The organism is Planifilum fimeticola (assembly GCF_003001905.1).
In the GTDB taxonomy this organism is placed as follows: domain Bacteria; phylum Bacillota; class Bacilli; order Thermoactinomycetales; family DSM-44946; genus Planifilum; species Planifilum fimeticola.
Genome location: NZ_PVNE01000031.1, coordinates 1 through 44828, shown reverse-complemented (window position 1 = coordinate 44828; position 44828 = coordinate 1). Strand labels below are relative to the sequence as shown.

At 58.1% G+C, this 44828-nt stretch carries 47 protein-coding genes; 16 read left to right on the top strand and 31 right to left on the bottom strand.

Annotated features, from left to right (window positions below):
* The coding region (locus tag CLV97_RS18420) for a hypothetical protein (RefSeq protein WP_211295772.1) at positions 1–201 on the top strand (201 nt) is incomplete at its 5' end.
* 57 nt (positions 202–258) lie between these two features.
* Here CLV97_RS18420 and sigB read toward each other — a convergent pair.
* The 8 genes from sigB to CLV97_RS15530 all read right to left on the bottom strand — a co-directional run bounded on the left by sigB (position 259) and on the right by CLV97_RS15530 (position 5609).
* Positions 259–1044: an RNA polymerase sigma factor SigB gene (gene sigB / locus CLV97_RS15565; protein ID WP_106346451.1), complete on the bottom strand. Its 786-nt coding sequence runs from the start codon at positions 1042–1044 to the stop codon at positions 259–261.
* Positions 1010–1495: an anti-sigma B factor RsbW gene (gene rsbW / locus CLV97_RS15560; RefSeq protein WP_106346450.1), complete on the bottom strand. Its 486-nt coding sequence runs from the start codon at positions 1493–1495 to the stop codon at positions 1010–1012. Before rsbW ends, sigB begins: the two co-directional genes overlap by 35 nt.
* Positions 1492–1827, bottom strand: coding sequence for an STAS domain-containing protein (locus CLV97_RS15555; protein ID WP_106346449.1), 336 nt, complete (start codon positions 1825–1827; stop codon positions 1492–1494). The genes rsbW and CLV97_RS15555 overlap by 4 nt, the downstream gene beginning before the upstream one ends.
* Before the next feature lie 196 nt (positions 1828–2023).
* Complete coding sequence (locus tag CLV97_RS15550; RefSeq protein ID WP_106346448.1) at positions 2024–3028, bottom strand: PP2C family protein-serine/threonine phosphatase; 1005 nt, start codon at positions 3026–3028, stop codon at positions 2024–2026.
* Between the two features lie 136 nt (positions 3029–3164).
* Positions 3165–3515, bottom strand: a complete 351-nt coding sequence (locus CLV97_RS15545) for a type II toxin-antitoxin system PemK/MazF family toxin (RefSeq protein ID WP_106346447.1) — start codon at positions 3513–3515, stop codon at positions 3165–3167.
* 4 nt (positions 3516–3519) lie between these two features.
* The gene (locus CLV97_RS15540) at positions 3520–3816 is read right to left on the bottom strand and encodes a CopG family ribbon-helix-helix protein (protein WP_106346446.1); all 297 of its coding nucleotides are present in this window, start codon (positions 3814–3816) and stop codon (positions 3520–3522) included.
* 177 nt (positions 3817–3993) lie between these two features.
* Positions 3994–5181 carry an alanine racemase gene (gene alr / locus CLV97_RS15535; RefSeq protein ID WP_425440577.1) on the bottom strand — a complete coding sequence of 396 codons (1188 nt, stop codon included), beginning with the start codon at positions 5179–5181 and terminating at the stop codon, positions 3994–3996.
* Positions 5182–5183: 2 nt separating this feature from the next.
* A complete protein-coding gene (locus tag CLV97_RS15530; RefSeq protein ID WP_106346444.1) occupies positions 5184–5609 on the bottom strand; it encodes a hypothetical protein in 426 nt (141 codons plus the stop codon).
* Between the two features lie 392 nt (positions 5610–6001).
* Between CLV97_RS15530 and CLV97_RS15525 the strand changes: the two genes are divergently transcribed.
* Positions 6002–7837, top strand: a complete 1836-nt coding sequence (locus CLV97_RS15525) for a DUF2207 domain-containing protein (protein ID WP_170070569.1) — start codon at positions 6002–6004, stop codon at positions 7835–7837.
* 24 nt (positions 7838–7861) lie between these two features.
* Positions 7862–8695: a pirin family protein gene (locus CLV97_RS15520; RefSeq protein ID WP_106346442.1), complete on the top strand. Its 834-nt coding sequence runs from the start codon at positions 7862–7864 to the stop codon at positions 8693–8695.
* Between the two features lie 186 nt (positions 8696–8881).
* Here CLV97_RS15520 and CLV97_RS15515 read toward each other — a convergent pair whose 3' ends face one another.
* From CLV97_RS15515 to CLV97_RS15490, 6 genes are all read right to left on the bottom strand, one after another.
* Positions 8882–9589, bottom strand: coding sequence for a TetR/AcrR family transcriptional regulator (locus CLV97_RS15515; protein WP_170070568.1), 708 nt, complete (start codon positions 9587–9589; stop codon positions 8882–8884).
* Entirely contained in the window at positions 9567–10319 is a 753-nt protein-coding gene (locus CLV97_RS15510) for an ABC transporter ATP-binding protein (RefSeq protein WP_245891638.1), read from the bottom strand. Before CLV97_RS15510 ends, CLV97_RS15515 begins: the two co-directional genes overlap by 23 nt.
* On the bottom strand, positions 10312–11208 hold the full coding sequence (locus CLV97_RS15505) for an ABC transporter ATP-binding protein (protein WP_106346439.1): 897 nt from the start codon (positions 11206–11208) through the stop codon (positions 10312–10314). The genes CLV97_RS15510 and CLV97_RS15505 overlap by 8 nt, the downstream gene beginning before the upstream one ends.
* A gap of 13 nt (positions 11209–11221) precedes the next feature.
* Positions 11222–12514, bottom strand: a complete 1293-nt coding sequence (locus tag CLV97_RS15500; protein WP_106346438.1) for an ABC transporter permease — start codon at positions 12512–12514, stop codon at positions 11222–11224.
* 319 nt (positions 12515–12833) lie between these two features.
* Entirely contained in the window at positions 12834–13409 is a 576-nt protein-coding gene (def, locus tag CLV97_RS15495) for a peptide deformylase (RefSeq protein WP_106346437.1), read from the bottom strand.
* The gene (locus tag CLV97_RS15490) at positions 13402–13593 is read right to left on the bottom strand and encodes a helix-turn-helix transcriptional regulator (protein WP_106346436.1); all 192 of its coding nucleotides are present in this window, start codon (positions 13591–13593) and stop codon (positions 13402–13404) included. The genes def and CLV97_RS15490 overlap by 8 nt, the downstream gene beginning before the upstream one ends.
* Before the next feature lie 343 nt (positions 13594–13936).
* On the opposite strand from CLV97_RS15490, the gene CLV97_RS15485 reads away from it, so the two are divergent.
* Positions 13937–14701, top strand: a complete 765-nt coding sequence (locus tag CLV97_RS15485) for an arylamine N-acetyltransferase family protein (protein WP_106346435.1) — start codon at positions 13937–13939, stop codon at positions 14699–14701.
* Positions 14702–14801: 100 nt separating this feature from the next.
* Here CLV97_RS15485 and CLV97_RS15480 read toward each other — a convergent pair whose 3' ends face one another.
* The 7 genes from CLV97_RS15480 to CLV97_RS15450 form a co-directional block, all read right to left on the bottom strand.
* Positions 14802–15173, bottom strand: a complete 372-nt coding sequence (locus tag CLV97_RS15480) for a group I truncated hemoglobin (RefSeq protein WP_106346434.1) — start codon at positions 15171–15173, stop codon at positions 14802–14804.
* A 236-nt stretch (positions 15174–15409) separates the two neighbouring features.
* Entirely contained in the window at positions 15410–15772 is a 363-nt protein-coding gene (locus CLV97_RS15475; RefSeq protein WP_170070567.1) for a group I truncated hemoglobin, read from the bottom strand.
* 225 nt (positions 15773–15997) lie between these two features.
* Positions 15998–17035 carry an outer membrane lipoprotein-sorting protein gene (locus tag CLV97_RS15470; RefSeq protein ID WP_106346432.1) on the bottom strand — a complete coding sequence of 346 codons (1038 nt, stop codon included), beginning with the start codon at positions 17033–17035 and terminating at the stop codon, positions 15998–16000.
* A 40-nt stretch (positions 17036–17075) separates the two neighbouring features.
* Complete coding sequence (locus CLV97_RS15465) at positions 17076–18632, bottom strand: NAD(P)H-hydrate dehydratase (protein WP_146130523.1); 1557 nt, start codon at positions 18630–18632, stop codon at positions 17076–17078.
* Positions 18633–18713: 81 nt separating this feature from the next.
* Positions 18714–19085, bottom strand: a complete 372-nt coding sequence (gene acpS / locus CLV97_RS15460; protein WP_106346430.1) for a holo-ACP synthase — start codon at positions 19083–19085, stop codon at positions 18714–18716.
* A gap of 16 nt (positions 19086–19101) precedes the next feature.
* Positions 19102–20205 carry an ABC transporter permease gene (locus CLV97_RS15455; protein ID WP_106346429.1) on the bottom strand — a complete coding sequence of 368 codons (1104 nt, stop codon included), beginning with the start codon at positions 20203–20205 and terminating at the stop codon, positions 19102–19104.
* Positions 20202–21119 (bottom strand): ABC transporter ATP-binding protein, encoded by a 918-nt coding sequence (locus CLV97_RS15450; RefSeq protein WP_106346454.1) that lies wholly within the window; start codon positions 21117–21119, stop codon positions 20202–20204. The genes CLV97_RS15455 and CLV97_RS15450 overlap by 4 nt, the downstream gene beginning before the upstream one ends.
* Before the next feature lie 746 nt (positions 21120–21865).
* On the opposite strand from CLV97_RS15450, the gene CLV97_RS15445 reads away from it, so the two are divergent.
* From CLV97_RS15445 to CLV97_RS15410, 8 genes are all read left to right on the top strand, one after another.
* Positions 21866–22285 (top strand): GntR family transcriptional regulator, encoded by a 420-nt coding sequence (locus tag CLV97_RS15445; RefSeq protein ID WP_106346428.1) that lies wholly within the window; start codon positions 21866–21868, stop codon positions 22283–22285.
* Entirely contained in the window at positions 22260–22958 is a 699-nt protein-coding gene (locus CLV97_RS15440; protein ID WP_106346427.1) for an ABC transporter ATP-binding protein, read from the top strand. Before CLV97_RS15445 ends, CLV97_RS15440 begins: the two co-directional genes overlap by 26 nt.
* 10 nt (positions 22959–22968) lie before the next feature.
* Positions 22969–23715 (top strand): ABC transporter permease subunit, encoded by a 747-nt coding sequence (locus tag CLV97_RS15435; RefSeq protein ID WP_106346426.1) that lies wholly within the window; start codon positions 22969–22971, stop codon positions 23713–23715.
* A 20-nt stretch (positions 23716–23735) separates the two neighbouring features.
* Positions 23736–24686: an ABC transporter ATP-binding protein gene (locus CLV97_RS15430; protein ID WP_106346425.1), complete on the top strand. Its 951-nt coding sequence runs from the start codon at positions 23736–23738 to the stop codon at positions 24684–24686.
* A gap of 33 nt (positions 24687–24719) precedes the next feature.
* Positions 24720–25871, top strand: a complete 1152-nt coding sequence (locus CLV97_RS15425) for an ABC transporter permease (protein WP_106346424.1) — start codon at positions 24720–24722, stop codon at positions 25869–25871.
* A 338-nt stretch (positions 25872–26209) separates the two neighbouring features.
* Positions 26210–26953 carry a type I methionyl aminopeptidase gene (gene map / locus CLV97_RS15420; protein WP_425440578.1) on the top strand — a complete coding sequence of 248 codons (744 nt, stop codon included), beginning with the start codon at positions 26210–26212 and terminating at the stop codon, positions 26951–26953.
* Positions 26954–27165: 212 nt separating this feature from the next.
* Positions 27166–27453 (top strand): antibiotic biosynthesis monooxygenase family protein, encoded by a 288-nt coding sequence (locus tag CLV97_RS15415; RefSeq protein ID WP_106346423.1) that lies wholly within the window; start codon positions 27166–27168, stop codon positions 27451–27453.
* Between the two features lie 48 nt (positions 27454–27501).
* Positions 27502–27957 carry a hypothetical protein gene (locus tag CLV97_RS15410; RefSeq protein WP_106346422.1) on the top strand — a complete coding sequence of 152 codons (456 nt, stop codon included), beginning with the start codon at positions 27502–27504 and terminating at the stop codon, positions 27955–27957.
* Between the two features lie 41 nt (positions 27958–27998).
* Here the strand turns inward: CLV97_RS15410 and CLV97_RS15405 are convergent, their stop codons facing one another.
* The gene (locus tag CLV97_RS15405; protein WP_425440576.1) at positions 27999–28529 is read right to left on the bottom strand and encodes a dihydrofolate reductase family protein; all 531 of its coding nucleotides are present in this window, start codon (positions 28527–28529) and stop codon (positions 27999–28001) included.
* Between the two features lie 125 nt (positions 28530–28654).
* On the opposite strand from CLV97_RS15405, the gene CLV97_RS15400 reads away from it, so the two are divergent.
* The 3 genes from CLV97_RS15400 (at position 28655) to CLV97_RS15390 (ending at position 30978) form a co-directional block, all read left to right on the top strand.
* Positions 28655–29620, top strand: coding sequence for a helix-turn-helix transcriptional regulator (locus CLV97_RS15400; protein WP_106346420.1), 966 nt, complete (start codon positions 28655–28657; stop codon positions 29618–29620).
* A gap of 114 nt (positions 29621–29734) precedes the next feature.
* Positions 29735–30157 carry a 50S ribosomal protein L11 gene (gene rplK / locus CLV97_RS15395; RefSeq protein WP_106346419.1) on the top strand — a complete coding sequence of 141 codons (423 nt, stop codon included), beginning with the start codon at positions 29735–29737 and terminating at the stop codon, positions 30155–30157.
* 23 nt (positions 30158–30180) lie between these two features.
* On the top strand, positions 30181–30978 hold the full coding sequence (locus CLV97_RS15390; protein ID WP_106346418.1) for a MerR family transcriptional regulator: 798 nt from the start codon (positions 30181–30183) through the stop codon (positions 30976–30978).
* 69 nt (positions 30979–31047) lie between these two features.
* Here the strand turns inward: CLV97_RS15390 and CLV97_RS15385 are convergent, their stop codons facing one another.
* The 7 genes from CLV97_RS15385 to CLV97_RS15350 form a co-directional block, all read right to left on the bottom strand.
* Positions 31048–32178 carry a glycosyl hydrolase family 18 protein gene (locus tag CLV97_RS15385; protein ID WP_245891635.1) on the bottom strand — a complete coding sequence of 377 codons (1131 nt, stop codon included), beginning with the start codon at positions 32176–32178 and terminating at the stop codon, positions 31048–31050.
* A gap of 115 nt (positions 32179–32293) precedes the next feature.
* Entirely contained in the window at positions 32294–34120 is a 1827-nt protein-coding gene (gene glmS, locus CLV97_RS15380) for a glutamine--fructose-6-phosphate transaminase (isomerizing) (protein WP_106346416.1), read from the bottom strand.
* 411 nt (positions 34121–34531) lie between these two features.
* Positions 34532–35869 carry a phosphoglucosamine mutase gene (gene glmM, locus CLV97_RS15370; RefSeq protein ID WP_106346414.1) on the bottom strand — a complete coding sequence of 446 codons (1338 nt, stop codon included), beginning with the start codon at positions 35867–35869 and terminating at the stop codon, positions 34532–34534.
* Positions 35870–36021: 152 nt separating this feature from the next.
* Positions 36022–37230: a CdaR family protein gene (locus CLV97_RS15365; protein ID WP_106346413.1), complete on the bottom strand. Its 1209-nt coding sequence runs from the start codon at positions 37228–37230 to the stop codon at positions 36022–36024.
* Positions 37223–38035 carry a diadenylate cyclase CdaA gene (gene cdaA / locus CLV97_RS15360; RefSeq protein ID WP_106346412.1) on the bottom strand — a complete coding sequence of 271 codons (813 nt, stop codon included), beginning with the start codon at positions 38033–38035 and terminating at the stop codon, positions 37223–37225. The genes CLV97_RS15365 and cdaA overlap by 8 nt, the downstream gene beginning before the upstream one ends.
* Before the next feature lie 128 nt (positions 38036–38163).
* Positions 38164–40950, bottom strand: a complete 2787-nt coding sequence (gene ppc, locus CLV97_RS15355; protein ID WP_106346411.1) for a phosphoenolpyruvate carboxylase — start codon at positions 40948–40950, stop codon at positions 38164–38166.
* Between the two features lie 108 nt (positions 40951–41058).
* Entirely contained in the window at positions 41059–41604 is a 546-nt protein-coding gene (locus CLV97_RS15350) for an SgrR family transcriptional regulator (RefSeq protein ID WP_106346410.1), read from the bottom strand.
* Positions 41605–41752: 148 nt separating this feature from the next.
* On the opposite strand from CLV97_RS15350, the gene CLV97_RS15345 reads away from it, so the two are divergent.
* Positions 41753–42745 carry a glycerophosphodiester phosphodiesterase family protein gene (locus CLV97_RS15345; RefSeq protein ID WP_106346452.1) on the top strand — a complete coding sequence of 331 codons (993 nt, stop codon included), beginning with the start codon at positions 41753–41755 and terminating at the stop codon, positions 42743–42745.
* A 59-nt stretch (positions 42746–42804) separates the two neighbouring features.
* Here the strand turns inward: CLV97_RS15345 and CLV97_RS15340 are convergent, their stop codons facing one another.
* Both CLV97_RS15340 and rocF read right to left on the bottom strand, forming a co-directional pair.
* The gene (locus CLV97_RS15340) at positions 42805–43104 is read right to left on the bottom strand and encodes a hypothetical protein (RefSeq protein ID WP_106346409.1); all 300 of its coding nucleotides are present in this window, start codon (positions 43102–43104) and stop codon (positions 42805–42807) included.
* A gap of 359 nt (positions 43105–43463) precedes the next feature.
* Positions 43464–44372, bottom strand: coding sequence for an arginase (gene rocF, locus CLV97_RS15335; protein WP_106346408.1), 909 nt, complete (start codon positions 44370–44372; stop codon positions 43464–43466).
* Positions 44373–44828: the final 456 nt, after the last annotated feature.

The window sequence follows — 44828 nt, the reverse complement described above, 5'->3', positions numbered from 1 at the left end:
TGGGTTCGTCCTGAACATATAAAAACCTTCCTTCGGAATTGTTTTATTCCGAATTCAACAAAAAAGGCTGTTGACCCTTCTTTGTCAACAGCCTCAGCGCCCGGCAAGGGCGCTTCTATTTTGACAACCACCGCAAGGGGAAATGGCACGGCGTCAGGCCGACTGGCACCGGGAAAAGGGAGAACGGCTGACCTTCTCTGAATCCGTACGCATCCCCGAATAAAAAATAATCCCTCCCACGCCACTCAACCGGGAAGGTTAAATGCATTCCGACGGTTCGATCCGAATCGCTTCGCGCAGCTTGCGAAGCGCCCGCCGCTGCAGACGGGACACGTGCATCTGGGAAATCCCCAGTTTTTCTCCCGCCTGTTTCTGACTCAGGTTATCAAAGAAGGTCATGCGGATGATGTCCCGTTCCCTTTCCGTCAGCACCTGAAAGGCCTTTTCCAGCACCATCTTCTGATCGACGTGCTCAAAACCCTCATCCATGCTTCCCACCAGATCCAACAGCGTCACCTGGCTGCCGTCGCTGTTGGCCTCGATGGGTGTGTCAACGGAGACGGCGTTGTAACTGCGACCCATTTCCATCGTTTCCAACACTTCTTCCGGAGTGACACCCAGATATTCGGCGATCTCTGCAATCTGGGGTGAGCGCTGAAAACGAACCGTCAAATCCTCCACCGCTTTTTTGATGCGGGGACCCAGTTCCTTGATCCGTCGAGGCACATGCACACTCCAGGTCTTGTCCCGGATGTACCGTTTAATCTCGCCGATGATGGTGGGAACCGCAAAGCCCTCGAAGCTTCGCCCGTAGGAGGGATCATACCGCTTCAACGCGGCCAGAAGCCCGATCATCCCCACCTGGACCAGGTCCTCGAAGAGTTCGGCCCCCCGCGAAAATTTGGCTGCGAGGGTTTCCACCAATTCGGAATAATAATCCACCAGCGCGGCTTGGATTTCCTCATCCCCTTCCCGCTGATACTGGCGGATCATTTCCAAAATTTGATTCTCAGTGAGATCGGGTTTCTGTGGGCGAGTCGACATCCTCCTCCACCTCGTCCCTCCGGATATACTTGGTCAGGGTCACCGCGATGCCGCCGTCTCCTTTGATCTCCACCCTGTCCATCAGAGACTTCATCAGGTAGAGGCCCAACCCTCTCTCCGGCAATGCGTGAACGGGCATGTGTCCATTGAGTGGGCCCGATCGCGCCTGCACTTCCGCAATGTCGAAGCTGGGACCCCTGTCGACCACCTCGATCTCCAATCGGTCGGGAAAGATCCCGCAGAAGATGAGAATCTCTCCCCGCTGATCCTTGTAGGCGTGATGTACCGCGTTGGTGCAGGCTTCGGCGACCGCCACCTTCAGATCCTCGATGTCATCGTAGGAGAAACCCATCCGGCTGGCAATTCCGGATACCGCCAGGCGGACTACCCCCACAAAGTCGGCCTTGGCGGGAATGGTCAGCTCGATCATGTCTTTCGGTTGCTCCTTCATGATTTTCCGTCCCCCTGCGACTTGTCTTCCACACAGAAAATCTCACTCAGGCCCGTGATCTGAAACAGCCGCTCCAAACGAGGATTGATCCCGTATATTCTCAAACGGCCGGACGACGTGCGCAGCGCCTTGTACGCCCCGATCAGCACACCCAATCCGGTACTGTCCATGTAGGTCACCTTGGACAAGTCCAGATTCACCACTTCCGCCTTTTCACACAAGGGGATCAGCCGCTCGCGAAGACGGGGCGCGGTGTAGGCGTCCACCTCGCCTTCCACGACCAGAGTCGTGATCTTATCGGATTCCGCTTTTTCATGAATCGTTACGTTCATATCCTCAACCTCCGATGCTCACTTACACCTTTCCCCCTCGGGGTGAAAAAAAAACCTGATTCTGTTAGTTGAAAACGGGAAGAAAATCCCATTAAACAGGGATAAAACGTATGGGATGGTACGGGATTCCAGACCCCGTGCCTCATCGAGGCGGCTGGGAACTTGTCCGGTCCGATCCCCCCATCCTGTGGCCGGTTCATTTCCGGCGGATGATCATCAAGGTCTGATCATCATTCAGCTCATAACCGGCCATCCGGTAAATTTGCTGGTAAACCGCTTCCACTGCCTTTTGAGCGGGGAGATCCATGCAGGATATGAGCACCTGGCGCAGGTTTTCCCGGCCAAGGAAATCGCCGTTCACCCGGCACTCGGTCACGCCGTCGGAAAAGAGGATGATCGCATCTCCGGGGGAGAGATCCACGGCGTAATCGGTGTAGGTGGCGTCCGGAGAAACGCCGAGAACCAGTCCGCGGGTGGGCAAATTCTCGAATTTCCGTTCCTTCGCCCGGAACACCAATCCCGGTTCATGGCCCGCCGTCGCGTAAAAGAAGCGGTGGGTCCGGGTATTGTAGATGCCGTAGACCATCGTGATAAACATGCTGGGATCTACATTTCGCTCCACGACGCTGTTGAGGCGCCTGAGAATCTCCGAGGGGCGCAGGGATCCCTCCTGCAATCCGTCCATCGCGTATTTGATCATCGACATGCACAAGGCGGCGGGAATGCCTTTTCCGATGATGTCCGAGAGCGCCACCCCCATCTTCCCCCGACCGTGATCCACCACGTTGTAGTAGTCCCCGCTCATCTTGTTGGCGGGAACGCTGATCACGCCGATGTCGATCCCCGGGAAGGTGGGGAGCGTTTCCGGAAGGAGCGTCTGCTGCATCCCGACGGCCACTTCGATTTCGTATTCCAGCTCCTGCTGTCGATGAACCAAACTCTCGTGCTCCCGGTAGGCGATCCCATAACCCATCATGATTTCAATCAACATGTCGAAGGAATCCACAATCGCCTGGGGCACGTCCGGAACCATCTTTTTGATGACCGCCGCATGCAGGCTGACAATCTCTTCGGGGGAAATCCGCTGCTCAATCATCCACTTGCTCAACTGCTGAGCGGCGTACAGCAGATCCTCCCGTCTGTTCAGCAAATAATCGGATAGAAGATCCTCGTACTGCTTTTTGACATCGTCTCGTTTCATAAATTCACCCCAAACCGCGGTCTGCCAAAAGTCACAACCGACGGGCCAAAGGGGAACCACCGCCGATCCATGAATACGAGTCCATTATACTACAAAAAAAGAGATGCGGTTACTCTTCCCGCATCTCTTCGCGAGGTCAAAAATCGATCAAACCGAGGCTGATTTGCAGGGCCTCGTTGACCCGCGCCATCATTTCGTCGTCCAGGTGCGTGATTTTGTCGGTGAGCCGTTGCTTGTCGATGGTGCGGATCTGTTCCAGCAGGATGACCGAATCCCGGTCGAAGCCGTAGGTTTTCGCATCGATCTCCACATGGGTGGGCAATTTGGCCTTTTGGATCTGGGCGGTAATCGCGGCGACGATGACGGTGGGGCTAAACCGGTTCCCGATATTGTTCTGAATCACGAGAACCGGGCGCACCCCACCTTGTTCCGATCCCACGACCGGCGAAAGATCGGCAAAATACACATCGCCACGCTTCACGATCAAACCCTTACACCCCGCTAACCAAGCGATCTAAAGTATCATCAGCCTCTTCCTCGGCATCAAAGGCTTCCGAAGCAATGTTCAAGTTGATTTTGGCCATCTCCATATAACCGCGTTGCATCATCTCGCGAATCATCCGTTTTTTCCGCTCCTGCAGATAGAGCTTGGTCGCTTGCCGGATCAATTCGCTGCGGTTGGAATTCTCCTTTTGCGCCAAACCGTCAACTTCCTGCAACAGATGTTTCGGAAGGGTGATCATGATTCTTTTTGTCTCTGCCAACACCACGCACCCCCAACCAATCATCCCGTTCACAAACTTCTCTAGACAATACTACCATTTTGCCGTTCGCAATGCAAAAATATACCCGGAGGACGGCCGGATCCGCAACTTTTCCAGTATATAGGCAGTATTAAATGTATTCGACTCCGCCGCTGAAATTCCTTCCGGGTCAAAGAAACTCCACATGATCTTCATGTTTCGTCAAAAAATGCGCTCCGCCCCCGTCAGCCGGTTGATCACCCCGACCCGCTTCCCTCCCTCGAGGTACACCCGGGGAACCCGCCGGCCGACCGCACAGGTCACCTCATAGGAGATGGTGTCCAACAGGCGGGCCACCTCGTCCACGCTGATCACCTCGTCTCCCTGCCGGCCGTAAAGGACCACTTCGTCCCCCACGGCGGCGGGCATCGCCTCCGTCACGTCCAGCATCGTCTGATCCATGCAAACCCGCCCGACGATGGGGACCCGCCGTCCCCTCACCAGCGCCGATCCCCGGTTGGAGAGGCGGCGGCTTAAGCCGTCGGCGTAGCCGATGGGAACGGTGGCGATCCAGCGGCTTCCGTCCACCGTCGCCGTCTTTCCGTAGCTGATACCCGTTCCCGCCGGAGGCCTTTTCAGGCGGACGATCCGCGTTTTCAGCGTGAGGGCCGGCTTCAGCCGGACGGCCCTCCGGTTCACCTCTTCCGACGGATAATATCCGTACATGCTGATGCCGAGGCGGACCAGGGAATGCCCGTATTCCGGCAGGTCGATGGCCGCCGCGCTGTTGGAACAGTGGATGAGGGGCGCATCCGCCCCCGCCTCCCGCAAGCGGTCGACGAACCCGAGAAGGCGCCGATATTGAAAGCGGGTATACCCCTTGTCCGATTCATCGGCACAGGCGAAGTGGGTAAACAACCCGCCGATCCGGAGGTGGGGAAACCGGGCGAGATGGCGCAGAAAGGCCGACATCTCCTCTTCCAACAGCCCGAGACGGCCCATCCCCGTGTCCACCTTCACGTGAACATCCACGCTTTTCCCCTCCCGGGCCGCCTGGCGGCCGAGCGCTTCGACCACCTCCTCCGAATAAACGGTGAGGGTGATGTTGTTCCTGATCGCCTCCCCCACCGCCCGGGGCGGGGTGTAACCCATCACCAGGATCGGCGCGGAGACTCCCGCCGCCCGCAGCTCCAGAGCCTCGTCCAAAAAGGCCACGGAGAGGCAGTCGGCCCCCGCCGACAGCGCCGCACGGGCCACCGGCACCGCCCCGTGTCCGTAGGCGTCCGCCTTCACCACCGCCATCAGCCGGACGGATTCCGGGAGGTGTTTGCGAAACTGCCGGACATTGTGCCGGATCGCATCCAGATCCACTTCCGCCACCGTATCCCGAAAATAAGCGTCCTGATTCATGCTCATTCCCACCCGCGTCGCAAAATTTCCATCCGCTCGTTCAATCGTCCGAGAAAATCATCGCTAACCAGCAGGGGGGTCCGCTTTCCGTCAATCATATAAAAGTATGGCAGATCGTAGGCCGGCTTCACCCGGTTCAAGGGCACCATCTCCCGCCTTCGGCCTTTGCGGATCTCCAGCCGATCCTTGTACAGGATGTACCTGGGGCGGTAGACGGCCCGGTACAGCGCGGGCATCCCGGCCATCACCGCCGCGGCGAGAAGGAGCAGCGCGGCGACGAAAGGAGCGGAACGAAACGGGAAAAGGGAGAGCAAAGGGAAAAGACCGATCAAAAACCCCCCGACCTCCCACAGGCGAAGTTCCCGATCCTTCCGGTAGAGGAGGACCGTGTAGGGGGTGGTTTCTTCACAGATAATCTCGGAATCCATGGGGTCACCTCATGATCTCTGATCGAAGGTCTTGCAAAATGGGAAAGCCCGCGAAGATCCGGGATCGAACATGCCTGCACCCGGCTTATCCCCTTTTACCTCCTCATCATACCCTCTTCTCCGCCGGATTGCCAAGGGGAGACACCCACCCCGCGGCGAGTGTCCCCCGGGCTGCTTGCCGCAAGCTTTTTCCGTTTGAATGAAAATAAGCCTTTCTCCGGGCGGTTTTTTTCTTCCACCGAAGCAAAACGCTTCATATTTTTGGGAGATCGTGTATGATAATTAGAGACTTATTCAATCCTTCCATAATCCCGACTTTTGCCCGAGTTCGATTGGAACGAAGCGGCCAAGACCACTCGAATCGCCGTCCCGACGATCATGGAGGTGTACGGATGAAAAAAACGGCTGCCTTATGCTTCCTTCTTCTCATCCTGATCTTTCTCCCGGGTTGTGACGAAGAACGAGATTACACCATCGAACGGTTGGACATCCGGGCTTACATCCTGGAGGATGGCGATCTCTATGTAGAGGAATTGTACACCTACGATTTTAAAGGAGAATTTAACGGAACGACGCGCACCATTAAAAAGAAGGGCCACGACGGGGTGGAATTCTTTGAAGCCTATCTGCCGCCCCGGGGTAAATCCCTGGGGGAATTCTCCCTCGAGGATTCGCAGCGATTGAAGACCGAGTTGGATGGGGAGACGTATTATGTGTACACCGCCTCCAAAAATGAGAAAAAGCGGGTTTACTACCGGTATCGCCTGAACAACGCCGTGAGAAAATACAAGGATACCGCCGAATTTTACTGGGCCTTCTTTGATTCCAGCAATGAATCCGATCTTCATCGGGTGACGATCGATGTGATTTTGCCAAAGCCCTTTGCAAAAGATCAAATCCGGTATTTCTTGCATGAACGGGCGGATGGACGGTTTACGGAAATCACGGACCATTCCATCCGCTATCAGACGACCCTGTTTCCCGCCGGAGTCACCTCCGAAATCCGGCTCCTTTTCCCGGGCGAATTTTTGCCGAAGGCGGATTTGACCGCGGACAAGAACAGGAAAGCCGACATCTTGTCCGAAGAGAAAGCGCTCCAGGCGCGCTTCGCCGCCCGTGAAAGATTATTGGAAACGGGAAAATCGGCCCTGGATCTTATGTCACTTACGCTGCTTGCGGCAATTCTGTCATACGTTTTCTTCAGGATTTTGCGGTGGGTATTGGCCCGCGGAAAATCCGGCGAAGCGGGACGGTTGGAGGAATTGGATCCTCTCTTGGTCGCTCTCGTGTACCGGAAGGGAAAGTTAAAACCGCAGGATTTGATCGCCGGCTTGTTCTCCCTGTATCAGAGGGGGATCATCCGCATAGAGAAAACCAAGGACGACTTTAAGTTTCTTTGGGAGGAAGAGACACAGGACCTGAACAAGCATGAACGGCATTTGATCGATTCCCTTTTCAAGAAACGGGAGAGAATATGGGGGAAGCGATATCGCACCTGCACCCTGAAGTCGATTGCCCGAAGATTGAACAGCGACACCTTTCACGATTGGAAGGAGCATGTGCTGACGCATCGGTCCTTTGCTCCCGATATCCGGGAGTCCGGGTTCCTGAAATATATCACTTGGTGTCTTCTCCTGGTTCATTTCGGCATCAGCATTTATCTGTATTATGCGGATGTAGTGGACAACAAGTTCATCGTCCTGGCAGGCGTGGTTCTGGGGGCATTGGCGTGCCGTTCTGCTCTCAAATATCGGCGCAAAGGCCGTTTTATCCTCTTTTTGGCGATCTCCCCCTTCGCCCTCGTCACGCTGCTGGAGGCATCCGATGTGTTGGACGCCTATTTCGATTTGATGCTTCTGTCGTTCCTTTCCATGGCGGTTGCCCCCGCTTTTCCCCTCACTTTCAAAGGGATGACCCGCCGCTCCGCCGTCAAATCCTGGCGCAAGGCGTTGAAAGACGGCACATATCCCGCGGGGAGCGATCCCGAGCAGAGGGAAAAGCTCTTGCAATACGCCATCGTGCTGGGCGTGTCGGACTCCTTTGTCCGGCATTACGGGGATGTGGGGAAATATAGTGAATTGGCAAAAAAACTGCCGCTGATCGCCGATCCCAGGGAAACCTCCCTCACCTTCTCGGTCGTCCCCATAACCTGGAATACATCCTCCGGTTCGGGATTTTCCGTCGGCGGAGGTGGAGGCGGCGGAGGTGGCGGTGCGGGAGCCTTTTAAAAAAGATCCACAGGGGTGAGAAATATGGCTTTCCAACGGCGTATTCGTCATATCCGTTCGGTTGAACTGGCCGTCAACAGTCCCATCCACCGCAGCGGACCGGTCCTGGAACCGGGAAAATGGGAAGAATATGACCCTTTTTTGCTGCTGATGGAAGACATCTTTGAACGGGGAACCTTCGAGGAACATCCCCACCGCGGAATCGAGACGGTCACCTACGTGATCAGCGGCGAGCTGGAGCACTACGACAGCAACGCCGGTCACGGCAAGCTCGGTCCCGGCGATGTGCAGTGGATGACCGCCGGCCGGGGTGTCATTCACAAGGAGGACCCGGCTCCCGGATCGACGGTGCACAGCTTGCAGCTGTGGATCAATTTGCCGAGCACCCATAAAATGACCGAGCCGCGCTACCAAAACCTGCGGGCCGAGGAGATGCCCGTGCGCGAAGAGGACGGGGCAACCATCCGCGTCTTCTCCGGCTCATCCAAAGGCGTTCAGGCGCCGACCCGAAACATCGTCCCGGTCACGATGGTGGAGATGAACGTGGAACCGGGGTGCACCGTCTCACAGGACCTGCCGGGCCACTACAACGGCTTTTTGTACATCTTGGAGGGAAGCGGCGCCTTCGGGGCCGAGAAAGCGGAAGGAAAAGCGGGGCAGGTGCTCTTTTTCAGCCGCCATGAGCGCGGTGAACCGACCGAGGTCCAAGTGACCGCCCGTGAAAAGCTTCGCCTTCTCCTGTATGCCGGAGAACCGGTGAAGGAACCGGTCGTCGCATACGGCCCCTTTGTCATGAACACCCAGGAACAAATCCGCGAAGCCCTCCGCGATTACCAGGAAGGGCGCTTCCTCCGCTGACAACCGTAAGTCTGCCGGGATCGGAGATGGAAGGTTGCGCCGGAACGATTCCCGCCGATCTGGACGTACCCGCGGAACCCTGCCGGCGATGCGACCCTTTTCAATTAACGGATCGAGCTCCAATTTATCCTGCGGAGCACTCGGAAAAAATCCTTGCAGGCGGCCGATCCGCTCGCCTGCAAAGCATCACCCGCCGCCTTCCATCTCCTCCCGGGCCCTGGGGCCTCCGGCCCCCCGGACGAAGACGTCTGCGATCATGCGGATTTCCTCTTCTTCCTCCGAACGGGCAAACACCTCCGGAAAAACATTGCGGGCGAGCAGGTAGCCGATCACCAGCGACATGGCGCTGCGCAGCAGGACATAAGTGGGCAGGTCGTTCCGCAGTTTCCCCTGCTCTTTCAGGCGGTCCAGCTTTTCACCGGCCATGGCCATCAGGTTTTTGGCCACGTGGTTTTGCAGCGCCTCCCGCAGTTCCGGATGGAACAGGCTCTCCACGAGGATGATTTTGATCAGTTTCCAGTTGTTTTCAACGAGTTGGATGCGGTCGACGATCACATCCTGCATCACCTCGTGAAGGGGTTTGTCCTGCTCCAGGAGATGGAGCACCGGACGGGCGATGTAGGGAGCGGCCACCTTGGCGATGGCCGGAACCACCAGGCGCAGGAGCAATCCCTTTTTCGTGCGGTAATGCTTGAAGATGGTCGCCTCCGCCACCCCGGCCCGTTCGGCGATCTCATGGGTGGAGGCGCCGCTGTATCCCTTTTCGGCAAACACGTGGATGGCGGCCTCCAGGATCTGTTTCTGCTTTTGGGTCTGCCGCTGGGCCGGATCCAGGTTGACCTCGTACTCATCCGCTATCGTCTTTACCCATTCATCCCAGCTCTTGCTTGTCATCATCTCCACCTCGACGGATCACATCGGCAAAAATGTCTTCCAACGACGGCCGCTCTCCGAGCCTGGAACGGAACCGATCCCGAATCTCGCGCACCCCCCCGGACACCACGATCCGCCCCCGGTTCATCAAGGCCACCTCGTCACACCGTTCCGCCTCGTCCATGTAGTGGGTGGTCACCAACACCGTCGCGCCGCGCTCGGTCCGCTCATAAAGCTGTTCCCAGAACAGCCGGCGCGTGAGCGGATCCACTCCGCTGGTCGGCTCGTCCAGGATCAACAACAGCGGGGAATGGACCAGGGCGGCGGCAAAGGCGACTCGCTGGCGCAATCCTCCTCCCAGTGCGTAAACCGGCCGGCGAACCGATTCTTTGAGTCGAAATTCCTCCACCAGTTCCTCCACGCGGTTCCGCCGGTCGGAAACCCCGTACAGCCGGGCGTAAAAATCGAGGTTCTCCCACACCGTCAGATCGGGATAGAGGGAAAACTTCTGGGACATATAGCCGATCCGCTCCCGGATCCGGTACCTGTCCTTCACGATATCGCATCCGAAGACGGAAGCCGATCCCTCACTGGGCGGCAGAAGCCCGCAAAGCATGCGGATCAGCGTCGTCTTTCCCGCTCCGTTGGCACCGATCAGTCCGAAAATCTTTCCCGGCGTCACTGTCAATGATACATCATCCACCGCCCGGAAGGAACCAAACCGCCGGGTCAGACCGCGAATCTCAATCACGTTCCTCCGCCTCCCCCATCCATTGGATGAACACATCCTCAAACTCGGGTTCCGCCGGTTCGATCTCCCGCCGGTATCCCATCCCGTTCAGATGGTCCTTCAGCGGCTCCAACACCTCATCCCCCTCGGCCAGAATGATCCAGTGGACGCCGCGGGGAAAGGCGTCCACCACGCCGGGAACGGTTCGGAGCCGCCTCAGTTCCCGGACCCGGGCTTCCCGCATCTCCGGGATCCGGAACACCCGATGGGGAAAACACCGGATCAGTTCCTCCGGGCTGCCCCGGACCAGCAATCGTCCCCGGTGGAGGAAGAGCACTTCGTCGCAACGGGCGACCTCGTCCAGATACTGGGTGGATACCACCACCCGCGTTCCCTCTCGCGCCAGCTCTTCGATCAGCGCCCATATCTCCCGGCGGGCCAACGGATCCACCCCGTGGGTCGGCTCATCCAGGATCAGGCAGGAGGGGCGGTGCAGCACGGCGGCGACGATGGCCAGCTTCCGCTTCATCCCTCCCGACAATTTTCCGGCCAGCCGGCCTCCAAAGGGGAGAAGCTTCGCCCGTCGGAGCAGATCCCTCGACCGCTCCTCCGCCTCCGCCCGCTTCAGTCCGTACAGGGAGCCGTAGAACCGGAGATTTTCCTCGACACTCATATCCTCATACAGGCCGAAACTCTCCGAGACATATCCGATCTGGAACCTCCCCTCCCGCGCCATCCGCCCGCTGGTCGGCCGAATCGAACCGGCCATCAGTTTGAGGAGGGAGGATTTGCCCGCGCCGTCCGGTCCGACGATCCCGAAGATCCGCTTTTCCGCCAGGCGTCCGCTGAAATCCTCCAGCGCCGCCGCCCCTTCCTTGTACCGCACCGTCACCCGATCAAAGGTCCACATCCGCGTCCCCTCCTCATGTCAAACTGCGCCGAAAACGGATGGTCGCCACCAGCAGGAAAAACACGCCGAAAAAGGCAAGCACCGCAAATTCCAAGGGATAATCCCAGGCGCTCATCCCCTTGAGAAACACATCCCGGCTGATCGGCAGGAAATAGCTGAGGGGCAGCACGTAGGCGATCCACCGGATGCCCCAGGGCATCGCCTCCAGCGGAAAGATGAAACCGGAGAGCAGAATCTGGGGCACCAGCGTCATCACGGCCAGCTGCATCGCCTGCTGCTGGTTCTGCGACACGGTGGAGACCAAAAGGCCCATCCCGAGGGAACTGAACAAAAAGAGCAGCGCCACCAGAATAAAGGAGAACAGATCGCCCCTGAACGGCACGTCGAACCAATAGACGCCCGCGGCGAAAACGATGGCAAAATCCAGCGTGGCGATGATCATGTACGGGAGAACTTTCCCCAGCATCAGCTCAAAAGGGCGGAGCGGCGACACGATGAGCTGCTCCAGCGTGCCCCGTTCCTTCTCCCGGACCACCCCCAGCGCGGTCATCAGGGTGGTGATGAAGATCAACACAAGTCCCACCAGCCCCGGGATCATGTAATGAACGCTTTTCAAGTCGGCATTGTACAACACATCCACATCCGGCATCGACGCCTCCGGGTCGGGAAGCTGTTTCTCCAGCTCATCCTTCCGCTCCTCCATCCGCTCTTCCAGGGCGGATTTCACCCGGGATTCGATCTGCTTCCAAAGCGATTCGGCCGCCTGCGGGGGAAGATTGGAAAGCGGGGAGTCTCCGGAAAGCGAAAGGGACAGGGAATCCTCCCGGGATTTTTCAAAGGTTTTCTCCAGCTCCTCCTTTATGTCCCGGATGCTGTCCTTCTGCAGGTCCTTCAGCACGTCGTTCAATTCCCGTACCGCCGATTGAGCGGTAAACAACCGGCTTCCGTCCACCTGGATCTTCAGCTGAGAATCCTCGTCTTTGGCGGGGAATTCAAAGGCTTCCGGAAAAACCAGGATGACGTCCGCCGTGCCGTCCTTGATCCTGTCGACGGCATCCTCCTCGGAACCGCTTCCGACGACCTCCAGGGAATCGTGGCGATCGATCCGATCGATGACGTCCCGGCTGTCCCCGTTGTCCGCACGGTCCACCACGAAAACCTTCAGGTGAGGAACGTCAAAGTTGACCGCGTAGCCGAAGGCAACCAGCCAGAGAATCGGCAAAAGGATCATCATCGCCAAGGTCCGCCTGTCCCGCCGGAGTTGAACAAATTCCTTCCGCACCAGCGCACCGATCCGTTTCCACACGCTCTTTCACCTCCGGGATTCAATCATGTCCTTCCACTTCGATCTCGAAAAAAGGCGCGTTACGCCCCCTCGGCATCGAAAGAGAAGGGGTCGGGCAAGGAAATATGATGGCAGGAAGCTCCGCATCGGCCGACAAAGCGGTCTTGCACCTAAATGCAGGCCCCTTGAAGGCCGACGACTTTCTTCGTGGGATAGTGAGTAATCACTTACTTTTAGTATATCCGAAACCGGGCGCCCGGAAAAGGAATCTTGAAAAAAAGAGACGCCCTGCTTTTTTGCAGGGTGTCTCTTCTGGAAGCCCCAGCCGAAAAAGTTGGGTTTAAAAAAGGCTCCGGCAGTTTTCAGGCACGAGAAAAGGATTTTCTTTATTCATGCGGTCATAAAACAGGATCCCGTTCAGATGATCGATCTCGTGTTGAATGACGATGGAAGCATACCCTTTTAGTTTTAAGGTTACTTTTTCTCCCTCTGAATCAAACCCTTTGACTTTGATCCATTCATATCGGGGGACAAACCCCTTTACCTCCCGGTCCACCGAGAGACAGCCTTCCCCTTCCGGCAAATAAATCATCCAAACGGAATGGCTGATGATTTTCGGATTCACGAGGGCATATTCATGTTGCATTCCTTCTTCATCCACAAAATAGGCCGTGAACATCCGTTTATTCAAGCCGATTTGATTGGCGGACAAACCGACGCCTGCCCGCAGATGATACTTCTTGGACAACACGGGGTCTTGGCTGTTTTTCAAGAAGTTCATCATGCAGATTAACGTCTCTCGATCTTCGTCAGACAAGGGCACGTTCACTTCTTGGGCCCGCTGGCGCAGAATCGGATTGCCTTCCCTTACAATATCTTTCATGGTGATGGTATAACCCGCATGAAATTTACTCATAGACAAACAACTCATCCACCTTCACTTTTAATACTCTGGACAATTTAAACGCCAATCCCAGCGTAGGGTCATATTTGTCATTTTCGATGCAATTGATGGTCTGTCTGGCAACTCCGCACGCCTTGGCGAGCTGCTCTTGCGTCAGCCCCAGCTTTTTTCGTATTTCTTTGATCTTGTTTTTCAACGGCACCACCTGCGTCAAAAGGACTGGATATGTCCATTATTAACAAGCATGCACGGGGATGTCAATAACTTTGGACATTTTTAGGCGGCGGGCTTTCCCGCATCGAGCATGCGGCCCGCGTTCCCGGGAAAACCCCACCGTCTCCTCCGACAGCAGAACTCCGTCCCTCCCCCTTCGTTGAGGATGTAAATCCCACCTCAGGAAACTCCCCCGATGAAATGCACCGGATGTCTCTCCGCGGTTCGAAATAAGAAAGGGTTTCGCTCCTGCGGCGGCGGGGTATGGTATAATCGGTTATACAACATTATTATTTACTATATTAATAAATGACAGGAGGCCGCCGATGCGAGCGAATGTCAACCCGGACGTACAGGCATATCTTGATCTCCTCGATCTCACCGCCCCGCCGAAACCCACCCTTTCCTTCCTCGAGCGGTTGCACGAACGCCACCTGCTCAGGGTGCCCTTCGAAAATTTGAACATTCATCTGGGACGGCCGATTCGCCTCGATATCCCCTCCCTTTTTGAGAAGATCGTGCGGCAAAAGCGGGGAGGATTCTGCTATGAGCTGAACCACCTGTTTCACTGGCTACTGCAGTCGCTTGGGTATGATTCCATCCTCATCTCGGCGAGGGTGCGAACCGATCAGGGCGGTTTCAGCCCCGAATTCGACCACCTCGCCCTGATCGTCACCCTGGATGAGCCCTACCTGGTGGATGTGGGGTTCGGAAACGCCTTCCGCCGCCCGTTGCCCATAAGCGGAGAAGTTCGGGAAGACATCGGCGGCGTGTACCGGGTGAGGCGCCTGGAAAGCGGCGAGTACGCGATGCAGCGGCAAAGCGGCGAAAACTGGTCCGACGCCTATCGGTTCACCCTTGTTCCCCGCAGCATAGAGGAATTTCTGGACATGTGCAGATACCATCAAACCTCGCCGGATTCCCACTTTACCCGGAACCGGCTCTGCTCCCTGGCCACGCGCTCCGGTCGGCTCACCTTGACCGATACCGCACTGAAGGTGACCGAAAACGGAGAGCAGAGGACGCATCCCGTCGCTTCGGAGGAAGAGTGGTCCCGCCTTCTTGCGGAACATTTCGGCATCCGGCTGTGACCCGCCCGGACGGCGGGTCTGCGCCCTTTGACCGAAAAAACAAATGGAGGGGGCCGCCAAGCGGGCGGCCCCCTCCGACATCAAGGCTTGTCCATCTCTTTTATTGTTCGACGACATCGCCCTTCAGGGAGGCGAAAAGTTCGATCACCTGATCGATCAAATGCTGCGGGACATTGAAGTGCTTCAGCGAGTCGGACAGGTGTGTGGCAACCGCCATAAACTGCTCCTCCGTGATGCCCAATCCCTCGTGGGCCTTTTTGATGGTGCGCCCCTGATAGCGGTTGGGTCCGCCGGTGGCGTAGGCGATGAAGGCGGCCTGATGACGTTTCTGCTTTTCCATATCCGTGTTCTTGAACAGATCCCTCACCTTTTCATCCGCCAACACCCGGGCGTAAAACTCCTCGACGACCGCATTGATCGCTTCTTGGCCCCCCAGCTGCTCGTAAAGGGTGGTTTGCGCGCTTTCCTGCATGACGGTTCCTCCTCGTCGTTTGCTTTATTGCAAGGGCTATCCATCAAGCCTCTCGCGAAACACGGAGATATGTAGAAAGGGTTAAACCTGAATGTGTTGTAACGGAACAACTGCTACGATGTTAGAATTATGAGTTGATAATTCCCATTCTCTATTTTATCCGCAATTGACTGCTCATTCAATAGACTAAGAATAGTCCATATTTTCCGCTCGACTTTCAACCAAAAAACCGGAGTTTAATGCCCTACGACAAAAGGTTTGACCGAACGGAGGAAGGACTCGATCTTGATCCGGTCGTCGGTAGAGACGTTGAAGGTCTTCAGCGTGTCGTTCATGATTCGGATCATCCGCTCATACTGCTCGGAGGTGATGTTCAGCCCCTTGTGCCCCTCCCGCAGGGTCCTTCCGTCGTATTCGACGGGTCCGCCGAGGGCATAGGAAAGGAAGGCCGTTTGGTGAGCCTTGAGTCGGTTCATGTCGATCCCTTTGAAAAGCTCGTTCACCAGCTCGTCCTCCAACATCCGGCGGTAAAACTCCTCCACGACGGCTTTGATCGCCTTCTGGCCGCCCAGCTTGTAATAAAGGCTCGTTTCCGCCACACCGCTTCCCCCTAATTTTTCAGCGATTTACATTATTTTTCAAACACACAAATAACCATTTCGTAATAGCATTTTAACCTTTCTTTCAGAGAAAGTCCATAAGGGGGACTCGATTTCCCGAAAAGGCGCCCGAGAGAACTGTTCGAGCTGTCCAAAAAAGCAAAAAAGGACAGATCTCTCTGTCCTCTCTTGAAAAAGGGTTGACTCCACAGGGGACCGCTTCCCTCATTTGGCGGGTTGTTCTTCGATGGAGCGGGCGATCCGGGTCATGACATCCACGGGCAGGTTGCCCACCAACTCGAAATCGGTTCCCTCATAGGTCCAGGAAAGCCGTTTGTTTTCATCCGTTTCCAAAAGGATGCCCTGGGTGAAGCCGAGATCGATCGGTCGCCCGTACAGCGGAAGGCTGGCCTGCACCGCCTCCGGTTTCTTCTGGCTCAGGGTGAAGGAGGATTCGCCCTGGTAGCGCATGATCACCACTTTGCCCTCCGGGCTGTTCACGGTCTGCTGATCGACCAAGCGGCTTCCCTCCGGAATCCATCCGGGGGTCAGAACGCTGAACTCCTTCTTCTCTTCCTTCTCCGCCGATTCCTCTTCCCGGCCCGAGGAGGGAACGATCGTCGGATCACCGTAACCGGTCATGTTCCGCTCCATGTCAAAGGCGTCCTTGTCAAAGCTGGCATCGGGCTCAAACCGGTTGAATTCCACGAGCACCTTCACCTGATCGTCCGAATCCAGCACTTCCACCTTCTTGGGATTCAGTTTGCGATCCAACCAAATCCGCTGCTTCACCAACGACTGATTCTGTTCAAACTTCGCCGCCACCTCGAACCGGTAATCTTCCTTGCCGGCGGTGAACACGCGGGAGGAATCGTCGATGATGCTGTTCAGGATCGTCTGGTACAGATATACCTGCCCGCTGGATTCCGGCCAGTCGCTGTGGAAGCGAAAGCTCTTGTTCAGATGGGGGGTCAGTACGTATACGCCGTCATCATTGCGAAGGAGGATTTGGGTGATGTCCTTGTTCACGTTTTTCAAGCTGACCCGGTAATAGTGCGGTTGTTTGTACCAAACCTCCACATCGTACACCTGCGGCTTGCTGCCGGTCTGAATCGTCATCTTGGCCTGACTGCGGTAACTTTTCAGGTCCTCGGAGCGCTCGGACAAGTCGTTCACCACTTCTTCGGCGCTTTTGGGACCACATCCCGCCAGAAGAGTCAAGACGATCACCAGAGTCACGATCGCCCACGCTTTCCGACGCATTTGATCAGCCCCTTCGTCGATTTCCCGGGAAATGTGTCGGTTAGGCACGGGCGCGATCGGACGCGAGCCGGGAAAGAGCGGCACCCAGTTGTGACAGGATCTCGGAGGCGAGAAGGCTGTGCTCGGACGTGCGGACGGCGAGCTCGCCGGCGAGGCCGTGCAAGTAAACCCCCATCGCAGCCGCAACGGACGCGGGGATTCCCCGAGCGAGCAAACCGCCGATCACCCCGCTCAGGACATCGCCGGATCCCGCTTTGGCCATGGCCGGAGTGCCCGTCGGATTCACCATCTGGGTTCCGTCGGGAAAGGCGATGATGGTGTGGGTTCCCTTCAACACCACCACGCTCCCCGTCTTCTCCGCCCACTCGCGGGCAAGGGTGTGACGGGACGATTCCACTCCGGCCGCAGTGGTCCCCGCCAGACGGGCCATTTCCCCGGGATGGGGCGTCAGGATCGTCTCCCCTCTCCGGGCGCGAAGCGCATCGGGATGCTCCGCCAGGATATTCAACCCGTCGGCGTCCAACACCACCGGAAACGGAAGGGTTTCGAGCAATTCCCGAAGCCAAGCCCCTTCGCCGGGAAACCGTCCCAGCCCTGGCCCCACGGCGGCGGCGGTGAACCGGTCGATTCGTTCCGGCAATATCCGGACGCTGTCTTCGGCGAACCGCCCCTCTCCGTCATCCGGCCATCCCCAGACCAGCGCATCCGTCACCTTGGCGGCGAGGATCGGTTCCTGGGCGGCGGGGACGGCCACCGTCGAAAGCCCCGCACCGATGCGTAGTCCCGCCAGCCCCGCGAGGACGGCGGCGCCGAGCATCCCCCGCGATCCGCCGACGACCAGCAGATGTCCGTACGTCCCCTTGTGGGACCAGCGGGAGCGGGGAAGCAGCCACTCTCTCCACCAAGACGGGTCGTTGACGCGGGCTGCGGGGGGACGGTGTTCCGCCGCCGACCGGGGGATGCCGATGTCGGCCACGATCACTTCGCCGCAGTGGTCGGCGGCCGGCAGGAGATAGTGGCACCACTTGGGATAGGCAAAGGTCACCGTCCAGTCGGCGCGGATCGCCTCCGGCAACAGGGCCCCCGTGTCCGTGTCGGCGCCGCTGGGCACATCGACGGCGACAACGGCGCCCCGGCGGTGTTCGTTGACCAGGCGGATCAGTTCCAACGCCCGGGGGCGCACCTGCCCCCGAATGCCGGTGCCCAGCAGGGCGTCGACGATGGCATCCGCCTCCTCGATCCGGCGAATGAGTTCACCGCGGCGTTCCTCCGCATCCCGGACGACGGGAATTCCCAAATTGCGGCACACCTGGAAAAAGACGCGAGCATCGGAGGTCAACTTTTCTTCCGGTCCCGCCAGCCAGACGACCGCTTTCCAGCCGGCGGCGGCCAAATGCCGGGCTGCCACAAACCCGTCTCCGCCGTTGTTGCCGGTTCCGGCGAGGACGAGGGCGGTTCCCGGACGCGGGAGTCGATCCGTCAGCGACCGGGCCACCGCCTTCCCGGCGTTTTCCATCAACACCACACCGGGAATGCCGATCGTTTCGATGGCATAACGGTCCAGATCGCGCATCTCCTGTGCAGTTGTCAAGTACACACATGTCCCTCCCAACCGCGATATATATGTATGTCCCCGTCCCTTTGAATATGCAGACAAGGTTGACAGACCCTCAGCCGGTCAGATCCTCTCCGCCACAACCATCGCCGTCGCATAATGGTCCGAATGGGTGATGGAGAGATGGAGGCGCACCTCCTCCTCCCACCCCAGGACGGCCCGGCCCCGCGGGCTGAGGCGGACCTGCGGACAGCTTCTTTCGTCGGGAAGGATTTCGATGTCTTGAAAGCTCAGTTTGCCGATCCCCGTGCCCGCCGCCTTGGACACCGCCTCCTTGGCCGCAAACCGGCCGGCGAGAAATTCCAGGATCCGTCCTTCCGACCGCGGCAGGCAGGCCCTTTCCCTCTCGGTCAATATGCGCCGCGCCAGCCGCTCCGCCCCGAACCGGCGAATCCGCTCCAATTCCACCAGATCGATGCCGATACCGAGAATCATCTCGCGTTCACCCCCGTCATTCCACATCCCACCGAAAACTCCAGGCCGCCACCAGGAAAGAGACGGCGAGCCAGGCCGCCAAGGCCGCCGTCGGCATCCACAGATCCGCCAGTCCGGCACCCGCGTTCATGATGTCCCGAAGCGCGCGGGTCAGGTGAACGATGGGAATCACCTCGACCAACGGCTGCAGGAAGTCCGGCAAATTTCGGATGGGAAAAAAGATCCCCCCGACGAAAATCATCGGAAAGGAGACCAACCCGGCAATCGGTCCCGCGCTCTCGGGGCTGCGGGCCAGGCTGGCGATGATGAAGCCGATCGACAGGAAGGTCAGCGTTCCGAGCAGGATGAAAAAGATCAATGCCGCCCAGGAACCGTAGACGTGAACGTCAAAGGCGAAATAGGCCACCAGGAGGACGGCGATCGCCTGCACCGCGTTCAGGAGGATGCGGGCGGTGATTTGCCCCGCGATGAAGGTGGCGCTGGACAGGGGGGTTCCCTGCATGCGGCGCAAGATTCCCCGCTCCCGCCACGAAGCGATGGTGCCGGCCACGCCGTTCAGGCTGTTGTTCATGATCATCAGGGACAAAATGCCTGGGACGAGGAAATCGGTATAACTCATCGGCCGGCTCTGGACATTGATCTCTTCCACCCCGATCACCGGCTGAAACCGGACCAGCCGCTTGTTCAGGCGGTCCACCATCTGGCGGATCAGCGCCGTCCCGACCTCCGCCACCGTCGGATTGCCCTTGTCATAGTAGAGGGCGATCAGCCGGGCCGTTTCCCCTTCCTCCGGCGATGCGACCCGCTGGCCAAAACCCTTTTTCACCACGACGACCAGGTCCGCCTCCCCGCTGCGGACCATTTCCCCTCCGCCGCCGTCGGAGGAGGGGATGAGATCTATTCCCTCCGTTTTTCCCAGTTCCCCGACAAATTGCCGCGACGCCGCCGAATCGTCCTCGTCGGCCACCGCCACCCTCACCTGAAAGCCCATGCCGTCTCCGACCAGCATTCCCAGGGCGAGCATCATGAAAATGGGAAAAAACAGCGTCCAGATCACGATGTTCCGGTTGCGGGCGAACAGCAACAGTTGCGCCTTGGTCAGTTGGAAATATGCTTTCATTCCTGCGTCAACCTCTTTCCTGTCCGCTGTAGAAACACATCCTCCAGGGTGGCCGTCCGGGTGCGGAGATCCTTCAGGGCCACCCCCCGCTCACCGGCCCAGGTGATCAATCCGCTCAGCGTCTCCTGAAGGCGATCCGTCAAAAGGATGACGTCCCGCTGCCGATCCCCCGCCCGCCTCACTTCCTTCACTCCCGGGAGCCGGTGAAACGGCGCCCCCGCCTCCGTCTCCGCCGTAAACTCCACGACGCTTTCCGACTCCAATCCCCGGATCAATCCCGCCGGCGTATCCAAAGCGATGATCTCTCCCCGGTCCATGATGGCCACCCGGTCGCAGAGCTGCTCCGCCTCCTCCATGTAATGGGTGGACAAAAAGATCGTCCGACCCTCCTCCTTCAGCTTCCGGATGATCTCCCACAGGCCGCGCCGGGCCTGGGGATCCAGCCCCGTGGTCGGCTCGTCCAGAAAGAGAACCTTGGGATCGTGCACCACCGCCAGGGCGATGGCCAGCCGCTGCCGCTGTCCGCCGGAAAGATGCTTCACCAGGGTCCTTTCCTTTTCCCTCAGGTCGAAGGAGTCTATGAGCGAATCGAGGGGCTGGGCGGTGCCGTAAAAGCTGGCGTAGAGCTGAAGAGACTCCCGGACGGTAAGATGTTCAAACAGGGCCGTCGATTGCAGCTGAACGCCGATGATTCGCTTGACCCGGTCCCGATGGCGGATGGCGTCGATGCCGCCCACGAAAATCTCCCCTTCGTCGGGAAGGCGCAGGCCCTCGATCATTTCCATCGTCGTCGTCTTCCCCGCTCCGTTGGGCCCCAAAAGGCCGAATACCTCTCCTTCCGCCACCTCAAAGCTGATGCCGCTTACCACCGGCTTTCCCCCGTAACGTTTGACCAATCGGCTGACCCGAATCATCGGGTCCGTTTCGCACCCTGTTTTCACCGACGCCCTCCTTTCCGTCTGCCACTACGTCCAGTATACACCTTCCAGATGAAAATAAGAGGCGCTTCATGGGTTTCATGAAGGAAAATTGCGACCGAACGGAGAGCAGCCGGGCGGTCCGACCGAGGAGCTGAGGCGGATTTTTAATGGGCGGGATAAAAATGGTTCGGTCCAAATCTGCCATGGCCCCATCCGGTAATCAGAATCCCACCGTTTCGAAGCGGCCATATGGAAACACCTCCACAGGGTGCCTTGCGGGGTCATGCGTCCGCCGCCGATACAAATGAGTCACCACCGCGAAAACTTCAAGGACCCCCTCCGGCATTGCGGATCCTGCATTCCCGTGCGGAATACGAAAACCCTTGGCAGTTCAGGTTCCGTTCCGGCAACCGCCGCAACTCCGTCCGCAATCCCCTGGGCCATATGGGTCCCGCCATTCCATCTCAACAACTTCTTTCCCTTCTTTTTCCAAACGAGGAAACATTAAATCCGGGCACGAAGCGTCCACTCGTCTTCGGAGCAAAGAATCCGCTCCCCGAGAGAACGACATGCCACATCCCCAAATTTCAAGAAACATCGCTCACATCGTCGTCCCGAACAAGGAAAATCATGGCCGGAATTTTTTGGAGTGCGTGTTTGGGTTGATTTGAGTGTCTTAAGTGATATAATACACTTAAACACAATGACACTCCCTGCGGGGCTGGAACGGAGGGAAGAGAGTGGATGAACGTCAGGTTGGCTCGTTGACGTTTTACTTAGATCTCAGCCAGCCGTTGTACGAGCAAATACTACAACAAATGAGAAACGCGATTGTCAAGGGAGAGATGGCGTTGGGGGAAAAGATTCCTTCCGTACGGGACATGGCGCGCGCCCTCAAAGTCAACCCAAACACCGTCATCCGCGCCTATCAGGAACTGGAACGCGACGGCCTGACAGAGACGAGGCGCGGACAGGGGACCTTCATCACGACTTCGCAAGAGCGCGTAGAGCGGATTCGCAACGAGTTGGCACAGCATGCAATCGAGGAGTTCCTCGAAAAAATGCAAAGTCTGGGCTATTCATGGGAAGAGATTGAACGTTGCCTGCAGGACAAAAAGAAGGAGGATACTGCCGATGACCCAAATCGCCGTTCACTGTGAGGGGGTCCGCAAACACTACGGATCGAAACGGGCATTGGATGGACTCACCCTGTCAATCCCGCACGGTCGCGTGGTCGGCATACTCGGTCCAAACGGATCGGGAAAGTCCACCCTGTTCCGACTCTTGACCGGTCTCACTCTGGCTGACAAAGGCCGGGTACAGGTGCTCGGCAGGCCCCCGGGGTGGCGGACAAACCGCGATATCGCCTATCTGCCCGACCGGGCCCGCTGGTATCCAGACCACACGGTCCGCCAGGCGTTCACGTGGGCGGAAAATTTCTTGCCCGGTTTCGATCCCGAAACAGCGAAACGTCTTGCGGAATTCATGAAAGTGGACCTGGACGCGAATGTCCGCGACATGTCGCGCGGACAGGAGGCGCGCGTGATGCTCATCCTCTGCATCGCCCGCCGGGTTCCGCTCATCATCCTGGACGAACCGTTCTCCGGCATCGATACCGTCTCCAGGGCACGGATCATCGAAGGTTTGATAGACCATGTCAGTGATGGAGAACGCACCGTGCTCATCAGCACGCACGAGCTGTACGAAGCGGAGGCGTTGTTTGATCACGCCATGTTTCTCGACGCGGGGCGCGTCGTCCTGAGCGGGGACGCGGACGAACTGCGCCGACAATACGGTTCCATGAACTCCGTGATGAAAACCCTGTATCGTTAGGAGGTTTCCGATGGCTGCACAATCGAATTTCTGGGCACTCGTAAAGCATGATTTCAAACGGCGGAAGCGCCGCAACATGCAGATCCCGAAAGGGTGGTGGCTGGCTTATGCCGGCGGGGCGCTGGCCGTGTTGCTGACTCTTACCACCTATGCAGCCCTGCACGGCCATACTTATCTGGGACCGGTGTGGTTCACCACCTTCGGGCTGCCCTTCTTGAGTTTTGGCATGGCGACGAGCCTGACCGCTAGCGAGTGGAAAAACGGCACGGCCGGATGGTGGCTGACCCTTCCCTTCTCCCGCCTCCGCCTGGTGACTTCAAAGTTTGTTGCCGCCCTGCTGCGCAGCGTTCTCATCTTCGCTGTGGTGTACTGCATCCTTGCGCTGTTCGGACTGTATACGATGGCATTGGTCGGACCTTTCGATCCGCACTCCGCTGCAAGCTATTTGCTCACAGGCCTGAAATGGAACGCCCTCCTGTTTTCCGTCTGCCCCTTTGTCACCGCATTCGGCATTCTCTTCTGTGTCTTAGGCGAATCGCGGGCGAAGCCGGCCATCCCACTGATGTGGATCCTGTTCTCGGGCCTGTGGTGGCTGCTTTTTGCGCACGGCGGAGTTTACCTGCACGTCCAAACCGCAGGCATGCCGAACCTCTCCGTGTCGCCCTTCCTGTTCATCCCGATCGTTGTCAGCTGGCTGCTGGCCTATGGCCTGATTCGACTGGCGGCGTACCTTTTGAACCGCCATCTGGCGATGTAAATGGGGGAGGATGATCAACGATGCAAACCATACTCGACACCCGAAAATCGACGGAAACAGCCCTGGATGTTCGCGGCTTGCGCAAATCGTACGGCAACATCGCCGCTTTGCAAGGGGTGAGCTTTTCCGTCCGATCCGGTTCCTGTTTCGGGCTGCTCGGACCGAACGGTGCCGGCAAGTCTACGACAATGAAGATCCTGACGGGAATCGTCACGGCGGACGCCGGCACGGTACGGGTCCTCGGCCTGGATACCGCCAAACAGCAGAACGCCATCCGCCGCCAAGTGGGCTATGTTCCCCAGGAGATCACTCTCTATGAAAAACTGAGCGCCCGTGACAACCTCGTCTTTTTCGGAGAGATGTACGGCATTCGCGGGTCTGAACTGCGGCAGCGGATCCAGGAGGTGTTGCGTGCGACCGCCCTTGAACAACGCGCATACGAACCCGTCGCTACGTTTTCCGTCGGAATGAAACGTCGCATCAACATCGCCGCCGCGCTGCTGCACCGGCCAAAGCTGCTGATCCTGGATGAACCCACGGTCGGTATTGACCCGCAATCGCGCAACTACATCTTTGAAATGATCCGTTCGCTCCGGGCGCAAGGAATGACCATCATCTACTCGACGCACTACATGGAGGAAGTGGAGGCGCTGTGTGACGATATCGCAATCATTGATCACGGCCGCGTCATCGCTCAGGGTTCGCTCTCAGACCTGCTGGACAGGTTCGGCAAAAAGGCGGTTTACGTGGAGATGGACGGATTTGGCCAGCTGCCGCCCTTCCCGTTTCCCTGCAAAATCTCACGGCGTGATGAGGGTTGGATGATTGAAACCAAGTACAGGTCGGAGGCGATGAATTTCCTGTTGCAAAATGCTTTCGAACAGAAACTCGACATCCGAGCCCTGGAGATGGTCCGTCCCTCGCTGGAGTCGGTGTTCCTCGAACTGACCGGAACGAGTCTGCGGGATTGATGGCCGATGCCAATGAACGAAGGAGGCCGCTACATGCGAAGCATCATACGCAAGGAATTGAAATTGCTGTTCAAGGAAAAGGGCAACTTGTTTTTTCTCCTGATTATGCCCATGCTATTTATTGTGTTGTTCGGATCCGTGTTTTCCGAATCCTCCAATGCCACGATCACCGTCCATTGCGTGGATCTGGATCAATCGAAGGTGTCCAAGAGCTTTCTCCGTGCTGTCGGGCGCGTGAAAGGATTCAGCCTGCGGACCGATGGCCCGGAGATGCTGAACGAACGGCTTCAGGAGGTCCGGGATGGCAAATTGAGCGAGTTGGTCATCATCCAAAAAGGGTTTGGAAATGCCGTCACCTCCGGACGTCCCGCCGAGATCCGGTTCCACCACAACATCGGCAAGGAAACCGTCACCGGCCCGATTGAGTCGGTGCTGAATACAGTCGCCACCCGCTATCAAGAACAGCGCGTGGGTGCCGCCCTCAGCACTGCCGGCAAGAATCCGGACGAAGTCAAACAGCTCCTGGATCCGCCGATTCACATCCGCGAAATCAAAGAGGGCGGCGCCGGCGGCAAGGACAATGTGCTCAACCAGGTTGTGCCGGGTTACACCGTGATGTTCGTCTTCTTCATCATTTTCAGCATGATCCGCAGCTTTCTCGCCGAAAGGGAATCCGGGATGTTGGCAAGGCTTCGGAGCACGCCGATGAATCCGCTGGCGTACCTTATCGGGATGTGGATCCCAGCGCTCTTGGCCGTCTTGATCCAGTGCACGATCCTGCTCACTTTCGGATACGCAGTCTACGGCATCTCCCTCGGCGATCTCAGCGCCGTCGCGCTGATTGTGTTGTGCCTGGGGATCTGCGGAACCGGTATCGGCCTGTCCGTCTCCCTGTTGGCCCGCAGTGAAAACCATGGTCGCGGAATCACCATGTTGATCACCTTGGGTGGTGCCGCCCTGGGCGGCCTCTGGCTGCCGGAGGAACTGATGCCGCACTTCGCACAGGTGATCAGCCACTTCACTCCGCAATTCTGGGCACTGCAGGGCTTCCAGCAGGTAATGGTCCACGGCGCCCACATCTACGATATCTGGAAAACGCTCGCCGTCCTTCTGGCGTTCGGTGCCGCGGGTCTGGTCGTCGCCCTCTGGAGGTTCCCCCGTTTCCTGCAATCCGCGGCCAACTGACGCGCGTTACAGAATTCAGTTGTTGCACCTGCATCGTGGCGGAAGAGAAGGGAGGATACGGGTGGGACATCGTAAAGGGGAATTTATCGGGAAAAAGCATGCGGGCCGATTATCTCATTGACGGGTTAGCCAAGCGGAAAGAAAAACATCAACACCCGGGCCGCGCGGTCCGGGTTTTTTTGCTTGAAGGAGCGGTCGAACGCGGGAGCCGAAGACATCCTTCACGGCTCTGGCTGAACATTGCGCGGCTTTTCGCTTTCCCCTTCCTGTCATCCCCTTTTCTTTTACCCCATAAAAGTGGATAATGATACTGAGGAAAGGGGTATTTAATCTTGACCATTTCCCTTAAGAGCAGGAACGAAATCGAGAAGATGCACCGCTCCGGCCGGCTGTTGGCCTCCTGTCACCGGGAACTGGCCCGCCTCATCAAACCCGGCATCACTCCGCTCGCGATCGACCGGTTTGTCGAGGAGTATCTGCGGTCCCACGGAGCCACGCCGGAACAAAAAGGGTACATGGGGTATCCCTACGCCACCTGTTGCTCGAAAAACGACGTCGTCTGCCACGGAATGCCCGACGAAACCCCATTACGGGAAGGGGACATCGTGACCATCGACATGGTGGTGAACATCGACGGGTGGCTGGCCGATTCCGCCTGGACGTATCCCGTCGGAACCATCTCATCCGAGGCGCGTCGGCTCCTGGACGCAACCCGCGAATCCCTCTACCGGGGGATCGCCCAGGCAAAGGCGGGCAACCGCTTGGGGGACATCTCCCATGCCATCCAATCCTTTGCCGAAGGTCAGGGCTATTCGGTGGTCCGCCAGTTCGTCGGCCACGGAATCGGCCGGCGGATGCACGAAGATCCCCAGGTCCCCCACTTCGGCAGGCCGAATCAGGGAGTGCTCCTGAAGCCGGGAATGGTGATCACCATCGAGCCGATGTTGAACGTCGGGGGATATCAGGTCAAAATCGACGACGACGGCTGGACGGCCCGGACCGTGGATGGGAGCCTGTCCGCCCAGTATGAGCACACCGTGGCCATCACCGAGGAAGGCCCTTTGATCTTGACCGAACAGTAATTTTTTCAACCGATCATGTACCATGCGACGGCAAAGATGACCGACAGAACCAGGGTGACGACCACGACGATCCAGCCGAGTCTTTTCGCTTTTACCGGACTGCTCAAGGGTATCGCTCCTTTTTTCCCTATTCTGCCTTGCCATCTTCAGTTTATCCGTCCGGTCCCCGCGGAAAACGGACGACGACAACCCGAGAAAATGGAGGATTCAACATGTATTTGGTCAACAACCGGATTCCCGTCACATCCGAAGAACACCTCAACGAGCTGAAGGAACGGTTTCAAAACGCCACGCAATCGATGAAGTCCGTTCCGGGATTCGTCTCCTTCCGCCTGCTGAAAGCGGAGGACGGCTCCCACCTGGTGGCGGAAACCGTCTTCGAAACCAAACAGGACTTCATCAACTGGACGCAGAGCGAACACTTCCGCAAGGCCCACGGCGGCCGCCGGGCGGAAGAGGGGCGGCCCAACGTCTCCGCCTACGAAGTGCTGATTCCATAAATCAGGGACGCAATCGCCAACAGTTCACATTTGGGGAGGTCTTCCTTTATGGCATACAAAATCGCCCTGTTTTTGCACATCGCCGGCGTCGCCACCTGGTTCGGAGCGATGCACATCCTGGCCATCTGGCTCGGGCGGACCGCCAAGGCGGCGGACGGAAAATCGCTGGCGGAAACCCTGCAGGCCGTTCACCGTCTCAACATGCGCACGCTGGTCCCCAGCGCCATCATCGTCCTGGCTGCCGGCGTGTACATGCTGAGCCAACATTATATCAACGGAGCGGAGCTGCCCTTCTGGCTCCTGTTCAAGGAGCGTTTCGGCAGCCTGTTCATCCTGGCCTACATCATCGGCTTCACCCTTTACGGCCGGAAGTTGAAAAGCGCCTCGGGCGGCGGTGATGCCGAACTCCTGCGCCAAACGGCCAAGCGGTACGCCATCCTGGCCCATGTCACCACATTGCTGATTTTGATCGTCATCCTTTTCGCCACCCTCAAGTTCAATTGACGAAACGCCCCCTCCTCAAAGGAAGGAGGGGGCGTTTTCAATCACCGCAACACCTCGTAATGGAGCATCACGCAGTCGTCGAAGCGGAAGTGGCTTTTCAACTCCAGCCGCTCCTGCCGGCTGTTCTTCCGGAACAGCGGAATCCCCCTGCCGATCAACACGGGGATCACACTGATCAAAAACTCGTCCACCGCACCCGCTTCCAGGAACCCCTCGATCAGCTCGCTGCCTCCGACCAACCAGATGTTCTTTCCCGGACGTCCTTTCAACGCTTCCACGAAGGCCCCGATGTCCCCGTTCACATATTCCACATGCTCATCGCGGCCCGAAGCGGTCCTGGAAAAGACGTAACACTTCTTGCCCTTGTAGGGAAACGTTTCGGTCAGCTCCGGCAACTGATCGTAGGTCGCCTTTCCCATGATCACGGTATCGATCGTCCTGTAAAACTCCGGGTAGCCATAGTCCGCGGGATCCGACGGGGAATTCTCCAGCAGCCAGTCGATCTCCCCGTTTTCCCGCGCGATATAACCGTCCAGGCTCATCGCGATGTATACGATCACTTTCCGATCCAACACGATCCCTCCCTGAGGATTGATCGCACCTCCTCCGAATCCCTCACCCGGAGAAGGGGCATATTCATGCTACACCCTGTAACATGACACCCTTTGTCATAATTAAAAAAGAAAGGAGGATGGCCATGCGTGCGGACCGGCTGCTGGCCCTGCTTCTCCTCCTACAGCAAAGGGGAAAGGTCACCACGAGGCAGCTGGCGGAGGAGTTGGAAGTATCCAGCCGGACCGTTTTGCGGGACCTGAACGACCTCAGCGCCCTGGGAATCCCCGTGGTGGCGGAACGGGGCAAAAACGGGGGATGGCGCCTGCTCGACGAATACCGAAAAACCTTGCTCACCTTGACGACGGAGGAGATTGCCTCCCTCTTTCTCCCCTTCCCGGAAACCCTTCTGAAGGATTTGGGAATCGATCGGCCCTTTCGGATCGCCCGGAAAAAATTGTTTCCCCACCTTCCCTCCCCCGCGGAGCTCCGGGCCCAAAAGCTGTGGGATCGCATCCACATCGATCTGGAACCCTGGAAGGAAAAAGTCGAAAAACCCGATTGGATTGCCCCCGTCCTGCAGGCGGTCTGGGAGGAGAGAAAACTGAGGATCGATTATGAACGGGCGGACGGAAAGCGAAAGACGCGGACAGTCAACCCCCTCGGCCTGGTGGCGAGGGGGCGCGGCTGGTATCTGGTTGCCGCCGACGGGGAGGGGGAAATCCGAAGCTACAGGCTCAACCGGATCCGGTTTGTCGAGATCCTGAAGGAGCGCTTTGCGCGCCCCGAGGGGTTTGAGATCGCCTCCTATTGGAAGCGGTCCAAGGCCCGGTTTGTCGCAAACCTGCCCGAGTACATCGTCCGGGCGGAACTTTCGCCGGAAGCGCTCCGGCGGATCCGGTTCACCGGCCGTTTTGTGCGACTGCTGGAGGAGGAAAAGCCCGATGCGCGGGGATGGATCCCCGTCACCCTCCGGTTTGATACGGAACAGGAGGCGGCGGAGACCATCCTCGGCTTCCACAGCCAGATTCGGGTCCTCTCCCCCCGATCCCTGAGGAAAAAAATCCGGGATATGGCCGAGTCGGTGTTGAAGCTCTACAAACCGGAATAAAAAGGAGGCGAAACAGGCCTTCCCCGATGAAAATCCTCCCTTGCAACTGACGTTGCGTCACCCTTTACAGTAAGTGACAGGGGCCGCATTGATGGCATCAAAGGGTGATGAAACATGGGAAAAAACGTGATCAGAAAGCTGAAACTGGAGTTGGAAGCCGGAAAAGCCAATCCGGCCAAAGTGGGGAAGGATCTCGCTCCGACGGGCATCAACCTGCTCGCTTTCTGTCAGAAATATAACGAACTGACCGCCGGACAGCAGGGGCTGATCATCCCCGCGGAGATTACCGTGTTCGAGGACCGTTCCTTCACCATCCGGACCAAGACACCCCCCACCGCCTTTCTCCTCAAACGGGCCGCGGGAATCGAAAAGGGGGCCGCCCGGCCGGGTCACGAAATCGTGGCCACCCTTTCGCGAAAGGATTTGGAAAAGATCGCCGAGATCAAACTTCCGGATCTGAACACGAACCGGTTGGAAAACGCCGTGAAAATGATCGAAGGAACCGCCCGCAACATGGGGATCCGAATTGCGGACTGATTAGCAAAAAGGAGGGACAATCCGTGAAGCAAAACCTTTACACGACGGGACAGCTGGCTGAAAAGGCGTTCGTCACGATTCGGACGCTCCGCTATTACGACAAGGTAGGACTGCTGAAACCCTCCCACCACTCCGACGGGGGGCACCGTCTCTACACCGACGAGGATTTGTTTCGTCTGGAGCAAATTCTGGGCCTGAAGTTCCTCGGATTTTCCCTCACCGAAATCAAGCGCTTTTTGGAAAAACCGAAATCCCTCACCGAGTCGCTCGCCATGCAGAAGGAAATCTTGAAGGACAAGAAAGAGCGGATCGAACAGGCGATCGATGCCATCGGTGAGGTGGAAAAAATGCTGTCGGAAAAGCAGCCCGACTGGGGTTCGATCCTGAATCTGCTCCGGGTGATCCGGCTGGAAAAGGACGACGACTGGTGGGAAAAATACTACGACACCTCCTCCCAAATCGCCCGGGGACCCAAGGGACGGGAATGGATGGAGAAAACCTACACCGAAGAGCAGCGGAACCGGCTTCAGGAGCTTCACCCCGGTTATACCGAAGAGCAGGCCCGGGAAGACTCCCTGAAATGGAAAGAGGTGATTCTCCTCCTGAAACGACTGGTGGCGGAGGGGAAAGACCCCTCCGACCCGGAGGCGCAGGAGCTTGCAAAGCGATGGTGGGATCTGGTCCAGGCCTTCACCAAGGGAAATGAGGATCTCCGCCAAAGCCTGGCCGAAGGGTTGAAGGAAAGCCCCTATCCCCGCCCCTACACTCAGGAGGAAGAAGCCTTTATCAACAAGGCTTTGGAGATCTTCAAAAAAGGCTGACCCGCAAGATCGGGAGAAAAATGTCAACTGCCCGGCATTCCGGGCAGTTGTCCGTTTTTCCGTCGGTTTTCACGGTCTTCGGACGTGAAAGTTCTCCTGCAGCAGGCGCCAGTTCTGCGGAAATTCCTCCCCGAGGACCCAGTAACTGATCCCCCGAAGGCCGTATTCCTTGACCAGATTGAACTTCGCTTGCATGCTCTCCTCGTTTTCGTACCAGACGACGTGCTCTTTCCCTTGATCGTCCCGGTAGTAATAATACGGGGCCTGATCCCGGTTGCTGTACAGCACCCTAGCACCCTTCATCTTGGCGAGGCCTGCCGCTTCCTTAGGGGAGAGCCTCTTGGCGGGAGGTCCTTCCTTCCGGTAGGGAAGCGTCCAGTCGTAGCCGTAGAGAGGTGCGCCCATCACGATCTTTTTCCTTGGAATCTTCCGGACGGCGTAATTGAGCACATCCCGAACCTGGGGAATGGGCGCCACCGCCATGGGCGGTCCGCCGGTCCACCCCCATTCGTAGGTCATCAGGATGACGAAATCGGCCAGCTTTCCGTGGACGGCATAGTCATGGGCGCCGTGCCAGGCTCCGCCCTGCCGGTCGCTCGACTTCGGGGCCAAGGCGGTGCTGACGACAAAGCCTTCCCGTTTCATCCTCGGGAGAAAGGTTTTCAGAAAGCGGTTGTACAAATCCCGGTCCTCTTCCCGTATGTGTTCAAAATCGACGTTCAGCGCCCGGTAGCCCTTTTCCTTCATCACCCGGATCACGCTCTGGATCAGCCGCCTCTGGGCCGACCGGTCGGTGAAAATCCTGTGGGCGATGTCCGGCTGGAAATTCCCCCCGGCGAAGTTGGTAATCACCAACATGGGGACGGCGCCCTGCTTTTTTGTCACCTGCAGGGGATGTTCATCCTTCAGGGGAATCAGGCTGCCGTTCGGCTTGACCCGGTAGCTGAAGAAGGCGACATAGCTCAGGTATTTGCCCACATCTTCCACCACATCGCCCGCTTCCTTGGGATCGACGGGTTCCAGAAAGCCCACCGTCGTGATCGTCGGCGAGGCGGAGATTTTCGGATGTTCCGTCTCTACCTGCTGATAGGAGGGGGGATGCGGCCGGGCCTGCTCGGACTGGGGGCGGGGTTGGGCCCCCTGATTGCATCCGGCGACGATCATTCCTGCAATCATGGCGATCAATACGGTGCGTCGCATCGAATCACTCCCGAAACTCATCTGTGTTTATAACCTTTTTTCGGGAGCGGCTTTTTATGCAATCAAGGGAAAACCCCGTTCCGCATTGGAACGGGGGTTTTCTTCCTGCCTCCATTTATTCCACGGTGACGCTCTTCGCCAGGTTGCGCGGTTTATCCACGTCATATCCCCTGGCGACACAGGCGTGGTAGGCCAAAAGCTGCAGGGGAATCACCGTCAACACAGGGGTGAGGAAGGATAGCGTGCGCGGGATGGTCAGCACCTCGTCCGCCAATTTGTGAAGCTCGGCGTCCCCCTCCAGGGCCAGCCCCAACACCTGGGCACCCCGGGCCTTCACTTCCTCGATGTTGCTCACCATTTTGTCATAGAGGGACGTCTGGGTGGCGAGGGCGATCACCGGCACTCCTTCCTCGATCAGGGCCAATGTCCCGTGCTTCAGCTCGCCGGCGGTGTAGGCCTCGGAGTGAATGTAGGTGATCTCCTTCAGCTTGAGGGAACCCTCCAGGGAGACGGCATAGTCCAGCCCCCTGCCGATGTAGAACAAATCTTCCTTCTTGGCGATCTCCGCGGCCAAACGGCGGATGGTGTCCTCCATCTCCAGCGTCCGCTCCGCCAGTTCCGGCAGCTCCTCCAGATGTTTCACCACTTCGGCCAGCTCCGCCTCGGAGCGGGTACGGCGGATCCGGGCCAGGTAGAGTCCCAGCAGGTAGATGGCGATCAATTGGGAAGTGTACGCCTTGGTCGAAGCCACGGCGATTTCCGGGCCGGCCTGGGTGATGAACACATCATCCGCTTCCCGGGCGACGGTGCTGCCGACCACGTTGGTGATGGCCAAGACCCGGGAACCCGCTTTTTTCGCTTCCCGGAGGGCCGCCAGGGTGTCCGCGGTCTCACCCGATTGGCTGACCACCACCACCAGCGTGCGCGGCGTCAGGATCGGATTTCGGTAACGGTATTCGGAGGCCACGTCCACCTCCACCGGAATGCGCACCAGCTCCTCGATGACGTATTTGCCCACCAGCCCGGCGTGATAGGCGGTACCGCAGGCGACAAAATGGATGCGTTCGATCTCCCGGATCTCCTCCGGGGACAAAGCGATTTCCCTGGAGAGATCCGCCTGCCCGCCCTTCACCCGTCCGGTGAGGGTGTCGCGGATCGCCCGGGGCTGCTCGTGAATCTCCTTCAGCATGAAGTGATCGTAACCGCCCTTTTCCGCCTTGACGATGTCCCAGTCAACCCGGAGCGTTTCCCGCTCGACGGGCTCTCCGTCCGTCTTCATCAAACGGACATCGTCACGGGTGAGTACGGCCATCTCCCCGTCCTCCAGCACATAGAATTCCCTCGTGTGCTCCAGGATGGCGGGAATGTCGGAGGCGATGAAGTTTTCCCCTTCTCCGACGCCGACGATCAGCGGGCTGGCCAGGCGGACGGCGATCAATTTGTCCGGTTCGTATTCGCTGACGATGGCCAGGGCATAGGCCCCCTTCATCCGCCGGACCACCTTCCGCACTGTGGACACCAGATCGCCATCCCACTGATCGGCCAACAGATGGGCGACGACCTCGGTATCCGTCTCCGACTGGAAGGAACAGCCCTTGGCCAGGAGTTCCTCCTTCAGCTCCAGATAGTTTTCGATGATCCCGTTGTGGACGACGGCGAATCGTTGCGCCATGTCCATGTGCGGGTGGGCGTTTTCATCCGACGGCCTCCCATGGGTCGCCCACCGGGTGTGACCGATTCCCAACTGCCCGGGCAACGACCGGAGAGAGAGGCGGTGCTCCAGCTCGGAAAGGCGACCCTCCGCCTTGCACACTCCCAACGTTTCCCCGTTGTACACAGCCAGACCCGCGGAATCATATCCACGGTATTCCAGCTTCCGAAGCCCTTCCACGAGAATGCCCTGGGCTTGTTTCGGTCCGATATATCCGACAATGCCACACATCGTTCCCGTAAAACCCCCTTTAACATCCGGCTCGCCTGCTCCCTCGCCTGAAAAGAGCCGGCGATCCTCTCCGCTTCTCTCTGTCTGGGTCTAAACTCCGTCCGGTTAACCGGGCATCGCGCCGGAGCGGGTTGTCAAACGGGTCGCCCCGCTCTTTTCCACTCCGGCTCCGCGGCCCCGATGCCGGGCCGGGAGGCATCCGCCGATGGTTCGATCAACCTCCACCTCGTCAACTGCGGCTGCCCCGCCGCAGTCCTGGCGCTTTACGACAAAGGAGCCTGAGTTATCTCCGGCCTCGCTTTCGGGCCTCACCCCCTTTCACGAAAAAATCCCTCAACATATCCACAAATTATGCAAAAAACCGGAACTCCGTGTGGCATTTCGGCACGAACCAAAAACCGCCAACCTTTGTCAGGCCAGCTCCCGCTTGACCGTTTCGGCGATCTCCTCCACGCAGCGCTTCAACGTCTCCTCATCGGGCCCCTCCGCCATCACGCGGATCAGCGGCTCCGTACCGGAGGGGCGGATCAAGACGCGGCCCTCATCCCCCAGGAGCTCCTCCGCCCTGGCGACGGCCTGTCCGATGGCCTCGTTTCCGTTCAAGCCGTTTTTGTCCTTCACGGGGACATTGACCAGCAGCTGCGGATACTTGGTCATCACCCGGGCCAGATCGCCGAGGGTCTGCCCCGTCTCCTTCATCACCTGGAGCAACTGCAGGGCGGTCAGCAGACCGTCTCCCGTCGTGCCGTGATCGAGAAAAATGATGTGACCCGATTGCTCACCGCCCAGGTTGTGACCGCCCCTGCGCATCTCCTCCATCACGTAGCGGTCGCCCACCCGGGTCTTTTTGACGGCGATCCCCTTCGATTCCAGGGCCTTGAACATCCCGATGTTGCTCATGACGGTGGCGACGACGGCATCCCCCTTCAGGTTGCCCCGCTCCTTCAAATACCCGCCGCAAATGCAAAGGATGTGATCCCCGTCCACCAACTGTCCCGTTTCGTCGACGGCGATCAGGCGATCCGCGTCTCCGTCAAAGGCAAGTCCCGCATCGGCTTTGCGGGCCTTCACTTCCCGCCGCAGCCGTTCGGGATGGGTCGAGCCGCAGTCCACATTGATATTCGTGCCGTCGGGGGCGGAACAGATGGCGATCACGTCGGCCCCGAGGTCCCGGAGCAGGCGGGGTGCCAGTTCGAAAGCGGCACCGTTGGCGCAATCGACGACGAGATTGAGACCGCACAGGTCGGTGTCGATCGTCTGTTTCAGATGATCGAGATATCGTTCCACCTCCTGCGGACGATCCTCTACCCGGCCGATCCCCTCTCCTTCGGGCCGGGGCAGCTGATCCGGCTGTTCCAGCAACGCTTCGATGGCTGTCTCGGTTTCATCAGACAATTTGAACCCGTCAGGACCGAAAAACTTGATCCCGTTGTCGGTAAAGGGATTGTGCGAGGCGGAGATCATCACGCCCGCATCCGCCCCCAACGCGCGGGTCAAATAGGCCACTCCGGGAGTGGTGACCACCCCCAGGCGGATCACGTCGCAGCCGATGGAAAGCATTCCGGCAACCAGGCCCGCTTCCAACATCTCCCCGGACAACCGCGTATCCCGACCGATGAGCACCCGGGGCCTCTTCGCCTGCTTCGTCAGGACATAAGCACCGCAACGTCCCAAACGAAAAGCCAGCTCCGGCGTCAGTTCCCGGTTGGCCACCCCCCGCACGCCATCAGTTCCGAAGTATTTCCCCATAGTTGATCCTCCTTCTACAGCCACGTCCCACGATGCCTCTGCGTCACCGCGCTTTTCTCCTCGCATCATCTTTATTCGTCTCAAGCGGCGGCGGTCACAAGGATCCCCGGGAGAGAGCAGCCCCGGGGACGCTTGGAAATACTGTACCCCTTTTATCGTCTGATTCGTATTCGCGCTTCCAGATTCGGATCGCCCTTCAATTGGACATAGGCAGGGAGGTTGACCCGTATCGGACGGAGGTGCTCTCCCGGAGGCAAATTGGAAGCATCGACGACGGCGCGGATATCCTGCAGCTTGATGTTATCCAGCAGCTTGGGCGCCCCGATGACCACCAGATCGACTTTGCCGCTTTCGGGAGCGATCACGTCCGCCTTGAGCCCGTCTCCCAAGCCGTTGACGCGGATCGGCACGCCTTTCAGCCTTTTCGTCTCCGCTTTAACGATGGTAACCGAAATCTTCACCGTCTTCGGCTGCACCTTCAGGCGTTCGTCCACCAGCGGAATGGGCAGCTCGAAGGTGCGATCCTTGGTTACGCCGGACAGATCCAGAGAAGGTCCGGGATAAACCTCCAGTCCGTTCAAGGTCTCTTCCGGACCGTACACGGTCACCCGGTCCACATCGGCCGTCAAGCCGGCGATGGCATATCCCTTCGGAGGATATTTGGCCACATCCACTTTGAGGGGGATTGATCGGTCCGGAGCCGTGATCGGCACTTCCACCTCAACCACCGAAGGGGTGACTTCCACCTTGTGGAGAGGTCCGTTTTCCCCATACACTTGTAACGCGACGGAACGGGAAACGGTTTCGGTCGATCCCTCCAGGTTGACGACCCCCTTGACCGCCGTCACCTCCTCCAGAAGCGATTCGGAACCCCTCACCAACACCTTCGTCGGTTTGATCACCGGTTCTCCCGCCTTGAATCCGCTGGGAAGATCACCGACCAGGTCCACCTGAACCGGCACTTCGATTTGCTGCTTCTCCTCCAGCGTCACGCTGACCTGCTTCGGATCGGCCTCCACCTTCACCCCGGACGGAAATCCCGACCACTTGACGGGAATGCCCCGATGTTTGCCCGGACCGAAGTCTCTCAGATCAATATAGACCCGGTACGAATCGGGAGTGATGCGGTTGATGGAGGAAGCATCCCCGGAGAGCTTCAGGTTGACGTTGGACGGCGCATCCGTCAGCTCCAGACTTTCCTGGTCGTACAATACCTCCAACGTCACGTTGCGAATGGTGGTCTGAACCATCTCCCCCCGGGCAAAGGGAAAGGGCTTCTCATTCACCGTCATCCACAGCATGATCGCCAAACCGAGGGCAACCAGTTTTAATACGGTATCGCTCTCAAACCACTTATCCATCGGGGTCCCCCTTTCGGACCCAGAAGTTGGCCCTCCTCTCCGGAGGCTTCAACTCTTGATACAACCGGGTCAGCAGTTCCTCCTCCGAAAGCCCCCGTTCCAGCTGTCCGTGGATGGCCAAGGAAATGGTCCCCGTCTCCTCGGAAACGATCACGGAAATGGCGTCGGACACTTCGCTCATGCCGATTCCTGCCCGGTGCCGCGTCCCCAGCTCCTTGCTGATAAAAGGATTCTCGGACAAAGGGAGGTAACATCCGGCGGCCATGATTCGGTCCTTGCGAACAATCACCGCGCCGTCGTGCAGCGGAGTGTTGGGGAGAAAGATATTGATCAGCAGTTCAGCGCTCAGGGCCGATTCCAACCGGATCGCGGACTCGATGTAGTCGGAAAGCCCCGTCTCACGCTCTATGATGATCAACGCACCGATTCGCCGCTTCGACAGATGCCCGACCGCCTTGATCAGCTCCCCCACCATCTTGGTGACGAGCTGATCCTCCATCTGCCGGCTCCGCCCGAAGAAACCGCCCCGCCCCAGCTGCTCCAGGGCCCGGCGCAATTCGGGCTGGAAAATGATGAAAAGAACAATCACGCCCACGGAAAACAGGTTTTCGATCAACCATTGAAGGGTGGACAATTGAAAGACGCTGCTGAACACCCAGGCGGCCAGCACCACGGTAAGCCCCTTCAGCAGTTGAACCGCCCGGGTTCCCCGAAGGAGCAGCAGCAATCTGTAAATAATATAGCTGATGATCAAAATATCCACTACGTCGCTCAAGTACCGGGTCAATCCGCCGAGAACATCCATTGGCGCCTCCGTTGGTCTTAACTGCCTACCGTCTTCGCTACCATCTAGTATACTACAACCTTCGGGGCCAGGATTCCCATTCCTTGATTATGCATGAAGAGAACAAAAAAAGAAACGGCCCCGGCTTATCATCCCGTGTTCCGGAGCCCTGCGGCAATCCCGTTGATGGTGAGGAGAACCTGCTCCAGCACCTCCTCTTTGGATTCCCCCGATCCCTCTGCTTTGGAGCGCAGGATGCCGAGAAGATCCACCTGAATGAAACTGAGGGGATCGACGTAGGGATTTCGCAGCCGGATCGATTCCTGAATGACGGGGACGTGATCGAGAATCTCTTTCTGTCCGGTGATCTCGAGGGACATCTTCCGGGTCTTCCGGTATTCCTCCTCGATGATGCGAAAGATCCGTTCCCCGTCCTTCGGATCGCCGGCCAGGGAGGCATATTCCCGGGCGATGACAAAATCCGCCTTGGCCAGGGCCATATGCAGGTTGTTCATCAGCGAACGGAAGAAGGGCCACTTGCGGAACATCTCCCGAAGAAGATGCATGCCCTCCGAATGCCTTTCCACATACCGCGCAAAACCCGTCCCCGCCGCATACCAGGCCGGAAACAGATACCGGCTCTGCGTCCAGGCGAACACCCACGGAATGGCGCGCAAATCCTCAAAGGCCCGGCTGTTTTTCCGGCGCGTCGGCCGGGAACCGATCTTCAGCTCGCCGATCTCCGGCAGCGGGGTGGCTTCATGGAAAAAGGACAGGAAGGCCGGGTCCTTGAACACCAACCTCTGGTATTCCTCCAGGGCGTACTTCGAGATCTCGTCCATCGCCTCCACCCACTGCTGCTCCGGTTCGTTCCCCTCCCCGGTCACGGCGGTCGCCGCGGACAAGAGGAGGGCTGATGTGGCCTGCTCCAGGCTTCGGGAGGCGATCGGCTTCAGGGCGTAACGGGAGGAGAGAACCTCTCCCTGCTCCGTGATTTTCACACCGCCCAGCACGGTTTCCGGCGGCTTAGCCTCGATGCTCCGGTTCAGCGGCCCTCCGCCGCGTCCCAGGGCTCCTCCCCGCCCGTGGAAATATTTCACGTTGATTCCGTGTTCCCTGGCCAGACGGCACAGCTCGCGCTGAGCGCGATACAGCTCCCAGTTGGCCGTCAGCATCCCGCCGTCCTTGTTGCTGTCCGAATAACCCAACATGATCTCCTGATAGCGGTGACCTTCCCGCTCGGCAGGGACAAAGGCCGGATGGCGGAAATACGACTCCATGATTTCCCGGGCCCGGTGCAGGTCGTCGATCGTCTCCAGCAGGGGAACCACGTGGAGGCGTGACGCGACGAAATCCCCCGTCCTGCGGAACAGTCCCACCTCCTTGGCGAACAACACCACTTCGAGGAGGTCGCTGGTCCCCTGGGTCATGCTGATCAGGTAGTTTCGGATCGATTCTTCGCCGAAGGTTTCCTTCGCCCGAGCGATGACCCGGAAGAGATCCAGACACTGTTCCGTCTCCGGAGAAAAGCGCATGTAGGGAGAGGTGAGGGGGCGGGGATCGGCCAGCAGTTCCGAGAGCAGTTTCATCTTCTCCTCTTCGGAAAGCTCCCCGTAATTTTCAACGATCCCCAGGCTGCTCAAAATTTCCGTCAGGGCCTTTTCGTGTTCCGCGCTGTGCTGACGGATATCAAGCGTCACCAAGTGAAAGCCGAACAGCTCCACCTGGCGAATCAGACGGTCCACTTCCCGGTTCGCAAGGACATGGGCCCGATGAAGGCGCAGGCTGTCGGCCAGAAGCCGCAGGTCGGCCAGAAAGGCCTCCGGTCCCGCATAGATCCCCTGCTCCTTCCGATCGAGCCGGGTGTGACGAAGCCGGGCCAGCATGTAGGTGCATTTCCGGCGATAGGGCTCATGCTCATTGCGCCACTCGCCCTGATCGATGTTCTCCAAGTTCACTTCCTTCCGGTCCCGTTCGAGGGAACGGAGGAGCTCGTCGGAGACCCTCGTGTTCCGGGTGGAGTGGCTCAATTTTTGGATCAGCCGGCGGATTGCCTGCTCATACTTGGTGAGCACCAGGTTCCGCTGAAGCACCAGCGTGTTCCAGGTGACCTCCGGCGTCACCGAAGGGTTGCCGTCCCGGTCGCCGCCGATCCATGACCCGAAACGCAGGAAAGTGGGTACGTGCCAGTCGTGTTCCGGATATTCCTGACGGAGGCATTTCTCCAACTCCCCGTGAACGTCCGGCAGCACCTCAAACAGGGTCTCATCCAGATAATATAGCCCGTTCTTGACCTCATCCATCACCGTCGGTTTCCGATGGCGGAGCTCATCGCTCTGCCACAGGGTGTGCACTTCCGCCAGGATCTCTTCCCGGATCCGCTGTCGATCCTCTTCGGTGAGATACGGATGGTCCAGCTCCATCACCCGCTCGGCGATCCGCTGGTGGATATCCAGCACCGTCCGTCGCATCGCCTCCGTCGGATGGGCCGTGATGACCAGCTCCAGCGAGAGATAGCCAAGCACCTGTTCCACGCGCTCCGCGGAAAGGCCCCGCTCCTTCAGCTTGCGCACGGCGCTGGCGATGGAGTCGCGCTGCACCGTTCCGCTGGAAAGGCGATACTCGCGGTGGCGCCGAATGCGGTGGTTCTGCTCGGCGATATTGACCAGCTGAAAATAAATCGCAAAGGCCCGGATCACGTTTCGCCGCATGGAAGGGGACAGGCCGCGGATCAGCTCCCGGCATTTCCTCAAAACGGCGGGATCGAAGGAGACGCGAAGCTGTTTCGTCATCTCCCGGATGTTCTCCACGATGTCCAGAAGGGCTTGTCCCCCTTCCATCACAAGCACATCTCCCAAAATGTGCCCCAAAAAGCGCACGTCTCTGCGAAGAGGATGGTCCTTTTCCGTATCCACCGTCATGGCTCGCTGACTCATGGAGCGAACACCCCCCTAAATTCAACCTGGACAAAATTCCGCGGGATGGACAAATAAAGTCCCGGATCGGCGACACAAACCCTTTCCGAAGAAGGGCATTTTCCTTTTCTATTCCCTTTCACTGCGGCGCTCAACCGTCCGGGATAAGCCCGTCCGGTATGAAACCGCGGTTTGGCTCCTCCCGCCTTCCACGAGCATCCATTTGCCGGAGGCGGATGAAATGAGAACCGGTCGGAACCTCCCCGAAGCCTGCTCCTTCATGCGGACGTAATCGGTCCAGGCAATGCGTGGCAAACTGAATTCCTTCAACAAAATCCGAAAACAGGCATCGCGCACCTCGGCGGGAAGTTCCTCCCGCTTGATCCAATCCATCGCCTCGCTGTGCTTCTCCCGCTGGAGCAGATCCTGTATGTGCGAAAGCAGGGCTTTTTTCAGGGAACATCTGAAATACAACTTCGAGCGTTTTCCCCTTCCCCCGCCCGGTTTCCAGTAGATGAGCCCTTCCTTCTCCATGTTTTTCAGCAACCGCTTCACATTGCGCGTGGAGCAGACCAGAACCTCGGACAATTCTTCCAAGCTGACCTCAAAGGAACGGTGGGTTTCCACCTCTCGGAAACGCAGCCGCAATTCGAGGAAGTGCTCCATCGTATTCATGGACTCTCACCTGAAAAGATTTTCATACAAACATTGTAACCGATCCCCCGTAAACAAAAAAGGGAGACAAAAACCGGGGAGAAATCCCCTTTTTTTCCCCACCGATTTCGGATACTATCGAATCGGATCAAGCCGCGGAGGAAATGTCATGAATTGGCACCAACGGATTTTGAGCATCGTAAAAAGGCGGAAAAAGCTCCTCTTCTTGCTCGCCCTGCTGATTTTCCTTTACCTCAACAACAGCTCACTCCTCGCCGACCCTCCCGCCGGAAAGCCGCTCCTTCTGGCCCATCGGGGACTGGGTCAAACCTTTGACATGGCCGGCATCACCAATGATACCTGTACCGCCACCCGCATCCATCCGCCGGAACACCCCTATCTCGAAAACACGATTCCCTCCATGCGCGCAGCCTTCCAATACGGCGCCGACATCGTCGAGCTGGATGTGCAACCGACCAAGGACGGCCAATTCGCCGTTTTCCACGATTGGACCCTCGATTGCCGCACGGACGGCAGCGGCGTCACGCGGGAGAAGACGATGGAGGAATTGAAAAAGCTGGACATCGGCTACGGTTACACGGCGGACGGAGGCAAAACGTATCCCTTTCGGGGTAAGGGCATCGGAATGATGCCGACCCTGGATGAGGTGTTGTCCACCTTCCCGGACCGATCGCTGTTGATCCATATCAAGAGCGACGATCCCCAGGAAGGCGTGCTGTTGGCCGATCGGCTCGGCCAGCTCCCTCCCGAACATCTGGACCGCTTGGCGGTGTACGGCGGCGACCGGCCGATCGCCGAGCTGGAAAAACGCCTCCCCCAGCTTCGCACCATGTCCAAGGCCTCGATGCTGCGATGCCTGCTCCAATACGAGGCGATCGGATGGACCGGGATCGTCCCGAAAGCCTGCAAGGAGACCCAGCTTCACATTCCCGAACAATACGCGGCCTGGCTGTGGGGATGGCCCAACCGCTTTCTCAGCCGGATGGAACAGGCCGGGACGCGGGTGATCCTGGTCAAATACGCCGACGGTTTCTCCGGAGGATTCGACCGGCCGGAGGATCTAAAGGATCTGCCGAAGGATTACTCCGGCGTAATCTGGACCAACCGGATCGATCGCATCGCTCCCCTGCTCAAGAAATAAACGGAAATAAAACACACCGGCCCCTCCACGTGGTGGTAAGGGGCCTTTCTCTCGCTGTTTTACCAGCTTCCCGACTTGAGCGGATCATTCGCCCGCTGATCCCCATTCAATTCCTGGGCGACGGGCCTCCGGTGCGTGTGCAGCAAACTTTTCACGTATTGATCGAATTGATCGGTACGGTATTTCAAATCACGCCGGTGAAGCGCAATCCCTGTCTTCAAAGCGGTGCGGGCGGCCATCTCATCCCGGAAGTGTCCGAAGTCGACGATGCGGTTGGTTCCGTCACCCCGGGTCGTGATGATCAGCAGGGCATGCCACCGACCGTCACGTTGAAATACCAGCTTCTCGTAGTGATACACGGAAGACCCTCCATGCACATCCGACACAGACGAGCTCAATTTGACCCATTCCTCTCGCTTACAGATATGGAATTTAATTTAATGCGTTTTAAATGGTATTTTAATTTGATGAAATGTTTTGTATAAATTTGGTGTTAATAGGGAAAAGTATGCGCACACCCTCGTCGAGAGCTTTCCGGATGCAAGGTACATTTCACCATCCCGTTCATATTATTTCCCGCTTCGCTGACACATCAATCATCTTTTGTTTCGCTGAGGCATTCGAAAAAACCAAAAAATCAGAGAGGACCCATGGATTTCCGCGGCGCTCGCGGGCCCTCCCTGCGACGTTTGTCTCTCCGTTAAGAAGATCCCTTGGCTTACAGCACTTGCTTCCCGAAGGCGGATTCGATCAGGGCCACCGCCACCTTGGCGGTTCGGTTGCCGTTGTCCAGAATGGGATTGACCTCGACGAATTCTGCGGAGGTAAGGACGTTCGCCTCGGCCAGCATCTCCATGGCCAGATGGCTCTCCCGGTAGGTGAGTCCGCCCTCCACCGGCGTACCCACTCCCGGGGCATCCTTGGGATCCAAGCCGTCCAGATCCAGGCTCAGATGAACGCCGTCCGTTCCCCGGGTGACGATCGACAGGGCCTCTTCCATGACGGCTCCCATCCCCATACGGTCGATATCGTGCATGGTGAACACACGGATCCCCAACTGGCGGATCAAGTTCCGCTCTCCTTCGTCCAGGTCCCGAATGCCGATGAGTACCACATTTTCCGGAAGCACCTTGGGAGTAAAGCCCAGGCAGTTGACGAGAGCCGGATGTCCGTATCCCAAACTGACGGCGAGGGGCATGCCGTGGATGTTGCCGGAGGGAGTGGTCTCCCCCGTGTTCAGATCGCCGTGGGCATCGAACCAGATGAGGCCCAGCCGCTCCCGATGCTTGGCGGCGCCGGCGATGGTGCCGATGGCGATGCTGTGATCGCCCCCAAGCACCAGAGGAAAACGGCCGCGCTCCACCGCTTCGGAAACGGTTTTCCCCAGGGTTTCGCATACCGAAGCGATCTCCTCCAAATACTTCAGCTTGGGGTCCACCACCTGATAGGCTTCGGGAGTGGGAACGTGCAGATTTCCCACATCCTCCACCTCAAAGCCCAATTGCACCAGCTTTTCCTTCAGCATCGCGTAGCGTATCGCGCTGGGTCCCATATCCACCCCGCGCCGCCCCGCTCCCAGATCCATCGGAACCCCGATCACGGTAATCGGCTTCTTCTCCTGAATCATATGATTTCCCCTCCATCCAATCCGCGGAAAAGGCGCCCATTCTTATCCTGTCATATATCTGGCGGCTTTATTTTACCACAGATGAAAGAATCGCCCCAATATCGAATATTTTTTCATGTTCACGAGTCATTATGCATTTTTTCGTAATCCATCCGCAAAGGCGTCCATCCCGGATGGTAGCGGCCCCCTGCCCGCGCGTGCCATCCACCCGAACATCCCGCATGCAGACCGGTACGATGTCCGCACGGTGGGCTTGCAAAACAAAATAAAAAGCCTTCGCTAAACGCGAAGGCTGAGGCTGTTGACAAAGGTAGCAGGTCAGCAGTCTTTTTTTGTCGAAATCAGAAGATAACACAAAAAAGATAAGGACGGGATGGTATGTTTCAAACCCACTCCCATCGGCAAGGCAGTATTGAATTGGTCAATATCGAAGATTTGGTACCGCAGGATCACCTG

Coding starts and splice junctions, on each gene's coding strand:
- CLV97_RS15385 (WP_245891635.1), bottom strand. CDS start 32,178: ATGCGACGCACCGTATTGATCGCCATGATTGCAGGAATGATCGTCGCC.
- CLV97_RS15530 (WP_106346444.1), bottom strand. CDS start 5,609: ATGGATTCCGAGATTATCTGTGAAGAAACCACCCCCTACACGGTCCTC.
- ppc (WP_106346411.1), bottom strand. CDS start 40,950: ATGAGTCAGCGAGCCATGACGGTGGATACGGAAAAGGACCATCCTCTT.
- CLV97_RS15550 (WP_106346448.1), bottom strand. CDS start 3,028: ATGAAACGAGACGATGTCAAAAAGCAGTACGAGGATCTTCTATCCGAT.
- CLV97_RS15345 (WP_106346452.1), top strand. CDS start 41,753: ATGAATTGGCACCAACGGATTTTGAGCATCGTAAAAAGGCGGAAAAAG.
- CLV97_RS15410 (WP_106346422.1), top strand. CDS start 27,502: ATGGCATACAAAATCGCCCTGTTTTTGCACATCGCCGGCGTCGCCACC.
- rsbW (WP_106346450.1), bottom strand. CDS start 1,495: ATGAAGGAGCAACCGAAAGACATGATCGAGCTGACCATTCCCGCCAAG.
- rplK (WP_106346419.1), top strand. CDS start 29,735: ATGGGAAAAAACGTGATCAGAAAGCTGAAACTGGAGTTGGAAGCCGGA.
- CLV97_RS15520 (WP_106346442.1), top strand. CDS start 7,862: ATGGCTTTCCAACGGCGTATTCGTCATATCCGTTCGGTTGAACTGGCC.
- CLV97_RS15485 (WP_106346435.1), top strand. CDS start 13,937: ATGCGAGCGAATGTCAACCCGGACGTACAGGCATATCTTGATCTCCTC.
- CLV97_RS15455 (WP_106346429.1), bottom strand. CDS start 20,205: ATGAAAGCATATTTCCAACTGACCAAGGCGCAACTGTTGCTGTTCGCC.
- CLV97_RS15350 (WP_106346410.1), bottom strand. CDS start 41,604: ATGAATACGATGGAGCACTTCCTCGAATTGCGGCTGCGTTTCCGAGAG.
- CLV97_RS15525 (WP_170070569.1), top strand. CDS start 6,002: ATGAAAAAAACGGCTGCCTTATGCTTCCTTCTTCTCATCCTGATCTTT.
- glmS (WP_106346416.1), bottom strand. CDS start 34,120: ATGTGTGGCATTGTCGGATATATCGGACCGAAACAAGCCCAGGGCATT.
- CLV97_RS15425 (WP_106346424.1), top strand. CDS start 24,720: ATGCGAAGCATCATACGCAAGGAATTGAAATTGCTGTTCAAGGAAAAG.
- CLV97_RS15470 (WP_106346432.1), bottom strand. CDS start 17,035: ATGCGTCGGAAAGCGTGGGCGATCGTGACTCTGGTGATCGTCTTGACT.
- CLV97_RS15450 (WP_106346454.1), bottom strand. CDS start 21,119: ATGATTCGGGTCAGCCGATTGGTCAAACGTTACGGGGGAAAGCCGGTG.
- CLV97_RS15430 (WP_106346425.1), top strand. CDS start 23,736: ATGCAAACCATACTCGACACCCGAAAATCGACGGAAACAGCCCTGGAT.
- CLV97_RS15435 (WP_106346426.1), top strand. CDS start 22,969: ATGGCTGCACAATCGAATTTCTGGGCACTCGTAAAGCATGATTTCAAA.
- alr (WP_425440577.1), bottom strand. CDS start 5,181: ATGAATCAGGACGCTTATTTTCGGGATACGGTGGCGGAAGTGGATCTG.
- CLV97_RS15415 (WP_106346423.1), top strand. CDS start 27,166: ATGTATTTGGTCAACAACCGGATTCCCGTCACATCCGAAGAACACCTC.
- CLV97_RS15440 (WP_106346427.1), top strand. CDS start 22,260: ATGACCCAAATCGCCGTTCACTGTGAGGGGGTCCGCAAACACTACGGA.
- CLV97_RS15555 (WP_106346449.1), bottom strand. CDS start 1,827: ATGAACGTAACGATTCATGAAAAAGCGGAATCCGATAAGATCACGACT.
- cdaA (WP_106346412.1), bottom strand. CDS start 38,035: ATGGATGTTCTCGGCGGATTGACCCGGTACTTGAGCGACGTAGTGGAT.
- CLV97_RS15365 (WP_106346413.1), bottom strand. CDS start 37,230: ATGGATAAGTGGTTTGAGAGCGATACCGTATTAAAACTGGTTGCCCTC.
- glmM (WP_106346414.1), bottom strand. CDS start 35,869: ATGGGGAAATACTTCGGAACTGATGGCGTGCGGGGGGTGGCCAACCGG.
- rocF (WP_106346408.1), bottom strand. CDS start 44,372: ATGATTCAGGAGAAGAAGCCGATTACCGTGATCGGGGTTCCGATGGAT.
- CLV97_RS15540 (WP_106346446.1), bottom strand. CDS start 3,816: ATGATTGGTTGGGGGTGCGTGGTGTTGGCAGAGACAAAAAGAATCATG.
- CLV97_RS15505 (WP_106346439.1), bottom strand. CDS start 11,208: ATGTGGACCTTTGATCGGGTGACGGTGCGGTACAAGGAAGGGGCGGCG.
- CLV97_RS15515 (WP_170070568.1), bottom strand. CDS start 9,589: ATGACAAGCAAGAGCTGGGATGAATGGGTAAAGACGATAGCGGATGAG.
- CLV97_RS15480 (WP_106346434.1), bottom strand. CDS start 15,173: ATGCAGGAAAGCGCGCAAACCACCCTTTACGAGCAGCTGGGGGGCCAA.
- def (WP_106346437.1), bottom strand. CDS start 13,409: ATGAGTAAATTTCATGCGGGTTATACCATCACCATGAAAGATATTGTA.
- CLV97_RS15400 (WP_106346420.1), top strand. CDS start 28,655: ATGCGTGCGGACCGGCTGCTGGCCCTGCTTCTCCTCCTACAGCAAAGG.
- sigB (WP_106346451.1), bottom strand. CDS start 1,044: ATGTCGACTCGCCCACAGAAACCCGATCTCACTGAGAATCAAATTTTG.
- acpS (WP_106346430.1), bottom strand. CDS start 19,085: ATGATTCTCGGTATCGGCATCGATCTGGTGGAATTGGAGCGGATTCGC.